At 73.5% G+C, this 55,903-nt stretch carries 50 protein-coding genes and 1 tRNA gene (2 of these 51 running past the window's edge); 27 read left to right on the top strand and 24 right to left on the bottom strand.

From position 1 onward, the window contains the following. The 3 genes from ACFYS8_RS10090 to ACFYS8_RS10080 all read right to left on the bottom strand — a co-directional run. Positions 1-169: the 5' portion of a DUF397 domain-containing protein gene (locus ACFYS8_RS10090; RefSeq protein ID WP_387638378.1), read on the bottom strand. Its footprint begins 38 nt before the window's first position; the window shows 169 of its 207 coding nt (coding positions 1-169); its start codon is at positions 167-169; its stop codon lies beyond the left edge, outside the window. After that, complete coding sequence (locus ACFYS8_RS10085) at positions 166-1,023, bottom strand: helix-turn-helix domain-containing protein (protein ID WP_387638375.1); 858 nt, start codon at positions 1,021-1,023, stop codon at positions 166-168. The genes ACFYS8_RS10090 and ACFYS8_RS10085 overlap by 4 nt, the downstream gene beginning before the upstream one ends. A 556-nt stretch (positions 1,024-1,579) precedes the next feature. Continuing rightward, entirely contained in the window at positions 1,580-2,302 is a 723-nt protein-coding gene (locus tag ACFYS8_RS10080) for a GPP34 family phosphoprotein (RefSeq protein ID WP_380479496.1), read from the bottom strand. A gap of 302 nt (positions 2,303-2,604) precedes the next feature. On the opposite strand from ACFYS8_RS10080, the gene ACFYS8_RS10075 reads away from it, so the two are divergent. Further along, positions 2,605-4,833 (top strand): hypothetical protein, encoded by a 2,229-nt coding sequence (locus ACFYS8_RS10075; RefSeq protein ID WP_387638373.1) that lies wholly within the window; start codon positions 2,605-2,607, stop codon positions 4,831-4,833. Here ACFYS8_RS10075 and ACFYS8_RS10070 read toward each other — a convergent pair. Continuing rightward, the gene (locus ACFYS8_RS10070; RefSeq protein WP_387638371.1) at positions 4,805-5,698 is read right to left on the bottom strand and encodes a YhjD/YihY/BrkB family envelope integrity protein; all 894 of its coding nucleotides are present in this window, start codon (positions 5,696-5,698) and stop codon (positions 4,805-4,807) included. The genes ACFYS8_RS10075 and ACFYS8_RS10070 overlap by 29 nt on opposite strands. A gap of 40 nt (positions 5,699-5,738) precedes the next feature. Continuing rightward, positions 5,739-6,506, bottom strand: coding sequence for a polyprenol monophosphomannose synthase (locus tag ACFYS8_RS10065; protein WP_387638368.1), 768 nt, complete (start codon positions 6,504-6,506; stop codon positions 5,739-5,741). Between the two features lie 156 nt (positions 6,507-6,662). Here ACFYS8_RS10065 and ACFYS8_RS10060 point away from each other — a divergent pair. After that, positions 6,663-6,735 (top strand) — tRNA-Arg (locus ACFYS8_RS10060). A 69-nt stretch (positions 6,736-6,804) separates the two neighbouring features. Here ACFYS8_RS10060 and ACFYS8_RS10055 read toward each other — a convergent pair. The 4 genes from ACFYS8_RS10055 to ACFYS8_RS10040 all read right to left on the bottom strand — a co-directional run bounded on the left by ACFYS8_RS10055 (position 6,805) and on the right by ACFYS8_RS10040 (position 9,685). Beyond that, positions 6,805-7,449 (bottom strand): hypothetical protein, encoded by a 645-nt coding sequence (locus tag ACFYS8_RS10055; protein WP_387638365.1) that lies wholly within the window; start codon positions 7,447-7,449, stop codon positions 6,805-6,807. A gap of 47 nt (positions 7,450-7,496) precedes the next feature. Further along, the gene (locus ACFYS8_RS10050) at positions 7,497-7,661 is read right to left on the bottom strand and encodes an FxLD family lanthipeptide (protein WP_387638363.1); all 165 of its coding nucleotides are present in this window, start codon (positions 7,659-7,661) and stop codon (positions 7,497-7,499) included. Positions 7,662-7,705: 44 nt separating this feature from the next. Next, positions 7,706-8,929 carry a methyltransferase, FxLD system gene (gene fxlM / locus ACFYS8_RS10045; RefSeq protein ID WP_387638361.1) on the bottom strand — a complete coding sequence of 408 codons (1,224 nt, stop codon included), beginning with the start codon at positions 8,927-8,929 and terminating at the stop codon, positions 7,706-7,708. Positions 8,930-9,205: 276 nt separating this feature from the next. Continuing rightward, a complete protein-coding gene (locus ACFYS8_RS10040) occupies positions 9,206-9,685 on the bottom strand; it encodes an ATP-binding protein (protein ID WP_387638359.1) in 480 nt (159 codons plus the stop codon). 500 nt (positions 9,686-10,185) lie between these two features. Between ACFYS8_RS10040 and ACFYS8_RS10035 the strand changes: the two genes are divergently transcribed. The 5 genes from ACFYS8_RS10035 to ACFYS8_RS10015 all read left to right on the top strand — a co-directional run bounded on the left by ACFYS8_RS10035 (position 10,186) and on the right by ACFYS8_RS10015 (position 14,148). Then, positions 10,186-11,163, top strand: coding sequence for a hypothetical protein (locus tag ACFYS8_RS10035; protein WP_387638356.1), 978 nt, complete (start codon positions 10,186-10,188; stop codon positions 11,161-11,163). Continuing rightward, positions 11,160-11,675: a GNAT family N-acetyltransferase gene (locus ACFYS8_RS10030; protein WP_387638354.1), complete on the top strand. Its 516-nt coding sequence runs from the start codon at positions 11,160-11,162 to the stop codon at positions 11,673-11,675. The genes ACFYS8_RS10035 and ACFYS8_RS10030 overlap by 4 nt, the downstream gene beginning before the upstream one ends. Before the next feature lie 281 nt (positions 11,676-11,956). Beyond that, complete coding sequence (locus ACFYS8_RS10025) at positions 11,957-12,427, top strand: hypothetical protein (protein WP_387638352.1); 471 nt, start codon at positions 11,957-11,959, stop codon at positions 12,425-12,427. A 244-nt stretch (positions 12,428-12,671) separates the two neighbouring features. After that, the gene (locus ACFYS8_RS10020; RefSeq protein WP_387638349.1) at positions 12,672-13,208 is read left to right on the top strand and encodes an RNA polymerase sigma factor; all 537 of its coding nucleotides are present in this window, start codon (positions 12,672-12,674) and stop codon (positions 13,206-13,208) included. Beyond that, positions 13,195-14,148 (top strand): CU044_5270 family protein, encoded by a 954-nt coding sequence (locus tag ACFYS8_RS10015; RefSeq protein WP_387638347.1) that lies wholly within the window; start codon positions 13,195-13,197, stop codon positions 14,146-14,148. Before ACFYS8_RS10020 ends, ACFYS8_RS10015 begins: the two co-directional genes overlap by 14 nt. A gap of 63 nt (positions 14,149-14,211) precedes the next feature. Here the strand turns inward: ACFYS8_RS10015 and ACFYS8_RS10010 are convergent, their stop codons facing one another. Both ACFYS8_RS10010 and ACFYS8_RS10005 read right to left on the bottom strand, forming a co-directional pair. Next, positions 14,212-14,949, bottom strand: a complete 738-nt coding sequence (locus tag ACFYS8_RS10010) for an isocitrate lyase/phosphoenolpyruvate mutase family protein (RefSeq protein ID WP_387638344.1) — start codon at positions 14,947-14,949, stop codon at positions 14,212-14,214. A 41-nt stretch (positions 14,950-14,990) separates the two neighbouring features. After that, positions 14,991-15,611, bottom strand: coding sequence for a DsbA family protein (locus tag ACFYS8_RS10005; RefSeq protein WP_387638341.1), 621 nt, complete (start codon positions 15,609-15,611; stop codon positions 14,991-14,993). A 333-nt stretch (positions 15,612-15,944) separates the two neighbouring features. On the opposite strand from ACFYS8_RS10005, the gene ACFYS8_RS10000 reads away from it, so the two are divergent. Then, positions 15,945-17,192 (top strand): IS701 family transposase, encoded by a 1,248-nt coding sequence (locus ACFYS8_RS10000; protein ID WP_387638339.1) that lies wholly within the window; start codon positions 15,945-15,947, stop codon positions 17,190-17,192. A 61-nt stretch (positions 17,193-17,253) separates the two neighbouring features. Here the strand turns inward: ACFYS8_RS10000 and ACFYS8_RS09995 are convergent, their stop codons facing one another. Next, positions 17,254-19,194, bottom strand: coding sequence for a helix-turn-helix domain-containing protein (locus ACFYS8_RS09995; protein ID WP_387638336.1), 1,941 nt, complete (start codon positions 19,192-19,194; stop codon positions 17,254-17,256). Between the two features lie 262 nt (positions 19,195-19,456). Here ACFYS8_RS09995 and ACFYS8_RS09990 point away from each other — a divergent pair, with 262 nt between their 5' ends. Both ACFYS8_RS09990 and pabB read left to right on the top strand, forming a co-directional pair. After that, complete coding sequence (locus ACFYS8_RS09990) at positions 19,457-20,203, top strand: methyltransferase domain-containing protein (protein ID WP_387638334.1); 747 nt, start codon at positions 19,457-19,459, stop codon at positions 20,201-20,203. A gap of 17 nt (positions 20,204-20,220) precedes the next feature. Next, a complete protein-coding gene (gene pabB, locus ACFYS8_RS09985; RefSeq protein WP_387638331.1) occupies positions 20,221-22,374 on the top strand; it encodes an aminodeoxychorismate synthase component I in 2,154 nt (717 codons plus the stop codon). Here pabB and ACFYS8_RS09980 read toward each other — a convergent pair. From ACFYS8_RS09980 to ACFYS8_RS09970, 3 genes are all read right to left on the bottom strand, one after another. Beyond that, entirely contained in the window at positions 22,283-23,437 is a 1,155-nt protein-coding gene (locus ACFYS8_RS09980) for a transaldolase family protein (RefSeq protein ID WP_387638328.1), read from the bottom strand. The two genes, pabB and ACFYS8_RS09980, sit on opposite strands and share 92 nt — an antisense overlap. Before the next feature lie 208 nt (positions 23,438-23,645). Continuing rightward, positions 23,646-23,855, bottom strand: coding sequence for an acyl-CoA carboxylase epsilon subunit (locus ACFYS8_RS09975; RefSeq protein WP_387638326.1), 210 nt, complete (start codon positions 23,853-23,855; stop codon positions 23,646-23,648). 3 nt (positions 23,856-23,858) lie between these two features. Further along, positions 23,859-24,341 carry an ester cyclase gene (locus tag ACFYS8_RS09970; RefSeq protein WP_387638323.1) on the bottom strand — a complete coding sequence of 161 codons (483 nt, stop codon included), beginning with the start codon at positions 24,339-24,341 and terminating at the stop codon, positions 23,859-23,861. Positions 24,342-24,498: 157 nt separating this feature from the next. Here ACFYS8_RS09970 and ACFYS8_RS09965 point away from each other — a divergent pair, with 157 nt between their 5' ends. The 7 genes from ACFYS8_RS09965 to ACFYS8_RS09935 all read left to right on the top strand — a co-directional run bounded on the left by ACFYS8_RS09965 (position 24,499) and on the right by ACFYS8_RS09935 (position 31,618). After that, positions 24,499-25,521 (top strand): ketoacyl-ACP synthase III family protein, encoded by a 1,023-nt coding sequence (locus ACFYS8_RS09965; protein ID WP_387638321.1) that lies wholly within the window; start codon positions 24,499-24,501, stop codon positions 25,519-25,521. A 118-nt stretch (positions 25,522-25,639) separates the two neighbouring features. Then, positions 25,640-26,122 (top strand): nuclear transport factor 2 family protein, encoded by a 483-nt coding sequence (locus tag ACFYS8_RS09960; RefSeq protein ID WP_387638319.1) that lies wholly within the window; start codon positions 25,640-25,642, stop codon positions 26,120-26,122. Next, positions 26,119-26,565, top strand: a complete 447-nt coding sequence (locus tag ACFYS8_RS09955; RefSeq protein ID WP_387638317.1) for a hypothetical protein — start codon at positions 26,119-26,121, stop codon at positions 26,563-26,565. Before ACFYS8_RS09960 ends, ACFYS8_RS09955 begins: the two co-directional genes overlap by 4 nt. Positions 26,566-26,599: 34 nt before the next feature. Then, complete coding sequence (locus ACFYS8_RS09950; RefSeq protein WP_387638315.1) at positions 26,600-28,054, top strand: MFS transporter; 1,455 nt, start codon at positions 26,600-26,602, stop codon at positions 28,052-28,054. Between the two features lie 187 nt (positions 28,055-28,241). Next, complete coding sequence (locus tag ACFYS8_RS09945; RefSeq protein WP_387638313.1) at positions 28,242-29,279, top strand: ketoacyl-ACP synthase III family protein; 1,038 nt, start codon at positions 28,242-28,244, stop codon at positions 29,277-29,279. 219 nt (positions 29,280-29,498) lie between these two features. Then, positions 29,499-30,146: a UbiX family flavin prenyltransferase gene (locus ACFYS8_RS09940; protein WP_387638310.1), complete on the top strand. Its 648-nt coding sequence runs from the start codon at positions 29,499-29,501 to the stop codon at positions 30,144-30,146. Beyond that, entirely contained in the window at positions 30,143-31,618 is a 1,476-nt protein-coding gene (locus tag ACFYS8_RS09935; RefSeq protein WP_387638308.1) for a UbiD family decarboxylase, read from the top strand. Before ACFYS8_RS09940 ends, ACFYS8_RS09935 begins: the two co-directional genes overlap by 4 nt. 61 nt (positions 31,619-31,679) lie before the next feature. On the opposite strand, the gene ACFYS8_RS09930 is transcribed toward ACFYS8_RS09935, so the two are convergent. Then, positions 31,680-32,126, bottom strand: a complete 447-nt coding sequence (locus ACFYS8_RS09930) for a hypothetical protein (RefSeq protein ID WP_387638305.1) — start codon at positions 32,124-32,126, stop codon at positions 31,680-31,682. Between the two features lie 128 nt (positions 32,127-32,254). On the opposite strand from ACFYS8_RS09930, the gene fabG reads away from it, so the two are divergent. Together fabG and ACFYS8_RS09920 are read left to right on the top strand one after the other, a co-directional pair. Beyond that, positions 32,255-33,001, top strand: coding sequence for a 3-oxoacyl-[acyl-carrier-protein] reductase (gene fabG, locus ACFYS8_RS09925; protein WP_387638303.1), 747 nt, complete (start codon positions 32,255-32,257; stop codon positions 32,999-33,001). Beyond that, complete coding sequence (locus ACFYS8_RS09920) at positions 32,998-33,753, top strand: 4'-phosphopantetheinyl transferase family protein (protein ID WP_387638301.1); 756 nt, start codon at positions 32,998-33,000, stop codon at positions 33,751-33,753. The genes fabG and ACFYS8_RS09920 overlap by 4 nt, the downstream gene beginning before the upstream one ends. Positions 33,754-33,965: 212 nt before the next feature. Here ACFYS8_RS09920 and ACFYS8_RS09915 read toward each other — a convergent pair whose 3' ends face one another. The 8 genes from ACFYS8_RS09915 to ACFYS8_RS09880 all read right to left on the bottom strand — a co-directional run bounded on the left by ACFYS8_RS09915 (position 33,966) and on the right by ACFYS8_RS09880 (position 41,797). Next, positions 33,966-34,565: an RNA polymerase sigma factor gene (locus tag ACFYS8_RS09915; protein WP_387638299.1), complete on the bottom strand. Its 600-nt coding sequence runs from the start codon at positions 34,563-34,565 to the stop codon at positions 33,966-33,968. Positions 34,566-34,672: 107 nt separating this feature from the next. After that, positions 34,673-35,803 (bottom strand): beta-ketoacyl synthase N-terminal-like domain-containing protein, encoded by a 1,131-nt coding sequence (locus ACFYS8_RS09910; protein WP_387638296.1) that lies wholly within the window; start codon positions 35,801-35,803, stop codon positions 34,673-34,675. After that, on the bottom strand, positions 35,800-37,086 hold the full coding sequence (locus ACFYS8_RS09905) for a beta-ketoacyl-[acyl-carrier-protein] synthase family protein (protein ID WP_387638293.1): 1,287 nt from the start codon (positions 37,084-37,086) through the stop codon (positions 35,800-35,802). Before ACFYS8_RS09905 ends, ACFYS8_RS09910 begins: the two co-directional genes overlap by 4 nt. After that, on the bottom strand, positions 37,079-37,354 hold the full coding sequence (locus ACFYS8_RS09900; protein WP_387638291.1) for an acyl carrier protein: 276 nt from the start codon (positions 37,352-37,354) through the stop codon (positions 37,079-37,081). The genes ACFYS8_RS09905 and ACFYS8_RS09900 overlap by 8 nt, the downstream gene beginning before the upstream one ends. A 53-nt stretch (positions 37,355-37,407) precedes the next feature. Further along, positions 37,408-38,706, bottom strand: coding sequence for an FAD-dependent oxidoreductase (locus ACFYS8_RS09895; RefSeq protein WP_387638288.1), 1,299 nt, complete (start codon positions 38,704-38,706; stop codon positions 37,408-37,410). Then, positions 38,703-39,611, bottom strand: coding sequence for an alpha/beta fold hydrolase (locus ACFYS8_RS09890; RefSeq protein ID WP_387638286.1), 909 nt, complete (start codon positions 39,609-39,611; stop codon positions 38,703-38,705). Before ACFYS8_RS09890 ends, ACFYS8_RS09895 begins: the two co-directional genes overlap by 4 nt. A gap of 387 nt (positions 39,612-39,998) precedes the next feature. Then, complete coding sequence (locus ACFYS8_RS09885) at positions 39,999-40,808, bottom strand: ABC transporter permease (protein WP_387638284.1); 810 nt, start codon at positions 40,806-40,808, stop codon at positions 39,999-40,001. After that, positions 40,805-41,797: an ABC transporter ATP-binding protein gene (locus tag ACFYS8_RS09880; RefSeq protein WP_387638281.1), complete on the bottom strand. Its 993-nt coding sequence runs from the start codon at positions 41,795-41,797 to the stop codon at positions 40,805-40,807. The genes ACFYS8_RS09885 and ACFYS8_RS09880 overlap by 4 nt, the downstream gene beginning before the upstream one ends. Before the next feature lie 273 nt (positions 41,798-42,070). Between ACFYS8_RS09880 and ACFYS8_RS09875 the strand changes: the two genes are divergently transcribed. The 8 genes from ACFYS8_RS09875 to ACFYS8_RS09840 form a co-directional block, all read left to right on the top strand. Then, positions 42,071-42,217 (top strand): hypothetical protein, encoded by a 147-nt coding sequence (locus ACFYS8_RS09875; protein WP_387638279.1) that lies wholly within the window; start codon positions 42,071-42,073, stop codon positions 42,215-42,217. A 99-nt stretch (positions 42,218-42,316) separates the two neighbouring features. Then, positions 42,317-43,555 carry a cytochrome P450 gene (locus ACFYS8_RS09870; protein WP_387638276.1) on the top strand — a complete coding sequence of 413 codons (1,239 nt, stop codon included), beginning with the start codon at positions 42,317-42,319 and terminating at the stop codon, positions 43,553-43,555. Further along, positions 43,552-44,349 carry an HlyD family efflux transporter periplasmic adaptor subunit gene (locus ACFYS8_RS09865; RefSeq protein ID WP_387638275.1) on the top strand — a complete coding sequence of 266 codons (798 nt, stop codon included), beginning with the start codon at positions 43,552-43,554 and terminating at the stop codon, positions 44,347-44,349. The genes ACFYS8_RS09870 and ACFYS8_RS09865 overlap by 4 nt, the downstream gene beginning before the upstream one ends. Continuing rightward, positions 44,346-46,694, top strand: a complete 2,349-nt coding sequence (locus ACFYS8_RS09860) for an ATP-binding cassette domain-containing protein (RefSeq protein WP_387638272.1) — start codon at positions 44,346-44,348, stop codon at positions 46,692-46,694. The genes ACFYS8_RS09865 and ACFYS8_RS09860 overlap by 4 nt, the downstream gene beginning before the upstream one ends. Beyond that, positions 46,691-48,940 (top strand): ATP-binding cassette domain-containing protein, encoded by a 2,250-nt coding sequence (locus ACFYS8_RS09855; protein ID WP_387638270.1) that lies wholly within the window; start codon positions 46,691-46,693, stop codon positions 48,938-48,940. The genes ACFYS8_RS09860 and ACFYS8_RS09855 overlap by 4 nt, the downstream gene beginning before the upstream one ends. A 1-nt stretch (position 48,941) precedes the next feature. Beyond that, on the top strand, positions 48,942-52,304 hold the full coding sequence (locus tag ACFYS8_RS09850) for a DUF4135 domain-containing protein (protein ID WP_387638267.1): 3,363 nt from the start codon (positions 48,942-48,944) through the stop codon (positions 52,302-52,304). Between the two features lie 29 nt (positions 52,305-52,333). Beyond that, on the top strand, positions 52,334-54,610 hold the full coding sequence (locus tag ACFYS8_RS09845) for a TOMM precursor leader peptide-binding protein (RefSeq protein WP_387638264.1): 2,277 nt from the start codon (positions 52,334-52,336) through the stop codon (positions 54,608-54,610). Between the two features lie 53 nt (positions 54,611-54,663). After that, positions 54,664-55,903, top strand: partial view of a SagB family peptide dehydrogenase gene (locus ACFYS8_RS09840; protein WP_387638261.1) — the 5' portion only. It continues 278 nt past the right edge of the window; only the first 1,240 of its 1,518 coding nucleotides appear in the window; the start codon lies at positions 54,664-54,666; the stop codon falls past the right edge of the window.

The following is a 55,903-nucleotide window of genomic DNA, read 5'->3' as shown; positions in this document are numbered from 1 at the left end:
CGAAAGCCGCCCAGCTCTCGTTGGAGAAGTGCAGCTGCGCGCCGTGCGGGTCCTTGGAGTCCCGGACCGCGACAGAGGCAGAAGTCGGGACGGCGATCTCGACGCACGCGCCGTTGCCGCCGCTGTAGCTGCTCTTGCGCCAGGTCAGGGTCTCGATGGCCTTGCTCATTTCATGAACTCCTCTGCCAAATCGGTGATCATCGACCGGCTTTCCGTGACACTCATCGCCGCGGCTCGCAGGTGGTCGTAGAGATTGGTATAGCGGCGTACGTCGGCTTCCTTCTCCAAGTAGAGATCGGCCGTCACTCCTTCGAAGTAGACGACTGTGGAATCCGCTGACTCGGGGAACTCCATCAGGGAGAATGTCCCGGTCATCCCGGGGTGGGCACCGTGCTTGAACGGTATGACCTGCAGGTTGATGTTCGGTCGTTCGCCGAGCTCGACCAGCTGGAACAGCTGCTCGGCCATCACCCGCGGCCCGCCGACCTGGCGGCGCAGCACCGCCTCGTCCACCACCACCCACAGGCTGCCGAGCTGGTCGTCACCGTGTATCCGGAGCTGGCGCTTGAGCCGCACCTCCACCCGGCGGTGGATCGCCGCCGGATCGGTGTCCGGCTGGGTGCCGGCCACCACCGCCTCCGCGTACTCCCGGGTCTGCAACAGCCCCGGCACGAAGGAGGATTCGTAAGCCCGGATCGACGAGGCCTCCGCCTCCAGTCCGATGTACACGCTGTAGGGGATGTCCCCGAACTCGTGCCACCAACCGCGCTGGCGCGACTCCTTGGCCATCTCCATCAGCCCGTTGCGGACCCGCTCGTCCTCGACCTCGTAGACCTCGCACAGGTCGCGCACATCGCGCGGGCTGATCGATCGGCGGCCGTTCTCCAGTCGGCTGATCTTCGACTGGGAGACCATCAGGCGGCCGGCCACCTCCTCGGCGGTCATCCCCCTGAGCTCGCGCAGCCGCCGGAGCTCGGCGCCGAGCCTGCGGCGGCGAACCGTCGGATTCACGCTGGCGGACACATCGACCTCCGGCCCTACTACTGGCAACAGTGCGGTAATTGGTACCAACCCCCTGACGCTGAGCAGCATGCCACCTCAACCGCGGTCCACGCCCGGGAATCGAGGCAGCACGGTAGAACAGATCATCGGAAAATAGCTCAATCGGGATGGGGGTACTTGCGGACCACCCGCCCCACGCGCTAAAGGGCATTCCTTGCGCCCCAGGACACTTGACGCGGCGCCGGGAAAACGCCCGCCGGGAGAGAACGCCCAAAGGCGGTGGGGCCCGGGGGGGGGCCCCCCCCCCCCCCCCCCCCCCCCCCCCCCCACCCCCCCCACCCCCCCCCCCCCCCCCCCCCCCCCCCCCCCCCCCCCCCCCCCCCCCCCCCCCCCCCCCCCCCCCCCCCCCACCCCCCCCCCCCCCCCCGCCCCCCGGGGGGGGGGGGCCCCCCCCGCGCGGGGGGGGGGGCGGGGCGGGCCCCCCGGGGGGCCCCCCCCCCCCCGGGGGGGGGGCCGGGGGCCCCCCCCCGGCCCCCACCGCCCTCGAACCGCATCGAACGCTAACGGCGTACGCCGCTCATCGCGCGCCCACCCGGCTGGCCACACCCCGCCCCGCGGCGGCGGGCCGACCGGCCGGACCCCGCGAACCCGCGGGCGCCGACCTGCCCTGCTGGGCCGGCAGACCGTTCTGCACGTCCATCACCGCATGGGCCACCATTCCGCCCAGCGGGTCGTACCTGATCAGATCCCGCAGCCGGGAGCGTGAGGACCGCCCCTCGTTGCCCGGGTACAGGTGCTTGCCCAGACCCACCGCGTGCGCCAGCGCCGCCAGTGCCGCCGTCCGCGGGTCCGGCGGAACGCCGGTGCGGATCGCGGTGTCCAGCCGCTGCTTGATCGCCGCGTTGGTGCAGTCGTCCGACGCCTGGTAACGGGTCGTCGGCAGCACACCGCACACCTGACCCGGCACCGCCGTCACCATGCCGCACCGCTCCAGGTGCGCCAGGTACGTCTGCCTCAGGCCCAGGCGCGGCCCGCCGATCCAGTGCGCGGCGCGCACCGGACTGCCACGCCTGCGCAACAGTTCCAACGCATGGTCCAACGTCGGGTCACCGGTCGGCCGTGGCACCACCACGGCGATCCGGTCCCCGTCCGGGACTATCCTTCCGGCCAGGGACAGCTCGACAAGCTGCGCCCCGGCAAGTCCGAGGTCGAGGGTCTGCGGCTGCGCGGTGGTACCCGTGGCCGGGTCCAGTGCGAGCAGCAACAGCTCCTCGGGAATAGTTCTGCGGCTCCTGCCCATCCAAGCCTCCCCGCGTGGATGAATGACAGGGTGACGCCTCTCACACAGCCTTGTCGAGTACGCCTCCGAATCGTGACCTTGCTCGGGCAGGCTGGAACCACCGTTCGACACCCCCGCGTCTGATCCGGCAGACGGCTTCACCGGCAGGAAAAACCGCCGGTGGGGCGGGGTGCGGCAGGCCATCGCGGCCACGGTGCCGGAGACTGTACAGGTACCCGGGCGGGTCGAGAACCCGCCCGAAAAAAACCAGCTTGTGTGATCGGACCGGCAACCGCCGGGGCGGACGAGGAGGAGTGGGTTACGTGGGCGAGTCCCCGCAGAGCGAGCCGCGCGACGACAGGACGCGGCCGGCCGAGGCCGAGGAGCGAGCTCCTCGCGAGGGCGGCTCCACTGTGCACCTCCGCGCCCGCGAGACCGACGCCGCGAGCAAGTCCGAGCCCGGCACCGACCTCGACCTGCCCGAAGCCGGCGCCGCGCTCACCGTCGAGGCTCCGGCCGTACGACTCGGGCGGGTGACTGCTGCTGAGCCGAAGGAGGCGGAGGCGGGGGAGGAGAAGGAAGAGGAGACCGCTTCCGAGGACGAGCCCGAGGACGTGGTTGAGGACGAGGACGAGGCCGAGGCCGAAGTCGCTTCCGAGGACGAGCCCGAGGGCGAGGTTGAGGCCGAAGCTGATGACGCTTCCGAGGGCGAGGAGTCCGTTCCGGTCGGGCCCGAGCCGACGATGACGCTGCGTATGGCGAAGGTCGAGGAGCCGGAGGTTCCCGAGGAGGAGTCGGCTCCGGTCGGGTCCGAGCTCACCATGACGCTGCGCATGGAGAAGGCGGCGGAGCCGGAGACCGAGGACGAGGAGTCCGTTCCGGTCGGGCCCGAGCCGACGATGACGCTGCGTATGGCGAAGGTCGAGGAGCCGGAGGCCGAGGAGGAGGCTCCCGAGGAGGAGTCCGCTCCCGCCGGGCCCGAGCTCACCATGACGCTGCGCATCGGGAAGGCCGAGGAGCCGGAGGGCGACACTCCGGCGAAGCCCGACCCGACCATGAACCTGCGGGCGGAGAAGGACAGTCCCGAGCGGACCGTCATGCTGCGGCTGCCCAAGGACGAGGCCGCCGCGCCCAAGCCGGCCCCGGCCCCGGCCCCGAAGCCCGCGCCGAAGTCCGCGCCCGCGCCGAAGCCCGCGCCCGTTGCCGCCCCCGCGCCGGTGCCGGTCGCGCCTGCGCCCGTCGCGCCCGTCGCGGTCGCCGAGCCCGTTCCGGCCGGGCCGGAGAGCACCGTCGAGGCGCTGGAGGTGCTGAAGGCACTGAGCGCCCGGCCGGTGAGCCCGTTGCGGCGGGCGATGAAGCGGGTGCTGATCTGGGGCGTCTTCCTGGCCGTGGTGCTGGGTGTGCTGTCGGCCGCGCAGCTGTTGCGTCCGCTGCCCGCGCCGAAGGCGAAGCTCGGGCTGGCCGACTCGTTCACGTTCCAGGGCGAGCAGCTGAACATCCCGTGGCCGACCACGGGGCAGGCCGCCGCGGAGGTGATCGGGGTGGGTGATCTCGGCGCGTCCGGCGAGGAGAAGGCGGTGCCGATCGCGTCCGTCACCAAGGTGATGAACGCCTACCTGATCCTGCAGGCGCACCCGTTGAAGAAGGGCCAGGCCGGCCCGATGCTCACGGTCGACAAGCAGTCCGCGTCGGAGTCGACGAACACCGACGAGTCGAGGGTGACCCTGACGGAGGGCCAGCAGCTCAGCCAGTACGAGGCACTGGAGATGCTGATGCTGCCGTCCGCGAACAACGTGGCGCGGTTGCTGGCGCGTTGGGACTCCGGCAGCGAGGAGGCGTTCGTCAAGAAGATGAACGACACCGCCAAGCAGCTCGGCATGACCAACACCACGTACGCCGACGCGGCCGGGTACAACAACGACACCAAGTCGACCGCCAAGGACCAGCTGAAGCTGGCCGAGGTAGTGATCAAGGACGAGGTCTTCCGGCAGGTCATCGCCGAGCCCGACACCAAGTTCAACAACCAGCGGATCTACAACACCAACAAGCTGCTCGGAAAGAACGGCATGATCGGCGGCAAGACCGGTTCGTCCTCCCCCGCGCAGTCCTGCTTCATGTGGGCGGCGGTCAAGGAGATCGGCGGCGTCAAGCGGACCCTGGTCGGCGTCACTCTGGGCCAGCCGGTGACCCCCGGGTACGACCTGGTGACCGCGGCCCAGCCGGTCAGCCAGAAGATCAACGTGGCCGCGCAGTCCGTGCTGACCGGGCAGACCCTGGCCAAGCAGGGTGACGTGGTCGGTTACGTCGACGACGGCATCGGCGGCAAGGTCCCGGTGGTCGCCGCCAAGGACCTGACGGTGGCGGGCTGGTCCGGCATCACCGCGCACCTGACGCTCACCCCGATCGGCAAGATCGCCCACACCCTGTCGGCCGGCACCCAGGTCGGCACGCTGTCGGCGGGCGACGGCGCCGACCGGGTCGAGGTCCCGGTCACCCTCCAGAAGGACCTGGCCCCGCCGTCCATCACCTCCCGGCTGACGCGCCTCGGCTGAGTCGCGCGGCCACCGACGGTTCCTCGGCGATCACCCTGCCCAGCACCAGGGCCAGGGTGATCGCCGTGAACACCACGATCAGCCAGGACAGCAGCGTGAACACCAGGCCGAACGGGCCGAACCTGGCAATCGATGCCGACACCGCGTGCGGCAGGTACACCTGCGAGGCGACCCCGAGGACGACCTGCGCGAAGCCGCACAGCACCGCGCCCGGCAGCAGCGGGGCCCAGCGGATGCGGGCGCCGAGCAGCAGGCGCTGGGTCCACCACCAGACGCAGGTGGAGACCACGAAGGTCAGCGGCAGGCCCAGCCACAGGCCCGCACCGAACCCCTTGCGCAACGGCACCTGGATCACCAGGAACACCAGCCAGCCCAGCAGCCACACCACCCAGCGCCACAGCGCCAGCCGGGTGCTGTGGCGCGGCAGCTCCCAGGCCCGTTCGCAGACCCGCTGGAACGCCCGGCTCATCGCTGTCGCGGAGGCCAGCGTGACCAGCACGCCGACCGCCCCGAACGCCTGTGCGGCGCCGTCCGGATGAGTGTTCATCAGCTGCTCGACCTGCTGCTGGGCGGCTCCCTGCAGGCCGAGCTGGGTGCGCAGCGAGCTGGTGAGGCCACGCTTGACGGCAGCCGGCGCGAACACCGCCACCACCAGCAGTGCGGGCAGGCCGGACAGGAACGCCTGGGCCGCCAGTCGGGTCGCGTTGTCCAGCAGGTTGACCCGGAGCAGCTCACCGGCCGTCCGGCCGAGCAGCGGAATCCGCTCGGGGGCACCCTTCGCCGAGGCGGCCACCCGGGCCGCCCGGGCCCTGGCGGACGTCCACCGGCCGGGGTGCCGGTCTGCTGGACGTGGTGGCTCTGTCACACCGAAACCTCCGTCGGGCCGGCCTGGCGGGTCGGAACGCTCAGCGCTTCCCGGTGAGCCGGGCCACCCGGTCCGAGACGCCCCAGGCGGTGACCCGCCAGAGGGCCTCCGCCACGATGCTGCGGCTCATCTTCGACGCGCCGTGCTCGCGCTCCACGAAGGTGATCGGCACCTCGGCGACCTTGAACCCGGCCTTGACGGCCCGCCAGGCCAGGTCGACCTGGAAGCAGTAGCCCTGCGAGGCGACCTGGTCCATCCCGAGACCCAGCAGGGTCTCCTTGCGGAACGCCCGGTAGCCGCCGGTGACGTCGCGGATCGGCACGTTCAGCATCAGCCGGGAGTACGTCGAGCCGCCCTTCGACAGCAGCAGCCGCGACTTCGGCCAGTTCACCACCGCACCGCCCGGCACCCAGCGCGAGCCCAGCACCAGGTCCGCGCTGTGGAGCGCGGTGAGCAGCCGCGGCAGCTCCTCCGGCTGGTGCGAGCCGTCCGCGTCCATCTCGACCAGTACGTCGTACCCGTTCTCGATCCCCCACCGGAACCCGGCCAGGTAGGCCGCACCGAGGCCCTCCTTGCCCTTCCGGTGCAGCACCTGCACCTGCTCGTCGGCCTCCGCCAGCCCGTCCGCGAGCTTGCCCGTCCCGTCCGGGCTGTTGTCGTCGGCGACGAGCACGTGGGCCTCCGGCACGGCGGTCCGGACCCGGGAGACGATCCGTTCGACGTTCTCCGCCTCGTTGTAGGTCGGAATGATCACCAGGATCCGGCCGAGGCCACCGAACGGAGTCTGAGGCTCAGAAGAGGAGGTCACGGGTCGGCGCCTTCCGGGGAGGTCGAATCTGACACAAGAACGAACAAATCCACCGTAAGCCCACACCGCGCACCCGTCCCCCGCCATCGGCAGCGGCGGCAAACGGCGGGCCATGGGGTGGGGACGATCCGCTACGCTGTGGGGGACGCATGGCCCGCCTCAGTAGCTCAGGGGATAGAGCACGGCTCTCCTAAAGCCGGTGTCGCAGGTTCGATTCCTGTCTGGGGCACGAGTGTGACCGCAGGCCACAGGCCCTCCACCCCTCGGGGCGGGGGGCCTGCGACGTCCCGGTACACATTCAGTACACATGCCAGGGTGGGACTGCCCGCGACGGCGAGAGGGACTTGGCGGCGGCGTTGGTGATGACGGCGGCGGCCAGGGCGAGGGCAGCGGTGATCCGGTCGTCGTGGTCGGTCGTCAGGGTGGCCGGGCCGCCGACGCCGGAGTCGGCGGCGATGGCTGCCAGTTGGCGGCGCTGTTCGGCAGGGAGGCCGTCTGCGAGGCGGTGGCGTTCGAGGTCGCGGGCGCTGTAGCCCTCGGGTTTGGCGAGCGTCTGGGCGACGGCGGTGATGTAGACGCGGGCGGCGTGCGGGAGTTGGCCGGCGGCGGTGGCGAGGTCGGCGACCGTCAGGGCGAGCCGGGTGTCGAACACCGCGCTGCCCTCCCGCGGGGTGACGGCGGCGTGGGTACGGAGCAGGGCCTCGGTCTGCCCGGCGGCCGGGTCGCCGTCGAGCAGCGTGCACGCGGTGGTCAGAGCGGCGGCGACGGCGTGTTCCCATGGCTCTTCGGCGGCGGTGTCGCGGGCCAGAGCGCGGGCCAAGGCGGTGCGGCCTTCGAGGGCCATGGCGACGGCGGCGACTTGGCGGGCCTCGAAGAGGCGGTCGCCGGGGGCGGTGGACTGCTTGAGGTGGAGGTAGGCGTCGGCCCAGCGCCCGGCGCGCACCAGGGCGCCGCACGCCGGGCCCAGGTCACACGGGGAGAGGGGTGCGGTCAGACGTTGCCGCTGCCCGAGGCGCAGGCGCTGCCGCCGCAGGTGCTGCCGCAGTTGTCATCGGTGTCGCGCAGCAGCGCGGCCACCGGGTCGGCGCCCTCGACGATGGTCACGTCGAGGTCGAAGTCGCCCGCGGCGACGGCGCCGGTGAGGGAAGTGGTCATGGTGCTTCCTCCGTGGAGTCGGTGGTGCAGGACCTGACCGCGGGTTACGGCCAGGAGATCGTGAGCCGGACGTGGGTCTTGTCGATGACCAGCCCGTCCGGGAGCCGGTCGTCGGGCGTGCCCGCCGGGTGGGCGGTGAAGACCGGGCCGTCGCCGGCGCGGTAGTCGCGGTCCCAGACCTGCACCTGGTCGGTGATCAGGGCGGCCAGGCGCTCGCCGTCGGGGCCGAAGCCGTGCGCGCCGAACTCGAACACCGCCGGGTCCTCGTCCACCTTTTTGAGCGAGAGGTAGGCGAGGCTGCCGCCGTCCACGGTCACCGGGCACGCCATCCGGTTCGCCGGGGCGACCGTCCCGGTGTCCAGCTTCGGGTCGACGGACATCAGCCCGAAGCCGGGCAGCGAGGACGCCAGCCACAGGTACAGCGAGTCGAAGGGCTCCCGGTTGCCGACCGTCACCCCGGAGGCCAGCTCCACCCGCGGCTGCCCCAGAGCCCCGGCCAGGCCGGAGGTGTCCGGCCGGGCCAGCTCGTCGAACCGCAGGCCGACCTCCTCGGTGCCGCGCGGCAGCACCAGGAACTCGTCGTGCGCATCGGCGCCCTGCATCTTGACGAAGCCGCAGACCTCGGCGGACACACTTACCAGCCGCGCGCCCTCCCGGCGGAAGGTGATGGAGCGGGTCAGCCCGCGCATCCGCAGCGGCACGGTGATCGTGCCGCCCTCGGCGAGAGCTCCGGTCCACGCCGGCGGCAGGTCCCACGCCCCGACCGTGACGATGATTCGGTCGAACGGGCCGCCCTCCACCGGCTCGGAGCCATCCGCCAGGACCACCCGCACCCGCTCGTACTCAGCCTCGGTCAGGTACTTTTCGGCGCGGGCGGTGACGAATGGGTCGATGTCGACGGTGACTACTTCGCCGGCAGGGCCGACGAGTTCGGCGATCAGCGCCGCGTTGTAGCCGCCCGAGCCGATCTCCAGCGCCCGCATCCCCGGCTGCACGTCCGCCTGCTCCAGCATCTGCGCCTGGATCCGCGCGGCCGACACCGAACTGAGCGCGAGCCCGTGCTCGTCCCGCTTGGTCACCAGTGCCCGCTCGGGCTCGTACGCTTCCGCGATCGGCACCTCGGGGGCGAACACGTGCCGGGGCACGGCCAACAGCGCTGCCGCCACCCGGTCCGTACGGATCGCACCGCTGGACCGCAGCGCCTCGACCATGGCCGTGCGCAGCTGCTCGGGAGAGGACTGGCCGGTCGTTTCCGCCGTGGCGGTCATCGCAACTCCTATTCGTCGGCCGCGGCGAGCGCGGCGCTTCTGTACCGGGGACGCCGGGCGTTCCTACTCCAGGCCGGTCCGCCGTCGGCGCGCGGCCCGCCAGATCGTGTGCCGTGTCAGACGGCCACGGTGGGCCGCAGTCGGCCCGGCAGGCGGGGCTCCGCCCCGGTGCTGGCCCCTGCCGAGAACACGTACGCCGTCTTGTCCACGAGCAGCGTCAACGCGAAGACCTCGACATGCTGAGTGCACGCTTCGCCAACGTCCACCGGCGTGCCGTCACGCCGCCGCCCCGAACGGTCCCTGGGGGTGTACCTCGGCCCACACGACCTTGTCCCCTCCCGATCTCTCCACGCCCATGTCCGCCGACAGGCCCCGCACCAGAAGAAGGCCCCGGCCCCTTTCCTCGGACGGATGGAGGTCCGTCGGCGGCAGCAGGTCCGGTCGCCCGTCCAGCACCTCGATCCGGCAGCGGTCCTCGACCCGTCGCAGACGCACCAGCACGTCCTTGCCGGGCACCGATGCGTGCAGCACCACGTTGGTGACCAGCTCGGACACGATCACCACGAGGTCGTCCACCGCCGGGGTGGCAGCCGTCCAGCTGTGCTCCTCAAGAACCCCCCTCACCCAATGCCGAGCGAGCCCCGCGGACTGCAGCTCAGCCACGAACTCCCTCTGCGACACGGAGAAGCAGCTGTTCGCGGGAGTGAGCGGGAGACCACCGTCCTGGGCGGTGCTCTGTGGTCTGTCGGCGAGCATGGGGACTCTCCTTGAGGTGACGGAACCGGTAGGCCACGCCTTCGCGCCGATCATCGATGGCACTCCGTAGGCGTGGTACTTCCGCTGTCTGACGGTCAGTCAACTCCCATGCCGGATGGGAGGGGAGTGAAAAACAGCCACCCTCCCGTGTTGTCGAGAGGGAAATTTTGGCGCCCCCTTTACCCTTCGCCATGCGCGCAAAGTATCCGCCGAGCTACTTTGAGCGCATGGGGGACAACGCCGAACTACGCGCTCTCATGGCCGATCGAGGCATCACCCGGCCCGATCTCGCCCGCCTGGTCAACCACGAGCTCGTGGAACTCGGATGCCCCGGCACCGTGACGGTCAGGACAGTGGCCAACTGGCTGTCCGGCAAGAGCAAGTGGCCTCAAGGCAGAATCCGAGCTGCACTCACCCGTGCCCTCGACCGCACACCCGAGCAGCTCGGCTTCATCCCGCCCCTTGGCGCTGAAGCGCGCCAAGCACCATCGGAGGACCCCGTGCTCCGCCGCAACTTCCTCGCCGCCTCCGCCGCTCTCCCGATCGCGGCCTCCGCCCCTCCGCGCCTCGTCGGCCACTCCGACGTCGACCGGCTCCGCGTCAGCCTCGACACCCTGACCGCCCTGGACGATCACCGCGGAGGACACGGCTCCCTCGAATCGGCCTCACTGGCCGGTGCCGAGCAGGCTCTGCACCTGCAGCGAAGCGCCGTCGGCCAGTCGGTCCGCAAGCGCCTGTACGGCCTCGCGGCGGAGTACACGGCAACCGCGGCCTTCTCCGCCATCGACTCCCGGTCCTTCGGCCACGCCGAGCAGCTCCTCGACCGGACCCTGCGCCTGGCCGGGCTCGCCGGCGACCCCGTGACGACCTTCCGCGCCTTCAACCTCTTGGCCATGATCGGCTACCAGCGGAACAACCCGGCCAACTCCCTGGCCGCCGCACAGGCCGCACAGTCCACCCAGGCCACCCGCCGAGACCCGTTCCTCGCCTCCCTCGCGCACGCCCGATCCGCCATCGCGCTCTCCGCCGCCGGCGACCGGCAAGCCGCGGTCCGCGCCCTCGGCCACGCGAACGACTCCCTCCACCGGGCCGACGACCGCCCCCGCCCGTCATGGATCACCTTCTACGGGCCGGCCGAACTCGCCGCCCTGAGCGCCGTCGTCCACCAGCAACTCGGCGACAACCCCGAGTCCGAACGGTCCTCGCACCACGCCATCGCGGGCATCCCGCCCCAGTTCCGCCGCAATCGCAGCCTGGCCACCGCCCGGCTCGCCCTCGCGCAGCTCGGGCAGGACGACCTCGACCAGGCGTACAAGACCGCCTCTCAGGTCTACACCTTGATGGGCACCGACCCGCTTCCCCCGCGGCTGCGCAGCCTCCTCGGCGACTTCCACCGGGGGCTGATCACCCTGGCGCCGGACGCGGCGGTTACGCGAGAGTGGACTGACCGCGTACGCGCCCAGGGAGAGATGCAGTGACGATAGCCCTCCGCCACTTCCAAGCCGGAGCCCTGCCGGACGATCACCGGCAGACCCTCATCGCCGTCCACAGCGACGCCTACCAGGACCAGGCCGACGACCCCTTCGTCCAGCGTTTCCCGTGGTTCGCCCAGCACTGGACCAACCTGCCTGGCTACAGCTGCGTGATGGCCTTCGACGGCGCTGAGCCCATCGGCTTCTCCTACGGTGCCCCGACGGAACCCGGCCGCGAGTGGTGGCGCCAGCACCTCGTCCCGGAGCCCGCAGAGACATCGACGTTCGCCGTCTCCGAAGTCATGGTGCGTCCCGCCTGGCGGAAGCAGGGGATTGCGGAACAGACGCACGAAGCTCTGCTGACGAATCGCCCGGAGGCCCTGGCCGTGCTCTACGTCGACGTGACGCACCCCCGCGTACAGGCCCTGTACGAGCAGTGGAAGTACGAGAAGGTCGGCGAGCACCGACCCTTCGAGGACGCCCCGCTCTACGCCGTCATGGTGCGTTCTCTGCGCTGACGGGCACCTCGTCAGCCGGTACGTCCGGCCTCAGCCCGGAGTCTTTGCAGGTCAAGGCGGGTGCGGCCTGCATCGTTGCAGGTCAGGGCGCTGTCTTGGAAGATCTCCTAAAGCCGGTGTCGCAGCTCGCGTGGCAGCCGAGTGTCACCCGTCCGGAACCCGGTGAGGCGAATACCGGCGGTGCTGACACCCTTCTAAAGAACCGGGACCAAGAACCCACCCTCCCGGCCGTAGCGACAGCCGTCGAGGCGGCGGCCGAGCCGCCCGGGGAAACCCCGCCGGTGCCGGACGAACAGACCCGCGCGGCGATCGCCGTCCTGTACCGGGTGATTCGGCCCGAACCGCGCCTGCGCCTCGGCGAATCCGAGGCCCGCACCCTCGCGCCGCTGGTCGCCCAGTGGCTGGAGCACGGCGCCACCCCCGCCGACCTCGCCCGCGCCCTGCTGCCCGGACTCCCCGTTCCGCTGCACTCCCCAACAGCTATTCTCCGCAACCGACTTGAACGCAAACTCTCCCCGGCTCATCCGGACGTCCGCCCCGCAGTCGACCACCGCCCCGAGTGCACCAAGTGCAACGATCCCGTCCCCGAACCGGGCATCTGCCGCCCCTGCGCGGGCCTCGCCACCCGCCGCGCCCCGGCCGTCGGCGGTGGCGCGGGAGTCACCCGCGCAGGCGCCGCGCGGGTGCGGGAGGCGGTGCGGGCGGCGAGGGACGCGTTGCAGCTCGGCCCGAACGGGGTGAACGTCGGCTGAGGCGGCGGGCAGGCCGCACCGCTGTCGGATCGTTCCGGAGCGAGCGGTACGACCGGAACACCCGCTGCGGCTCCTGCGTCGGGTGCTCGAAGCGAGGGCCAGGACGTAGCCGAGCATGAGGAAGCTCCGTCCGGGCAGAGGTGATGACTGTCCGTCGGTGGAGAATTCTCCGGCCTTGGCGTAAGAACCGGCGGGGTGCCGGACACAGACAGGACGGAGGCCGAGGACAGGGGGAGCGGTGGGTGTGGCTGAGGAGTTCGGCGTGCTGTTCAACGAGCAGCACACGGCGGTGCTGCGCTACGTCCGGCGGCGGGCGGGTGCTGACAGTGCGGACGATCTGGCGGCCGAGGTGTTCGTCGTCGCGTGGCGGCGCTGGGCGGAGGTGCCGGCCGACCCGCTGCCGTGGCTGTACGGGGTTGCGCGGAACGTGGTGGCCAACCACCTTCGTGGGCGGGGCCGGGCCGAGCGGCTGGCCGCGCGGTGGGAGGCCGAGCCCCTGCCGCCCGCGCCCGACGTCGCCGAGGAGGTGGCCGCTCGGGACGGGGCGCATGCCGCGTGGGCGCGTCTGGGGGAGCGGGATCGCGAAGTGCTGGCGCTGATCGCCTGGGAGTGCCTCGGTGTCCGGCAGGCGGCCAGGTCTCTCGGCTGTAACCCGGCAACGTTCTCGGTGCAGTTGCTGCGGGCCCGGCGCCGGCTTCGCGCGGCACTCAATGAGTCCGTGTCACCCGACTTCGACTCCGCGAGGCCGACCGTCCTGGAGGTGAACCGTGCGAACGGTTGACAGCGTGAAAGCCCTGCTCGCCGACAGCGATCCTGCCGCCGACCTGGTGGGGAACCCGGCTCGACGGCAGCGGGACCTGGAGAAGATCGTCCTGGCCGACCGGACGGACGCCGCCGTGCCCCGGCCCGCCGTCCCGGTTCTGCGGCGCAAGCGGCTGCTCGTCCCGCTCGGGGCGCTGGCGGCGGGCGCCGCGGCCGCACTCGTCTTCGGGCTCTTGCCGGGCGGCACCGCCAGCACCGCCCATGCCGTCACTCCGCCGCTGCTGAGCTACCAGGCGCCGGCGACGACAACTCCCGCACCCCAGCTGCTCGAAGAGATCGCGCAGCGGACGGCGGCGCTGTCCGAGCCGGATGGCCCGGACGCCGTCCTGGAGTGGAAGGAGTGGAGCCTGTTCACCCGGATCGACGGCAACAGGGTGTCCTCCCGGGTGATGGCCGAGGACCGCAAGGTCGTGATTCATGCCGACGGTTCCGGCACCCTGACCCGAGCCTTCGAAGGGGAGAAAGGAAAGACCGAGCCCCACGAACGGGGGCTCTATCCCGATCCCGTCCCGGCGGACCCGGATGCCCTGCGAGCCGTGCTCCGCCGGTCCACTCCCGCTGTCGACGACCCCGCCGGCGCGGCCGAGGCGCTCCGCGGACTGCTCCGCGCCCAGGCGTTGAGCCCGGGGCAGCGCGCGGCAGTGCTCCGGCTGATCGCCGCACTGCCCGGCCTGCGCCACGACGGGACGGTGGTCGATCGGGCAGGCCGGCTGGGCGAGGCGGTCTCCGCGGAATCGGCCCGCAGCGGCCTGCCGTCGCGGTACACGTTCATCATCGACCCGGCCACCGGCAGGATCCTCGGCGACGAGGACATGCTGACCGAGTCGGCCGGCGCGCTGAATGTCCCGGTGCCGTCGGTGATCAGCTACACCTCCTACCTGGTCGCGTACCGGCGCTGACGCGGCTCCCACAGGCCACTGGCCCTCCGTCCCGAACGAGGCGGAGGGCCAGTGGGGTGGGGGTTACTGCGGGGCGAGGCGCTGGGCCAGGGTGGTGATGGTGGTGGCGGAGTGTTGCTGGAGGGAGCCGCCGTAGGTGACGCGGGAGGCGCCGAGGGTGCCGAGGTGGGTGGGGGTGGTGGTGTCGAGGTGGCAGAGGGCGTTGAGGGGGGCGGGGATGGCGGCGGCGAGGGCGGGGAGGGCGGATTCGGGGGCGAGGATGGGGTAGATGACGTCGGCGCCCGCGTCGATGTAGAGGGCGGCGCGGGCGGCGGCGGATTCGACCTCGTGGTCGCCGAACAGGAAGGTGTCGACCCGGGCGTTCAGGACCAGGCGGTCGCCGGCGGCGGAGCGCACTTCGGCGAGCCAACTGGCGTGTTGGGAGGGGTCCTTGAGCTGGCGGGTGGCGGCGGTGGAGTCCTCCAGGTTGCAGCCGATCACCCCGGCCTCCAGCAGGCGTTCGACGATCTCGGCGGGGGCGAGGCCGTAGCCGGCCTCGATGTCGGCGGTGACGGGGACGTCGACCGAGCGGGTGATCCGCTTGAGCGCGGCGAACATCTCGTCGGCGGGGGTGTCCTCGCCGTCCCGGTAGCCGAGTGCGGCGGCGACGGCCGAGCTGGAGGTGGCCAGCGCGGTGAAGCCGGCGTCCGCGAACGCCCGTGCGCTGATGGCGTCCCAGACGTTGGGGAGGACCAGCGGGTCCGCGGGCTCGGTGCGGGTGTGCAGGGCCAGGAACTCCCCGGCGGTCATGGTGGCGGTCATCGGGCGGTCTCCTTCTGCTGGTGGGTACAAAAGGCTGCGGGTCAGTCGAAGCTGAGCGATCCGGTGCGGGTGCGCTTCAGTTCGAAGAAGTCCGGGAAGTTGGCGAGGGCCCGGGCGCCGTCGAAGATGGCGGCGGCCTGCTCGCCGCGGGGGATCGAGTTCAGGACCGGCCCGAAGAAGGCCACCCCGTCGATGTGGATGGTGGGGGTGCCGACGTCCTCGCCGACCGGGTCCATGCCCTCGTGGTGGCTCTTGCGCAGGGCCTCGTCCCACTGGTCGGTTTCGGCTGCGGCGAGCAGTTCCATGGGCAGGCCGAGCTCGGCGAGGGCCTGGCCGGCGACGATCGCGAAGTCCTTGGTGCCCTCGTTGTGGATGCGGGTGCCCAGGGCCGTGTACAGGGGCGCGAGCACCTCCTCGCCGTGCTGTGCCGCGGCGGCGGTGCAGATCCGGGTGAGGGAGAGCGAGTTGTCCACCAACTCTCGGTACCAGTCCGGGAGTTCGCGGTTCTCGTTCAGCACGTACAGGCTCATCACGCGGAACCTGAGGTCCAGGTCGCGGAGCTGCTGGACCTCGAGGATCCAGCGGGAGGTGATCCAGGCGAAGGGGCAGGCCGGGTCGAAGTAGAAGTCGACCTTCGCGGTGGGGGTGGTGCTGGGCTTCAACGCGGTGCCTCCGGTCTCGGCTGCGGCGGAGGCTTGTCCTGCGCCGGCAGGCGGTGCTCAACCAGCGAAGCGTATGCCGGGGAGAGTTGACTCATCATCACGTTTTGTGGGTGTCATCGGTGGTGCGGGCACGGTCGTATGGTGCGGATGGTGCCCGGGCCACCGGATGGAGAGTGCCGGAGGGGTGTTCGACCGGGTCGTGCGGCGGGTGGCGGTGGCCGGACCACCATCGGGTGCGGCAGGCCGGTGCGCCGGACACCTACGCGCAGGCGCTTCGGGTGCCTAGCGTTCGATGAGGCACGTACCAGTCATCCGTCCGGTCGAGGGGGTTCCATGAGCGGTCTCGCCCTGCACGTGCGGGATGCCCTGAGCGGGGGCGACGCGCCGGTTGCCGGCACCGTCGGCGCGCCGGTTGTCGGCACCGTCGGCCGGGCCCTGCTCGACGAGTTGGGCCCGGTCCTGTTCGCGTCCCTGCGCCGCAGCGACCAGCGGGACAAGGGCGCGCAGTACGTGCGCGGCCTGATCGACGCCCGCGGCCGCAAGACGATCCGCAACATCGCCGCGGTGGTCGGCGGCGCCGGGGCCGAGCAGAGCCTGCACCACTTCGTCGCGGGCTCCACCTGGGACTGGGTGCCCGTCCGGCAGGCGCTCGCCCAGTACCTGGCCCGGGTCGCGCCGCCGCAGGCGTACGTGGTGCGCCCGATGGTGGTCCCCAGGGCCGGGCAGCACCTGGTCGGAGTGGACCGGCGGTTCGTGCCCGCCCTCGGCCAGGTGTGCAACGTCCAGCAGGCGGTGGGGGTTTGGGCCGCCTCCGGGGATCTGACCTGCCCGGTCAACTGGCGGCTGCACCTGCCGCAGGCCTGGCTGGACAACGAGCCCCGGCGCAGCCGGGCGCTGATCCCGGACGGGGTGGACGCCGAGACCCTCGGCGACTGCGCGCTGGAGGCGGTGCTCGGCCTGCCGGGCCGCTGGGGTCTGCCGGTGCGGCCGGTGGTGCTGGACGCCCGGGACGCGGACGGGCTGCGGACCGTCCGCCGGCTGCGGGCCGCCCGGATGCCGGTGCTGGCGAGGATCGACGGGGGCCTCCCGCTCGTCCCGGCCGAGGCCGCGGCGTCCGTTCCGGGGGCCGGGCGGGTGTCCGCGGATCGGCTGGTTACCGCCGTGCGGGAGAACTGGCGTCCGGTGGTGTGGTCGGGCCACAGCGGTGGGACGCGGGCCGTCCCGGTCTGGTCGCTGCGGGTCCGGGTGCCCGCCTGGGCCGGGCGGCTGGTGCTCGGGCCGCCCGGCGAGGACCTGCTGCAGCTGGCCTTCGGCGGGCCGGCGCGGGGCCGGCCGGTCGAGCTGTGGCTCACCGACCTGGTGGACCTGCCGCCGGCCGCGCTGTTCCGGCTGACCCGGCTGACGCACCGGGTGGAGCGGGACTTCGAGCGGATCTCCGACCGGGTCGGCATCCGCGACTTCGCGGGCCGCTCCTTCGACGGCTGGCACCGGCACATCACGCTGGCCTCGGCCGCGCACGCGGTCACCGCGCTGGCGGCAGGGGCCGTGGTGGGGCCCTGCCCGCGGCAACGGGCGGGGTGACGCCGTGTCAGGAGTCGTTGTTCGGGGGCTCGTCGGCAGCAACGGGCGGGGTGATGCCGTGTCAGGAGTCGTTGTCCGGGGCCTCGTCGGCGGCGCGGTCGAGCAGCAGCCGGCGGATCCGGGAGAGCTTCAGGGCGAGCTGGATCTCGAACGCGCGGTCGGGCTTCTGCCAGTTCGGGCCGAGCAGTTCGGAGATCCGCTCCAGCCGCCGGGCCACCGTGTTGGTGTGCACGTGCAGCCGTTGCGCGGCGTAGGTCGGGCTGTTGCCGGTCTCGAAGTAGGCGTACAGCGTGCGGGCGAGCTCGGTGAAGCGCTGCTGGTCGTAGTCGAGGACCGGGCCGATGGTCGAGTCGATGAAGCCCTCGACGTCGTGGTTGTCGGCCAACAGGACGCCGAGGAAGCCGAGTTCGCGGGCCGAGGCGGCCTTGCCGACCGCGCCGAGCGAGGTCATCGCGTCCAGGCAGCGCAGGGCCTCCTGGTAGCCGTGGAACACCGAGGTCGGGTCGGTCACCGGGCCGGCCGCGCTGACCGTCACCGGATTGCCGAGCAGCGGGGCGAGTTCCTCCAGGACGGAGCGGGCGGCCGCCCCCGGGTCGGTGCCGGGCAGCAGCAGTACCGCGCGGCCGTTGTGCACCCGTTTCAGGCCGCTCATCCGGTGCGCGTACAGGTTGGCCCAGGTCGCGGCCTTGCCCTGGGCCTCGCACTCCGGCCGGGCGATCACCAGGACGTGCGGGGTGGACAGGTCGATGCCCAACCTCCGGGAACGCAGGGCGAGTTGCTGCGGCGGCCGCTGCGGGCTGGCGAGCAGTTCGTCCAGCAGTTCGTCGCGGACGTGGCCGACGGCGGTCGCGGCCCGGCTGCTGTCCAGCAGCAGCGGCACGGCCACCGCCTGGGCGACCAGCCGGCAGATCTGCTCGGCGTACTCGCCGCGGTCGGACGACGGCCGGACCACCAGGGTGCCCAGGTTGGAGGCACCGGCGGTCACCGGTGCGGCCCACAGCCCGTCCGGCAGCCGGACCGGGCGGCGGGCCGCGTGGGTGTCCATCGCGGTGGCGGTCGCCGTGGTCTCGGACAGTTCCGGCAGCTCGCCGGTGAAGCTCAGCACGGTGCCGTCGGTCGCGTACAGCCGCAGTTCCAGGCCGAGTTGACGGCCGGCCTCGCGGATCAGGGCGTGCACGTCGCCACCGGAGAGGGCCAGCTCCAGCAGCTCCTGGTGGACCTCGGTGATCCTGCGGGTCTGCTGCAGGCCGGCCTCGGTGCGCAGGCTCTGCAGCTCCAGGGCGGAGACCGCGGCGGTGGACTGGCCGAGCAGCCGGGCCTTCTCGATCGCGACGCCGCCCAGGTCGCCGAGCGAGGTCATCAGCGCGATCTCGTCGATGGTGAAGTAGCGGACGTTGCGGTCCGCCACGTACAGCACGCCGAACGGGGTGGTGCGGTGGCTCAGCGGCACGCCCATGATGGCGTGCAGGCCCTCGGCGCGGACCACCTCGTCCAGCTCCGGGTGGTGCTCGATCCGTTCGTCGGCGAGGTAGTCGGGCGTCCAGAACGGCCCGGGGTTGGCGAGCACGTTGCTGCCCAGGCCGGAGTCGTCCGGCAGCCGCAGGCCGACGCTGAGCATCGAGGTGTGGCCGTCGGACGTCCGGACGTAGATGTAGCCCTCCTCGTCGTCCGGGAAGCTGATGTACGACATGTCGACGTTGAGCAGCAGCCGGGCCCGACGGGTGATCACCTTCAGCAGGCCGTCCAGGTCGTACGGCATCGCCAGGTCGCGGGCGGTGTCCACCAGGGCGGCCAGGCCGGCTTCGCGCTGCTGGCGGCGTCTCGACTGCGCGTGGATGCTCAGCCCGAGCTGTCTGAGACGGCGGATCGACTCCAGGTCCTGCGCCGACTCGCAGCCGCGGAACGCCTCTTCGACCAGGGTGTCGAGTTGGGCGATCGGCGCCTCGGCGGCGAGCAGTTCGAGAACGCTTAGGGCCACCGATTCCGCCGGCCGATGCGCCATGACAGTCCCTCCCCCGGACCCCCTGAAGCCGACCAGACTACGGTAAGGCCTCGGCCACGGACCGTATGCGGAACCGAACAACCCGTCAAGGTTTGGTCAACTCCTGTGGTCCGGCCACCGGTGCCCGGACCACCGTTCCCCGAGGCGCGGTGTGTTGCCTCCTCACCTTCCTGCGGAGCGCCGGCGTGCGTTTGGGTTGCCCCAACGGAACGCAGGTGGCGACAGCCGGTGAGCCAGGGGGGCAACCTTGATGCAGGACGTCATGGACTACAGACGGTCGCTGGAGCGCAGCAGCCTCTCCCGCAAGCGCCGGGAGGGCGCGTCGACCTTCACCATGCAGGGCCGCGAATGGGACTTACTGCCAGGCGTGTTCGCGCCGGCCGACTCCCCGTCCACCGTGACCGCCCTCGGCCTGCTCGGGCTGGCCGGGCCCGCGGCCGCCGCCCGCGGCTCGCTGCTGGAGATCGGCTGCGGGACCGGCCTGATCGCGGTGAGCGGCGCGGTGGCCGGCTGCGAGCGGGTGGTCGCCTCCGACATCAACCCGGCCGCGGTGGAGAACGCGCAGCTGAACGCGGGCCGGCACGGCGTCGCGCACAAGGTCCGCACCATGCACAGCGACCTGTTCGACGGGCTGGACCCGGACGAGCGCTTCGACACCGTGTTCTGGAGCTCCAACTACGTGATGGCGCCCGAGAGTTACCGCTACCAGCACATGCACGAACGGGCCTACGTGGACGCCGGCTACGCCGCGCACCGCCGCTTCCTGGCCGAGGCGTGGCGGCGGACCACCCCGAACGGCTCGGTGCTGCTGCACTTCTCCACCCGCGGCGATCTGATGGCGCTGATGGGGATCGCGTACGAGTGCGGCCGGGCGCTGCGGATCCTGCGGACCGTCCCGGTGCAGGAGGGCGAGCACCTGGTGCAGCACATGCTGCTGGAAGTGGTCGAGCGGCGGCGGCCCGGCGGGCGGGCCGACGCGGTGCCCGCGCAGGCCGGCCGGCGCGGCTGAACGGGGGAGGGCATCCGATGCGAACGCTGCTGGTCGACAATCACGATTCCTTCACCTACAACCTCTTCCACTACCTCGCCGAGGTCAACGGCGAGGAGCCCGAGGTGGTCCTCAACGACGACCCCGGCTGGCGCCCCGGCCACCTGGGGGGCTTCGACCAGGTGGTCCTCTCGCCCGGGCCCGGCGACCCTCGCCGCGCCGCCGACTTCGGCATCTGCCGGGAGATCCTGCTCGGCGGCGACCTGCCCACGCTCGGGGTGTGCCTCGGCCACCAGGGCATGGCGGCGCTGCACGGCGGCCGGGTCTCCCGGGTCGAACCGGTCCACGGGCGGGTGTCCGCGGTGGAGCACGACGGCTCGGAACTGTTCGCCGGACTGCCCTCGCCGTTCGACGTGGTGCGCTACCACTCGCTGGCGGTGGACCGGCTCGCACCCGGACTGGAGGCCACCGCGTGGACCGCGGACGGCGTGCTGATGGGCCTGCGGCACCGCGAACGCCCATACTGGGGGCTCCAGTTCCACCCCGAGTCGATCGGCGGCCGGTACGGGCACCGGCTGCTGGAGAACTTCCGCGACCTCACCGAACGGCACCACCGGCAGGCCGGCCGGACGCTCCGGCCGGCGAACCGCACACAGCCCGCCGAAGCCCCGGCCCCGGGAACGGCAGTGCGCCGGTACACGGTGCTCAGCCGGGCCCTGCCCACCGGCTGGGACGACGAGGTCGCCTACGACCGGCTGTTCCGCGCCGGGGTGAACCCCTTCTGGCTGGACAGCAGCCGGCCCGACGCGGAACTCGGACGGTTCTCGATCATGGGCGACTCCGCCGGGCCGCTCGGCCGGACCGTCACCGCCGACGCCTGGCGGCACACCGTCCGCGTCACCGGCCCGGCCGGTGAGCGGACCACCGACGGCGCCCTGCTCGACTGGCTGGACCGCGACCTGCGCGGAACGAGCACCCAACTGCCCGACCTGCCCTGCGACTTCGCGCTCGGCTGGGTCGGCTGGCTCGGCTACGAACTGAAGGCCGAGTGCGGCGGCGACCGCGCCCACCGATCCGAACTCCCGGACGCCGCACTGGTGTTCGCCACCCGCGCGGCAGTGCTCGACCACGCCACCGGCACCACCCACCTGCTCGCGCTCGCCAATGAAGGCCAACAGGCCGACGCCGCAGCCTGGTTGGACGCCGCGGCCGGACAGCTGGCCGACGCGGCGGGAGCCCGGCCGCGCCCGGCCGAACGGCCCGCGGCGCTCGGCCGGATCCGGGCCCGGCACGGCCACCGCCGCTACCTCGACCTGATCGGCGAGTGCCACCGCCAGATCGCCGCCGGCGAGACCTACGAGGTCTGCCTGACCAACATGCTGGAGACCGGCGGCACCCTGGACCCCTGGGAGGGCTACCGCCACCTGCGACGGGTCAGCCCGGCGCCGTTCGCCGCGCTGCTCCGCTTCGACGGGGTGTCCGTGCTCAGCAGCTCACCCGAACGCTTCCTGCGGATCGACCGGGAACGGCGTGCCGAGTCCCGGCCGATCAAGGGCACCCGGCCGCGCGGCGCCACCCCGGAGGAGGACCGGGCGCTCGCCGAGGACCTGCGGACCAGCGAGAAGGACCGGGCCGAGAACCTGATGATCGTCGACCTGGTCCGCAACGACCTCGGCCGCTGCGCCGAGGTGGGCAGCGTCGAGGCGGACGAGGTGTTCCGGGTGGAGACCTACGCCCGGGCGCACCAGCTGGTCTCCACCGTCCGGGCCACCCTGCGCGCCGACCGCAGCGCGGTGGACTGCGTGCGCGCGGCCTTCCCGCCCGGCTCGATGACCGGCGCGCCCAAGCAGCGCACCATGCAGATCATCGACCGGCTGGAGGCCGGCCCGCGCGGGGTGTACTCCGGCGCGATCGGCTACTTCTCGCTGAACGGCGCGGCCGACCTGAGCGTGGTCATCCGCACCGCCGTGGTCACCGGGGGACGGGTCCGGTACGGCGTCGGCGGGGCGGTCATCGCCCTGTCGGACGCCGAGGCGGAGTGGCAGGAGACGGCGGTCAAGGCCGCGCCGCTGGTCGCGCTGACCGGCGCGGAGTTCCCGCTCACCGACCGTCCCGAGGTGCGCCGGCCTTCCCGCCCAGCCGGGCCTCCATCGCGGCATGCAGCCGCATCCAGGAGTCGACCAGTCCGGTGATGTTCTCCGACTCCAGCCGCCGCACCACCGCCCGGTACGGGATGCCGAGCCGGCCCAGCCGGTCGTGCACGGTCAGGGCCGCCTCGTGCTGGCCCATCAGGGTGTCGCCGCGCAGGCGCAGCGCCCGGGCCGCCTCGTCCAGCAGCGGCCGGGTCATCGCGTGCACGGTGCCCCAGGAGACCAGCCCCTCGACGTACCAGGAGCGGGCGGCGGCGGTGTCGGCGAGTTCGGCGGTGGACCAGAGCAGCCGCTGCGGGCGGGCGCCGTGGGCGCGCAGGGCCCGCCAGCGGGCGCTGCCCAGCTGCTCCTCGTACACCTGGTAGAGCAGCCGGGCGGTGGCGACGGCGCCGGTGCCGCGCAGTTCCAGTGCGGGGCCGGTGCCGATCGCGGTGAGCCGGCGGTCGATCTCCCGGTCCACCGGGCCGACCGGCAGCGACGCCACCGAGGCGATCCGGGACACCGTCCGGCCGGCGCGCAGCGCCCGCTCCAGGCCGCCGAACCAGGCGTCCACCACCTCCCGGTAGCGCTGGACCGAGAACACCCCGGTGGCGTGCACGCCGATGCCGAGGGCCACGCAGTCGCGCAGGGCGGTCAGGCCCTCCGGGGTGGCCGGGATCTTCACCAGCAGGTTGGGCCGGTCCACCGCGCGGACCAGCTCGATCGCCTCGGCGGTGGCGGCGGCGGGATTGTGGGCCATCCGCGGGTCCATGTCGGCGGAGACCAGGCCGTCGTAGCCCTGGGTGGCGCGGAACACCGGCAGCAGTTCGTCGGCGGCCATCCGCAGGTCCTGCACGGAGATCGCCCAGACCGCGCCCTCCACCGACACGCCGTGCTCGGCGAGCCGGGCCAACTGCTGGGCGTAGGACGGTTCGTCGGCCAGCCGGGCGGCCAGCAGGGCGGGATTGGAGGTGGCGCCGCGCAGTCCGGCGGGTTCGGTCAGCCGGGCCGGCCGGTCCGGTCCGAACAGGCCCCGGTGGAATCCGTCCAGCCAGGGTGAGACGCCTTCGGCGACCAGGGGGCGCAGGTCTCCGCGGTGCGTCGGGGCGACCGGGGTTTCCTTCACCTGGATCACTGCTCCTCGGTTCTGCGTCGATCCGAAACCGGCGCCGGGGCACGAGGATAGGCAGTCGATTCGTGCCCGGAAAACTCGTGGTCCGCGTCAATGTCAGGTCGAAGGGTCGTATGGGATCGGTCAGTTGGGGCCGGGCCGCCGGAACCCCGCCGTCCGGTCGTGCGGGCTCCGTGACAGCGGAGCCCGTACGACCGGTCGGTCACCGCCAGCTGACGGGGTTTCGGTAGGAGACCAGCCGCTCCGGGCGCAGCCAGCGCGCCCGGGGGCGGTGGCTGCCGTGGGCGAAGCGCGGGGCGGCCGGGGGACGGGCGGCCAGGGCGGCCAGGACGGCGGTCAGGACGGCGAGTTCCTCCGGCCCGGGGTTGCCGCGGACGATCCGGAAGGCCGGGTGGTCCGCCGCGGGCGTCACCGCTCAGCCTTTCCGCGGCGTCTCGGCGCCGAGCTGGGCGTACATGTCCAGCAGGTCGTCGGAGAGCCAGTACTCGGCGATCCGGCCCTGCGCGTCGAGGCGCACGATGTCCGCGCCGCGCAGCGTTATCCCGGTGCCGGGGGGTGCGGTGGCGGTGGCCGGGCGGCCGCCGGTCCAGACGCCGCGGTACTCCCAGCGGGCCATCAGGTAATCGCCGCAGGAGAACGGGCCGAGGGTGGTGCGGATCCGGGCGTCCTCCCGGAACGAACCGCGGAACAGCGCGATCCAGTTCACGAAGTCCTCCGGGGTGCGGATGCTCGCGGCGGGCGGCATGCCGACCTCGGGCAGGTGGAGCGTCAGCTCCGGCGCGAGGATCCGCCGGCCGATCTCCCGGTCGCCGTTCCACAGGTCCATCCAGCGCGACCAGAGGACGGCGCGGCTCGCCTCCACCGGCTCGGAACGCGGGTCGAGTGCCAGGTCAGTCATCAGGGCCTCCCGTTCGGCGACCGCCGGCCGGGCGGTCGGCGGTCGGTGAGGACAGAGCGGATCCGGGCGGCGGCGGATACAGCGGCGGGCCGTACCCGGCGCGGCCGGGCGGGGCTCTGTCAGGACGAGCCCACGCCGTCCGAGCCGAGGAGACCCGATGCGTTTCACCGAGCTGACCGTCCGCGCCGCGCGGACCTGGCTGCCGCCCCGCCGGAGCGCCGCCGACGCGGTGCTGGCCGGCGAGGTGGACGCCGCCGTCGCCGAGGCCTCCGGGGCGGTCGAAGTACCGGTTTCCGCGGACGCGTCCGGCCCCGAACTCGCCGTCCGGGCCGGTCAGTCGGCCCTGGCGGCGGCCGGGCTGCCGGCCGGACGGCTGGACCTGCTGGTGCACGGCTGGATCTACCACCAGGGCCACGACTTCTGGTCCCCCGCGCACTATGTCGCCGACCGGCTGGGCGCCGGGCAGGCCGTCCCGTTCGGCGTCCAGCAGATGTGCCACGCCGGGGCGATGGCCCTGCACACCGCCGCCGGACTGCTGGAGGCCGACCCGGCGCTGAACACCGCACTGGTCACCACCGGGGACCGCTTCACCCGGCCCGGCTTCGACCGCTGGCGCAGCGACTACGACGCGGTCTTCGGGGACGCCGGCACCGCCGTCGTGCTCGGCCGCGGCGGCCCCGGACTGCGGCTGGTCGCCAGCCGGGTGGTCGCCGCCCCCGAACTCGAGTCGATGTACCGCGGCGAGGACGCGTTCTCGCCCGCCCCGCTCACCCACCGCGCCCCGATCGACGCCCGCCGCACCAAGAAGGAGTTCCTCGCCGCCGGCGGCATGGAACTGCTCCGCAAGGCCGCCCCGCCGAAGGTCCGCGAAGCCCTGACCGGCGCACTGGAGGACGCCGGACTCGCCGCCCGCGACCCGCGGATCCGCGCCGTGCTGCTCTCCCGCCTCGGCCCCAAGACCATCGACCTGCTCTACCGGCCGGTGATGACCGAACTGCTCGACGCCGAACTCGTCCACCTCGGCGCGCGCACCGGCCACCTCGGCGGCGGCGACGCCCTCGCCAACCTCGCCGACCTGGACCGGCTGGAGCTGCTGGCACCCGGCGAGTCGGCGCTCTGCTTCGCCGGCGGCGGCGGCTTCACCTGGTCCTGCATGGTCGTCGAACGCCCCGCCCGCTGACCGTCCGGAACTTTCCCCGCGTCAGGTGTATCCGCGGCCCCGGCACCCCGCTCTGTCCTGGTGAGCCCGGGGGAGCAGCACCCCCGGCCACCGGACGGGCGACACAGGAGGACAAGCGATGTCCGTGCTGGACGAGGCGACGACGGGAACCGTCCCGCTGACGCGGCAAGAGGCCGAGCGGATCTGGAACGGCTGGCTGCGCATGTGGAACGAGGACCCGTCCCACGCGCGCACGATCATCGCCCCGACGTACCGGCTCCACCTGCCGACCGTCGGCGCGACCATCGACCCCGCGGACATCACCGACCCGGCCGCCATGGAGAACTGGGTCCGCGGCTTCGCCGGAAAGTTCGGCGAGCTGACCTACCGCACCGACGTCGGCCCGGTGGTCGACGGCGACCTGCTGGTCGTCCGCTGGTACGGCACCGCGATCTGCAAGGGCCTGACCGGCTGGCCCCGCGACGTCGCCGGCCGCCCGATCCGCTGGGTCGGCGTGGACATCCTGCGGGTCGCCGACGGCGTGATCACCGAGGCCTGGACGCAGGGCGCCGAGACCACCGAGGGCGCCGGGCCGGCTGTTCGGGAAAGCAGCGCCGCGTGAGCGCCGACACCCGCGAGAGCGGCATCGAACTGTTCCAGCGGTGGACCGGGATGTGGAACGGCGACCTGACGATCGCCGACCGCATCCTCGCCCCCGCCCTGCGCGTCCGGTTCGGCAACGCGCTGCCCACCGTCGACAGCGACGCCTTCGGCACCCCCGAGGACGTCAAGGGCTTCGTCAAGCTGTTCCGCGACTCCCACACCGACTTGCGCTACTTCGTCGAGGGCACCCCCGTGGTCGAACTGGCCTCCCCGGGCGGCCCCGGCACCCACCAGGTGGTCAGCCGCTGGTACAGCGCCTACCGCGGCCCGGGCGGCAAGCCCGTCGCCAACAGCGGCATCGACCAACTGGCCTTCCGCGACGGCCTGATCACCGAAGTCTGGTCGGTCACCGGAAACCGCACGTTCGCCACCGTCGGCGCTGTCGGCGCCCTCAACGGCTGATCCCGAACCCACGCTCCCGAGAGGATCCACGCTCATGGCCCAGTCGGTGGAGGAACTCCCCACGACAAAGGTGGCGGCGCCCGTCGCGCCGCCCGAAGACCGGTCGGTGGCCCGCCGCCGGATGCTCACCTTCCTGGTGCTGTGCGCCGGGTTCGTGATGACCCAGCTCGACATGATGATCGTCAACGTGGCCTTCCCGGCCCTGGAACACGAGTTCCGCGGCTCCACCGTGGCCGGCCTGTCCTGGACGCTGAACGCCTACACCATCGTCTTCGCCGCCCTGCTGGTGCCGGCCGGACGGCTCTCCGACCGCTCCAGCCGCAAGGGCGGCTTCCTGATCGGCCTCGGCCTGTTCACCGTCGCCTCCGCGCTGTGCGCGATCGCCCAGAACGTGCCGGAGCTGGTCGCCGCCCGCGTCCTGCAGGCGGCCGGCGCCGCGGCCATGGTGCCCACCGCGCTCGGCCTGCTGCTGGCCGCCTACCCGGCGGAGAAGCGCGGCGGCGCGATCCGCGCCTGGACCGCCGTCGGCGGCATCGCCGCGGCCATCGCCCCCATCCTCGGCGGCTCGCTGGTGAACCTGGACTGGCGCTGGATCTTCCTGGTGAACCTGCCGTTCGGCATCGCCGCGCTGCTCGTCGGCCGCCGCGTGCTGCCCGCCAACCAGGAGCCCGCCACCGGCCCGGTGCCGGACCTGTTCGGCGCGGTCTTCCTGATCCTCGGCATCGCCTCGCTGGCCCTCGGCCTGGTCAAGGCCCCCGAGTGGGGCTGGGGTTCGGTGAACTTCGTCGGCGCGATCGCCGTCGCGGTGGCGTCCTTCGCCGCCTTCTTCGTCCGCTCCGCCCGCCACGCGCACCCGGTGCTGCCGCTCGGCCTGCTGAAGCTCCGCTCGTTCAGCATCGCCAACGTGCTGGCGCTGACCTTCAACATCGCGTTCGCCGCGATGCTGTTCTCCTTCATGCTGTGGGCCGAGACGGTCTGGGGCTACTCCGCCCTGAAGACCGGTCTGGCGCTGGCCCCCGGCACCTTCCTGATGCCGCCGCTGGCCTTCTCGGTCGGCAAGCTGGTCAAGCGCTTCGGCGTCACCGCGGTGATCACCACCGGCTGCGTGCTGCTGACCGGCGCGCTCGCCTGGTGGGCGGCGCTGGCCGCGGCCGACGCCTCGTACTGGTCGATGCTGCTGCCCGGCGCGGTGCTCGCCCCGGTCGGCACCATCCTGGTGATCACCGCGCTGGTCGGCGTGGTCACCCGGGACCTGCCGGCGCCGTCCTACGCGACCGGATCGGCCGTCAACATGATGGTCCGGCAGATCGGCCTGACCGTCGGTGTGTCGGTGTTCATCGCGGCCTTCGGCACCCCGCACGGCGTCGCCGAGACGGTCAAGGCGTTCCAGCACGGCTGGGTCGTCACCGCGGCACTCGCTGGGGCCGCGGCCCTGGTCGCCCTGCTGCTGGCCGCCCTGCCCAAGGAGACCGCCGCGGCCAAGGGCTGAACCGACCGCTCCCGCCACCTCCGCAGAGCCGCCGCGCCCCGCCCGGGCGCGGCGGCTCCGGCACGTTCCGGACTCCGTACGAACGGGTCGAACGGGTGGGCGACGGGCTGTATCCGGGCGGCCGGGCGCGGATCTGTACGGGTGTAGAGGGCACCACCGCCACCGCACCCGCAAGGAGTCGCACACCATGAGGTTCACCAACAAGATCGGCATCAAGTCGGCCGCCACCTGGCTCCCGGAGACCGTCGAGACGATCGAGGAGCGGATCGCGGCGGGCCTCTGCGACGCCGAACGCGGCGAGGCCATGGGCATCACCGAGGTGCCCGTCAGCGCCGACCTGGCCGGCCCCGAGATGGCCGTGCTGGCCGGCCGCAAGGCCCTCGCGGCGGCCGACTGGGACCCGGCGAAGATCGGCTTCCTGGCCCACGCCAGAGTGTTCCACCAGGGCCACGAGAAGTGGTCCTACGGCCACTTCGTCGCCAACGGGGTGGGCATATCCGACCGGGCCTTCCCGTTCGGCATCGAGCAGCTGTGCAACGGCGGGGCCGCCGCCCTGCACCTGGCCGCCGCCCACCTGATCGCCGACCCGGACCTCGAGTCCGCCATGACCACCACCGGCGAGCGCTTCTTCGCGCCGGTCTGGGACCGCTGGGCGCAGCACCCCTGCATCGGCTACGGCGACGGCGGCACCGCCGTCCTGCTCGGCCGCGAGGCCCGCCCGGACGACGCGCTGCACCTGCTGGCGCTCACCCACTCCACCGCGCACGAGATGGAGAGCATGGAGCGCGGCGACAACCCGTTCAGCCAGTACCCGATGCAGCACTCCAAGACCTGGCCGACCAACGCGCAGCGCGGCGAGTTCAACGACCGCATGGGCGAGAACCACTTCCCGGACGCCGCCCGGCGGCACACCCAGATCTCCCTCGACCGGGGCCTCGCGGAGGCCGGCCTGGAGCACGACGACCCGCGGATCAAGTACATCACCATCTCCCGGGTCGGCCCCGGGCTCCAGGAGATGATGTACGGCCCGGCGCTCAGCACCGTGAAGGCCCAGCAGATCAACCTGGGCACGAAGACCGGCCACATGGGCGCCGGCGACCTGCCCGCCAACCTGGCCGACCTGATCTCCCAGGACCTGCTGGCCCCGGGCGAGTTCGCCATCATGTGCAGCGCCGGCGGCGGGTTCACCTGGACCACCTCGATCGTCCAGCGCCCGGAGCGCTGAGCCGCCTCCGCCCCGGGGCCGGCCCCCACTCCGGCCCCGCCCCCGCCCCTTCCTCCGCCCCTTCCGGACCCCCACCCGGATCCTGGCCCGGACCCCCACCCGGGCCCCGGAACGGCCGTCCCACCGGCCGCCCGCGCGCCGCCCCGCCCGGTCCTCCCCCCTCGGACCGGGCGGGGGCGGCGCACGTCCTGTTCCACTGCCTTCAGCTGAGGAGAAGTCATGAGTCGGACCCCCGCCCCGGAACGCGTCGTGGTCGGGATCAGCGGCGCCACCGGAGTGGTCTACGGCATCCGGATGCTGCAGGCGCTGCGGGTCCTCGGCGTGGAGAGCCACCTGGTGATGTCCCGGGCGGCCAGACTCACCCTCTCCTACGAGACCGAGCTGACCGTCAAGGAGGTGCAGGCCCTCGCGGACGTCCACTACGGCCCCGAGGACGTCGGCGCGGCCGTCTCCAGCGGCTCCTTCCGCACCGCCGGAATGGTGGTCGCGCCCTGCTCGGTGAAGTCGCTCGCGCAGATCGCCACCGGCTCCTGCGACACCCTGCTGGCCCGGGCCGCCGACGTCACGCTCAAGGAGCGCCGCCGGCTGGTGCTGATGGTCCGGGAGACCCCGCTGACCCTCACCCACCTGCGCAACATGGCCACCGTCACCGAGAACGGCGGCATCATCGCGCCCCCCGTGCCCGCCTTCTACACCCGGCCCGACAGCCTGGACGACGTGGTCGACCAGACCGTCGGACGGGTGCTGGACCTGTTCGGCCTGGACACGTCCGGATTCCCGCGCTGGGGCGAGTTCCCCCGGAACGCCCGGCACCAGACCATCGAGACCGCCTGCCCGGCGGAGTGGGAAGCGAGCGTGACCCGGTGACCCGGAAGCACCTGAAGAGCCTGCGCGAGTACCTGGACGCGCTCGCCGAACTCGGCGACCTCCGCGAGGTCGCCGAACCCGTCGACACCGAGCTGGAGATCGGTGCCGTCATCCGGCGCGCCGTCGAACGCAACGACCCGGCACCGCTGTTCACCGCCGTCACCGGACACGCCCCCGGCTTCCGGGTGCTCGGCAACCCCGGCGCGCTCAGCTCCCTGCCCGGCGCCCGGTGGGCCCGCGCCGCGCTCTCCCTCGGCCTGCCCGTCGACAGCCACCCGCTGGAGATCGTCGAGGAGTTGGCCGGCGCCCAGCGGCTCACCCCGATCGCCCCGGTGATCGTCGAGGACGCGCCCTGCCAGCAGAACGTGCTGCTCGGCGAGGACGCCACCCTGGACGCCTTCCCGGTGCCGCTGATCCACGACGGCGACGGCGGACGCTACATCAACACCTGGGGCGCGATCGTGGTGCGCACCCCCGACGGCACCTGGACCAACTGGTCGATCGCCCGGATCATGAAGGTCGACGGCCGCACCATGGCCGGCATGATCAACCCGCCGCAGGACCTCGGCAAGATCTTCAAGCTCTGGCAGGAGCGCGGCGAACCGATGCCGTACGCGCTGGTCCAGGGCTGCGAGCCGGCCGTCCCGTTCGTCTGCGGCATGGGCCTGCCGTCCGGCGTGGACGAGGCCGGCTACCTTGGCGCCTTCTTCGGCGAGGCGCTGGAGACGGTCCGCTGCAAGACCGTCGACCTGGAGGTCCCGGCCAGTGCGGAGATCGTCATCGAGGGCCACGTGTCCCTCGACGAGACCGTGCCGGAGGGGCCGATGGGCGAATTCCTCGGCTACGTCTCCGGGCAGCCCCGGCAGCGCAACGTCTTCCGGATCAGCGCCATCACCCACCGGGACGACCCGGTCCTGCCGGTGGTCTCGGCCGGCAAGCCCGTCGAGGAGGACCACACCGGCGTCGGACTGACCTACTCCGCCGTCGCCCTGACCAACCTGCGGGAGGCCGGGCTGCCCGTCACCGCCGCCTGGATGGTCCCCGAATCCGCCGTCAACCTGCTCGCCATCACCGTCCCGCGGGACTGGCGCGAACGCTCCGCCGGCGCCTTCACCACCACCCGGATGCTGACCCGCGCCCTCGCCCGGGTCGGCCTCAGGGCCAAGGTCGGGTTCTGGCTCAGCCGGGTCCTGGTGCTCGACGACGACATCGACCCGACCGACCTGCGCGACCTGCTCTGGGGCTTCGCCACCCGCTGCCACCCCGGGCGCGGCGAACTGCGCCTGGAGGACGAGCGGGTGACACCGCTGCACATCTTCTACAGCCAGGAGGAGATCCTGTCCGGCAGCGGACCGAAGACCGCCTACGACTGCCTGCTGCCCTGGGAGCCGGAGAAGCGGCCGCGCTCCACCGCGTTCAAGGACAACTTCACCGAGCCGGTGCGCCGCCGCGCGCTGGAGCTCTGGCCCTGAACCGGGCACCGGCGACGCGCAGGGCCCCACGGAGTCTTCCGTGGGGCCCTGCGCTGTGCGGTCAGGTCCAGGCCGGCACCGGGGCCTCCAGCCGGCTGAACACGCCCAACTGGTCGTCGGACAGCCAGTACCCGTCGAACCGGCCGTCCGGCCCGATCCGCAGCACGTCCGTGCCGCTGTACGCCACCCGCGTGCCGGGCGCGGCCCGCGCGCCCAGCGCCGTGCCGCCGTCCCAGACGCCCTCGCAGCGCCAGCGGGCCACCAGGTAGCGGCGGCCGTCCGGGCCGGAGACGGCGAACGGGCCCAGTTCGGTGCTGAACCGGGCGTCCCGGAAGGCCGAGCGGAAGTCCACGATCCACGTCGCCAGCGCCGCACCGTCGGTGAGCGTGCCCTCCTCGGGCATCCCGACCCGCGGCAGCCGGGCCTCCAGCCGCTCGCCCACCAGGTCGGCGGCGGCGGCGAAGTCGCCGTTCCACAGGTCGACCCAGCGTTCCCACAGTCGCTCCATCGGTCCCTCCCTCGATTCGTCTCTTTCGAACAGAGCGGCCCGGCAAGCCTGTTGGGACAGGTATCCAGGGGCCGGTCCGGAGGCTCTGTACAGGTGTCGGGACCACAGCGAACAAGGAGAGAAGACCCATGACCGAGTCGGCACCCCGGACCGCGATCGTCACCGGTGGCAGCCGCGGCATAGGCCGGGCCGTCGCACTCCAACTGGCCGCGGAGGGCTACCACATCGCGTTCTGCGGCCGCCGGGAGTCCGCCGAGGCCGAGGAAACCGCCGAACTGATCCGCGCGCACGGCGTGCAGTGCCTGCCGGCCGCCCTCGACGTCGCCGACTACCAGGCCGTCGACACCTTCGTGAAACGCGCCGAGGAGGAACTCGGGCCGGTCCACGCCCTGATCAACTCGGCCGGCATCGTCAAGGACAACGCCCTGGTGATGATGCCGCTGGCCGACTGGCACGCGGTGATCGACACCAACCTGACCGGCACCTTCAACTTCTGCCGCGCGGTGGGCTTCCACATGCTCAAGCGCCGCACCGGCACGGTCGTCAACATCTCCTCGGTGGCCGGCGTCTACGGCCACGCCACCCAGGCCAACTACGCCGCCTCCAAGGCCGGCGTGCACGGCCTGAGCCGCACCTTCGCCAAGGAGATGGCCCGCTACGGGATCCGGGTCAACGTGGTGGCGCCCGGCTTCATCGAGACCGACATGACCGACGCGCTCTCCGACCGGGCCCGCGCGCAGGCGCTGTCCATCGTCCCGATGAAGCGTTTCGGCAGCGCCCAGGAGGTCGCCGAACTCACCGCCTTCCTGGTCTCCGAACGCGCCGGGTACATCACCGGCCAGGTGTTCCAGGTGGACGGCGGCGTCGCGCTGTGAGACCCGACCCCCGCCCCCAGCCGCAGCAGTGGGACGGCGTCGACGTCTGGTGGATGGCCGTCCCGTCCCGGCCGGACGGGGACGCCGGGCGCCGCACCGAGGCCTGGGCGCTCGACCTGCTCGACCGGCAGCAACTGGCCCGCGCCGCCCGGCTCAAACAGGCCGAACGCCGGCACCGGTTCGTCTCCGCGCACGCCGGACTGCGCGTCCTGCTGGCCCGCTACCTGGACCGCGAACCCGACGCGGTGGCCCTGCACCGCGCCGCCTGCGGCCGCTGCGGCGGCGCGCACGGCAAGCCCTACGCGGAGGACGGCACCCTGCACTTCTCGATGTCGCACTCGGCGGACGGCGTGCTGTACGCCTTCGCCCGCCGACCGGTCGGGGTGGACCTGGAGACCGCGCCCGTCCGGCCCGGCACCGAGGAACGGCTGGCCGGCTACCTCCACCCGCTCGAACAGCACGACCTCGCCGCCCTGCCCGCCCACGAACGGGCCGCGGCGTTCCTGCGCTGCTGGGTGCGCAAGGAGGCGTACCTGAAAGGCATCGGCGTGGGCATCGCGCACGGCGTCGACGGCGTCCGGGTCGGGCTCGGCGCCCGGCCCGGCCGGCCCGGCGCCCGCTCCGAGGGCGAGGACGGCTGGCACCTGCTCGACCTGAACGTTCCGACCGGCTTCGTGGCGGCGGTGGCGTTCCCGGGAGCGGCCCCCCGGGTCCGCAGCCGGGTACTGCCACTGCTGCGGGCCCTGGCGTGACCACTGTGCACAACGACCAGGGCCGGTTACGGTGCGGAGGAGATCCGCGCCGTGACCGGCCCGTTCTGGCAGAGGAGGCGGTTTTCCCGTGGACGACGAGATCCTGGCGATCCTGGTGCGCGAGGCGCTGGCGGACGAACCCCCGGCCGCCCTGGTCGACCTGGTGGCCTCCTGGCCCCCGCCGGTCGCCCCGGCCGAGGCGGACTGACGGCTCAGCGGCGTTCCGCCCTGCGGGCGGCCTCCAGCTCCTCGGCGAGGCGGCGCAGCGCCCGGCCGCGCAGCGGGCCGACCGAGCCCCGGGCCACGCCCAGCACCCGGCTGATCTCGTCGTACCCCGGCGCCGGGTCGGCGCTCAGCAGGGTCAGCAGGGCCTGGTCGCGGGCCGGGAGCCGGCGCAGCGCGGTCAGCACCTCGGTGCGGCGTTCGTCGCGAAGCAGCGCGTGGTCCGGCGCTTCGGACTGGTCCGCGGCGGCGGCGCCGCGTTCGAACTCGGTGCTGTCGCCGATCGGCAGGTAGCGGCCGGTCCGGGAGACCTGCTTGAGGCTCTCGCGGCGGGCGCAGGTGGTCAGCCAGTCGGGGAACCGGTGGGGTTCGCGCAGGTTCGCCAGGTGCTGGTACACCCTCAGCCAGGTGAGCTGGTAGACCTCCTCGCAGTCCGCCGAGGACAGGCGGTGCGAACGGGCGATCTTCCAGACCAGCGCGGAGTACCGCTCGACCAGCGCCCGCCAGGCCGGCTGCGCGCCGGCCAGGCAGTCGCGCACGAGCTCGGCCGTACCGAGGTCGGCGGTCACGGTGGGCTGTCCGACGGACATGGGTCTCGCCTCCTGTTCCGGTGAGTTGGGGAGAAGAAGTCATCGGCGGCACCCCGGGGCCGCCGTCGCCTGCCGGGGTGCGGCGGCGGCGGCCCCGGGCCGTACGGTCAGCGCCGCAGCACCAGGCAGCCGACCTGGCCGTCGGGGGACAGCGAGGTGACCAGCGCGACGCTGCCCGCCGGGGCCTGCTCGCGCTCCCAGACCGCGAGCACCGCGGCGATCTGCACCGCGCCGCCGGCGCTGAAGCTCTCGCCCAGCACCCGCTTGGCCCGCAGCACCCGCTCCGGCAGGGCGCCGAGGACGCGGGCCACGGCCCGTTCCTCGATCCGCTCCAGGCCGCTCTGGCCGCTCGCGCCCAGCGAGAGCGCGCCGACCTCGGCCGGGGCGACGCCGCTGCGCTCCAGGGCCGACCCGACCACCCGGGCGAGGGCCGCCGACAGGCCGCCGGAGGCCACGTCCGTCCCGCCGAAGCCGACCTCGCAGGCCAGTGCCTCGGCCAGCGTCCGGCGGCCGGACTCCCGTGCGGCGTCCGCCGGTTCGAGCAGCAGCAGGGCCGCCGCCTCGCCGACCGCGGCCCCCGGGGCGAGGGCCCCGGAGCGGTGCCAGCCCCAGGCGCTCTGCGCGCAGAACTCCTCGACGCCGCCGACCAGCAGCCGGTCCGCGTGGCCCTGGCGCAGCGCGTTGCGGGCGTACTTGACGGCCTGCAGGCCCGACAGGTGCCCGCCGGCCAGGGTGGCGTTCACCCCGTGCAGGCCGTGCCGGATGGCGACCTGCCCGGCGGCGCAGTTCATCACCGTGTTCGGGAACAGGCCCGGGTTCACCAGGTAGGGCTTCTCCAGTTCGAGCGTCTCTCGCGAGTACTCGCTGGAGCTGCGGATCGAACCGGTGCTGGTGCCGAGCACCACGCCGCTGCGGGCGGTGGTGACCGGGCCGGACTCCGGGGTGCCTGCCGCGGCGACGTCCAGGGCGAGCCGGGTGGCGATCAGCGCCAGCTTGGTGGTGCGGTCGAGCTGGCGGTTGCCCTTCTTGCCGAGGAGTTCGGCGACCGGCAGTTCCGGCGCCACCCGGACCGGCCGCGGCGGCAGCGTCTCGGCGGTCACGTCCGCCGGGTCGCCGCCCGCCACCGGGGCGCCCGCCAGGGCCGCGCCGAGCGCGTCCAGGCCGAGCCCGGCGGGGGTGACCACGCCGGCCGCGGTGATCGCCAGCGGTTCGACGGCGACAGCCGTTGCCGTGGTCATGCGACCCTCCCGAAGACGGTGATGGCGTTGTTGCCGCCGAAGGCGAAGCCGTGGTTCTGGACGATCCGCGGTGAGGCCGGCCGGGCGGTGTTCGGGACGGGGTCGACGCCGGGGCCGAGGGCCGGGTCCACCTGCCGCAGGTTCGCGGTCGGCGGCAGGAAGCCCTCGTGCACCGCCATGCAGCAGATCAGCGCGCCGAAGCCGCTGGCCGCGCCCATGGTGTGGCCGATCATCGACTTCAGGGAGCTGATCGGCGGCAGCCGGTCGCCGAACACCTCGCGGACGGCGGCCACCTCGGTGGAGTCGTTGGTGCGGGTGCCGGTGCCGTGGGCGCAGACGTAGTCGACCTCCTCGGGGGTGACGCCCGCGCTGCGCTGCGCGGCCCGGATGCAGGCGGCGATGCTGGTCGGGTCCGGGTGCACCATGTGCTCGGCGTCGCAGTTGACGCTGTAGCCGAGCATCTCGGCGTAGATCCGGGCGCCGCGGGCCACCGCGTGGTCGTAGCGCTCCAGCAGCAGCGCGACGCCGCCCTCGGCGGTGAGGATGCCGGCCCGGTCCGCGTCGAACGGCCGGGACACCTCCTCGGCGAGCGCGCCGAGCCGGTAGAAACCGGCGTGCGCCCAGCGGTTCACCGAGTCGGCGCCGCCCGCGATCATGTAGTCGGCCTCGCCCGAGGAGACCTGGTCGAAGGCGTAGCCGAGCGCGTAGTTGCTGGCCGAGCAGGCCGTCGCCAGGGTCAACGCCTCGCCGGTCAGGCCGAGTTCGGTGTTGACGGCGGCGGCGATCCGCTGGGCCGGGGCGGCGGCGACGGTGCCCGGGGTGAGCGACTTCAGCTCGCCGGACACCCACTCGCCGACCAGCTGCTCGATCACCGCCGACTCGCCGCTGGTGGTGCCGATCACCGAGCCGGCCCGCGCGGCGGCGAGCTGCTCGGCGGTCAATCCGGCGTCCTCGACCGCCATCCGGGCCGCCGAGGCGGCGAACTGGCCGCTGCGGCCCCAGACTTCGGGGTCGATCCGGCGCAGCCACTGCTTCGGGTCGAAGTCGTGCACCTCACCGGCGTGGACGTGCGGGAAGCCGGTGGTGTCGAAGCTGCGGATCTCCGAGGTGGTGCGGCGTCCGGCCCGGACCGACTCGGTGAAGGCGGTGACGCCCAGGCCGGCGCTGCTGACCGCGCCGAGCCCGGTGACCACGACCCGCTGGTGGTCGGGGCGGTTGCGGGTGGGCTGCTCGCGGGTGGTCTGCTCGCGGATGGGCTGCTTGCGGGTGGTCTGCTCAGGCATCGCCGCCGCCGACCTGGTGACGGGCGACGATCACGTAGACGTTCTCCAGGCTGGTCAGCTCGACCAGGTCGTCCTGCGGGATGGCCACGCCGAGGTCGCGCTCGATCCGGGCGAGGATCTCGATGGCGAGCAGCGAGTCGGCGCCGTGGTCGTCCACGAAGTGGCTGGAGAGGGTCAGTTCCTCGGGCTCCAGCTCCAGGACGTCGAGGACGATCTCGCGGATCAGCTCGGCCTGGGCGTCGGTCAGGGTGGTGGTGGGCGTGCTCATGGCGGTGTCCTCTTCCGGGTTCGTGGCGGTGGGTTCGGGGTGGGGCGGGGCCGTCAGGCCGTCGGGGTGAGCCGGGCCGGGTCCGGCCGGCGGCTCGCCGGGGCGGGGGGCTTCTCGCCCAGGTGCCGCAGATTGACCAGCAGGGCGCGGAACATCGCCGGGACGGACAGGAACTTCAGCGGGCCGATCAGCCGGGACGCGAACAGGTGCATGTGCCGGGCGGTCACCGCGTCCCGGGCCGCGCCCGCGAACATCAGCCGCTCGAACGGGTTGAACGCCCGGCCGCTCGCGTAGTCCGAGATCAGGTGCCGGTGACCGCCGAGCTGCTTGCGGTGCCGCTTGCCGTACGCCGCGACGGCCCGGTCCACGTCGCCGCCGGCGGCCAGCACCGGGCCGACCGCGTCGGCCAGCCAGGACGCCGACTCCAGCGCCCAGCCGCAGCCGACGCCCCACAGCGGGTCGCTGGCCATCGCCGCGTCACCGATCAGCGCCAGGCCCGGCGACGCCGGACGGCGGCTGAGCAGCGGGTAGTTGACGGTGCCGATGATCTTCGAGATGCGGGTGGCCCGGTCCACGTCGGGGGCGTCCGGCAGGTTCCGGACGAAGTCCAGGTAGGCGCCCTCCAGGTCCTTCTTGAACTCCGGCAGCTTCTTCCGGTCCGGGATCACCGCGACGACCGTCACGCCGTCGTCGTTCGGCATCGCGTACGCCACGTCCGGCTCCAGGAACCAGCACTGGGTGATGCCGCCGGCCAGCTCCAGGTTCTCGAAGTGCGCGAAGTAGCTGAACCGCTGGTTCTCCACGGTCTTCACCGGGATCCCGGCCAGCCGCGCGGTCGCCGAGTCCTTGCCGTCCGCGCCGACCACCAGCCGGGCCCGCAGCTCGAACTCCCGCTTGCCGTCGCTGACCCGGACGCCCGCGGTCCGGCCGCCCTCGTCCAGCACGCCGACCACGGTGTGGCCCAGCAGCAGGTCCACGCCCGGGGTGTCCGCCGCCGCCCTGCGGATCAGCGGGTCCAGGGTCTGCCGGCGCATGTTGTACGCGTACGGCAGCTCCTTGCCGTCCGGGCCCGGGCTCGGGTGGATCCAGCCCCAACGGGTCCACCAGCGTGCCTCGTTGCGTATCGCACCGGCCGACTTCAGGGTCTCGATCAGGCCCAGCCGCTCCAGCACCGGGAAGGCGTTGGGCTGCAGGTAGTGGGTGCAGAGCACCTTGTACGCCGACATGTCGGAACGCCGTTCCAGCAGCGCCACCCGGGCGCCCTGCCGGGCCAGCAGCACCGCCGCCGCACAGCCGGCGACGCTGGCGCCGCTGATCACCACGTCGTACTTCTGCTCGGTCGCGAGTGTCATGCGCTGATCGCCTCCTCGATGCGGATCCGTTCGGTGGTGGGGTCGGTGAGCCGGTCGCCCTCGAAGCCGATGCCGAGACAGCCCAGGAAGGTCAGCACCTCGGCGGCGACCTCCTCGGCCTGCTCGACCTGGCAGAAGTGGCTCAGCCGATTGCTCTGATGGACCGTCAGGTCACTGATCCGGGACCGGAGTTCACGGACCGCGGCGGGGGGCGCCGACATGTCCTTGGTGCCGCTGATCAACTGCACCGGCACGGTGATCCGGTCCAGCGTGAGGCCGGGGATGCGGGCGAGCATCGCGTAGAACTGCAGGAAGCCGTGCGGCTCGACCCGGTCCCGGATCCTGCGCTGCATCAGCTCCAGCAGCTCCGCGTCCAGCCGCTGCGCCCGCGGGCCCAGCTGCACCGACATGCCCTCGGTCAGCACCCGGCGGAAACGGGTCACCGCCTCGGTGAAGTACTCCGGGTCCACCGCGCGGTCGTGCGGCCGGTAGACCGGCGCGACCAGCACCGCCGGCGCCTTCACCGCCGGGACGTCCCGGGCCAGCAGCTCCAGCAGCGAACTGGCGCCGAACGAGTGCGCCACCAGCGCGGTGGCCGGCTCCTCCAGCAGCTCCAGCGCCCGCTCCAGCCAGACCGCGGAACTGCCGTGCTCGGTCCACGCGTAGCTGGAACCGGCCCGCCAGGGCAGGTCCAGCGCGCTGAGCCGCAGGCCCGGCGGGATCAGCGCGGCGAGCCGCAGCCAGGTGTCCCAGTTCTCCTCGAAACCGTGCGCCAGCACCACGTGCGGGGCGTCGTCGGGGGCGCCGGGGCGCTCCCAGATCCGCAGCGACTCGCCGCCGATGATGTGGTCGGCCGACAGTGCCCAAGGTCTGTGGCGGGGGGATCCCCGCCGCGTTGCATACACGTCCCATCACTCCTCGGCATCGTGATGATGAAGGTCCGCCGGGAGTCGGGCGGGGGACCCGGCCTCCCGGCGCCTCCACTGTCTGCCGAGGGGCCCGGGGCTGAGGAGGTGCTCCGGCCACCGTTTCCCGGCGGCGCGCGGTAGGGGGCGCACACCGGGGGCAGGGCGGCGCAGGGCAGGGCCCGGGGTGGGCCCTTGTGCGCGGGGCGGGGGCAGGTGTGGTCCGGCCACCGGCCACCGGCCCGCGGTCGCGCGGGTATGCCGACGGCCCGCCGCGTCCGGAACTCCCGTACGGCGGCGGGCAGTTCGCGGCGGGGCGGGCCGGGCAGTTCGCGGCGGGGCGGGTCGGTCGGTTGGTCGGGCCGGTCGGGTCGGGGAGGGGCGGGGTCAGCCGCGGCGGGGCTCCCAGCGCAGCAGGCGGCGGGAGAGTGCGAACGACGCGGCCAGCCAGGCGGCCAGCAGCAGCAGCGACGGGGCGGCGGACGTCCAGCCGTGCAGCAGGTCCAGTTCGCGCAGCGGGCCGCCGGACCAGCTCTCCGCGCCGAACTCGCGGCCGAACCAGGCGGTGCGCAGCCCGCGGACCACCGGCGACAGCGGCAGCGCGCCCGCCGGGCCGTGCAGCCAGTCGGGCAGCGCGGAGATCGGGGTGAACACGCCCGCCCCGAACATGCACAGCACCAGCACGGGGGTGGCCACCAGCGGCGCCGTCTCGGTGGTCGGGGTCAGCCCGGAGAGCGCCACCGCCAGCACCGAGAACAGCAGGTAGCCGCCGAGCAGGGTGAGCAGCAGCAGCGCCGGATCGGCCGGCAGTGGCGCACCGAACCAGCCCACCGCGACGCCCCCCAGCACCAGCGCCTGGATCAGCACCACCACCGCGCCCGCGCCCAACTGCCCGGCGAGGACGGCACTCGGCGGGCACTCGGTGCCGCGCAGCCGCTTGAGCACCAGCTCCTCGCGGCGCGCCACCACGCTGCTCAGCAGGTTGACGAAGGACGTGACCAGCGCCAGCCCGAGCAGCCCGACCGCCACGTACCCGGCGGCGTTCACCCCGCCGATCCACTTGCCGCGCAGCGGCGCCGCGATCAGCAGGTTGAGCAGCACCGGCAGCAGGAACCCGATGAAGGTGGAGCGCCGGTTGCGCCAGAACACCTTCCAGGAAAGGCCGAACTGACCCTTGGCGTACGCGAACCAGCTCATCGGGACGCTCCCTCGGCGACGGCGTGGTGGTGGGCGGCGTGGTGCTGGCCGGCGTGGTGGTGGTGGTCGGCGCGGTGGTGGTCGGCCATGGCGAGGAAGACGTCCTCCAGGGAGCTGGAGCGCACCTCCAGGCCGTCGAGCTCGATGCCCTGGGCGGCCGACCAGGCGTGCAGCGCGGCCAGTGCGGGCGCCGAGCGGGGCACCCGGTACACCGCCCGTCCGTCCGTCAACGACGGTGCGGAGCCGAGCAGTTCGGGGAGCGCGGCGAGCGGGCGGCCGGGCGGCAGCGGCAGGGTGATCAGGTCGCCGCGGCCGGACAGCACCTCGTCGACGGTGCCCGCGGCGGCGATCACGCCGCCGTCCATGATGGCCACCCGGTCGGCCAACTGCTGGGCCTCCTCCAGGTAGTGGGTGGTCAGCACCACCGTGGTGCCGGCCGCCCGCAGTTCCTCGACCAGCTGCCAGGTGGTGCGGCGGGCCTCCGGGTCCATGCCGGTGGTGGGCTCGTCCAGGAACAGCAGCTCGGGGTCGTTCAGTACCGCCAGCGCCAGGTCCAGCCGGCGGCGCTCGCCGCCGGACAGCTGGCCGACCCGGGTGCCGGCCTTCGGCTCCAGCGCCACCCGGGCCAGTACCTCGGCGGTGGGCCGGGCCCGGCTGGTGAAGGTGCGCCAGCAGTCGACGGTCTCCTTGACCGTCAACTCCTGGAAGAACCCGCCCTCCTGGAGCATCGTGCCGGTCCGCCGGCGCACCCGGGCGCCCGCCGTGAACGGGTCCAGGCCGAACACCCGGACGGTCCCGGAGGTCGGCGGGTGGTAGCCCTCCAGCACCTCCAGGGTGGTGGTCTTGCCCGCGCCGTTGGTGCCGAGCAGAGCGAACAGCTCACCGCGGGCGATGGCGAAGGAAATGCCGCGCACCGCCTGGTATTCGCCGTAGCTGCGCCGCAGATCCACTACCTCCACGGCCGGGGAATTCTCGGAAAGAGGTGTCATGACTGCAGCGTGACGGGTGCGCGCGGTTATCTGCAAGTAGCGCATCGTCGCAGGTCGGAGTATGTGCAAAATGTCATCCAGGGCGGTGACATTTACGCTCCCGGGAATCTGACATCTCCTACTGCACAGGCTTTCGCGGCCCGGCCATAGTTGAGACATCGCCGAGAGCGGAACCGGAGAAAAGCGAAACCGGGAAAGCGAAAGGCGGCAAAAGAAAACCGAGGCGACCGACCCGAGAAGCGGGCCGGCGCCGCGAAACAGAAGGAGATTCCCATGGCGCAGAACGAGATCGAGAAGGACGAGCAGTTCGACATCGAGGTCGAGGAGCTGGACACGGTCAGCGGCGGCGCGGCCTCCTCGCTGATGTGCATGGCCTGCCCGGTGTCCTGCTTCAGCTCGGTGGTGCTCGAGTCCGAGTAATTCGGGATCTGTGCGGGGGTGGTCCGCCCCGGCGGCCCACCCCCGCACCCACCCGGCCCAACCCCGTTGCCCCACCGTCGGATTGAAGGAGAGCCGGGCATGGACAGCCTCCGGCACGAGCTGATGCGGTTCATCCAGGAGCCCGCCGCTCAGCAGGACCCACCCGCGCTCTACCGCAGGCTGCTGGCCGAGGCGCCCGTCCTGGACCTCGGCCCGGCGTACGTGGTCTCCGGGCACCAGGAGATCCTCGCCGTCCTGATGAACCCCGGCACCAACGTCGACCCGACCAGCGTCGGACTGCCCCGGGCGGGCAACACCGCGCTGATCAAGGTGATCGACCGGATGCTGCCGATGCGCGACGGCGCCGACCACACCCGGCTCAAGCGGCTCGCCACCGCCGCGTTCAGCCACCGCCGGCTGGAGCAGATCCGCGAGCGGATCGAGACCACCGCCGCCCGGCTGCTCGCCCCGCTGATCGACGCCGGCTCCTTCGACCTGGTCGCCGACCTCGCCGTGCCGCTGCCGGTGGCGGTCTCCTGCGCCATCCTGGACATCCCCGACGCCGAGCACGACCGGATCACCGGCTGGGCCGCGCTGATCACCCGCTCCTTCCTCGACCCGTTCGGGGCCGGGCCGGGGGCCGCCGAGCTGGACGCCGAGTTCGCCGAATTCCGCGCCTACGTCGAGGAGTTGTGCGCCGAGCGGGCCGCCAGGCCCGGGGACGACCTGATCTCCCGGCTGACCGTCGCCCGCGACCAGGGCCGGCTCGACACCGAGGAACTGCTCGCCTTCGTGGTGATGCTGCTGGCCAACGGCCTGGAGACACTCACCGCCGGACTGGCCGTCGCCGCCTGGGAGTTGATCCGCACCCCCGGCCTGGCGGAGCGCGTTCGCACCGAACCCGCCTTCGCCGCCGCCGTGTTCGACGAGGCTCAGCGCCTCGGCAGCCCCGTCCGCGCCAGTGCCCGGGCGCTGACCCGCGAGATCGCCCTCGGCGGCAGCGTGATCCCGGCCGGCCGGGTCGCCGTGCTGCTGTACGCCGCCGCCAACCGCGACCCGCGGCGCTTCACCGACCCCGACCGCTTCGACCCCGACCGCGCCGAGCGCCAGCACCTCGCGTTCGGCCACGGACCGCACCACTGCCTCGGCGCCCCGCTCTCCCTGATCGCCGGCGCGGCCGTCCTGCGCGGACTCGCCGAGGCCGACCTGACACGGGAGTTGAGCACCCCGCTGACCGACGCCACCGCCCGCCGCCACGAACAGTTCGCCTTCGGCGGCATCCGCGAACTGCCGGTCGAATGCCCGCTGCGCGAGCCCGCGCTGGGGGTGGCGGCATGAGCACCGTGACGGAACCCCAGGACACCGCGGCCACCGAGCGCTCGCAGGCCGCCGTCGCCGCCGCGCGGGCCGCCGCCGTGCTGGAACCCGGACTCGACCAGCCGGTGCGGCTGGTCGGCGCGCGGCTCCGGCTGGCCGGCATCGCGCTGGCGCTGGCCGTCGGCGCGGGCGCGGGCTGGGCGGTGTGGGGCAGCCTGCCGAACGCCATGACGGTGCACGCCGTCCTCGCGCACGGCACCGCACCGGTGCGGGTCTCCGCGCCGCACGGCGGCAGCGTGGCCGCGTTCCTGGTCCGCCCGGGCCAGCCGGTGACGGCCGGGCAGGCGCTGGCGCGGCTGGCCGGCCCGGACGGCACCACCGAACTGACGGCCCCCGTCGCCGGCACGGTCAGCGCCCTGCTCGCCGCGCCCGGCGCCCAACTCGCGACCGGAGCGCCGGTGCTGGCCCTGGACCCGGCCGACGCGCCGGCCACCGTCCGGCTGGTGTTCGACAACCCGAAGGACGCCGCGAAGCTCAGCCCCGGCCGGCCCGTCCTGGTACCGGTGCCCGGCGGGGGAGCGGTGCAGGCGGTCGTCGACCGGATCGACCCGCTGCCCGTCCGCGCCGACACCCTCGACGGCACCCTGCCCGTCGCCGTCCCCGGCCTGCCCACCGGCTCCGCCCCCGTCTGGGTGGCGTACGCCCGCCTGCCCCAGGACGTCCCGCTGGCCGACCCGCTGGCCGTGGACGTCCGGGTCGACCTCGGCAGCCGCCACCCGTACCAGGCCGTGTTCGGGAAGGAGGCCACCCGATGAAGCCCACCGCGGTCAGGACCGTGGAGCCGCCCGCGGCGGCCGAACGCGAGACCACCAGCGGCCCCGCGCCCGCACCGAAGCCCGGTCGGACGTCAACCGCCAAGCGACGCAAGCACATTCGCACGCCCGTGGTCCCGCAGATGGAGGAACAGGACTGCGGCCCCGCCTGCCTGGCAGTGGTGCTGGGCGCGTTCGGACGACGGGTGACGCTGCACGAGGCGTCGCGCGCCTGCGGGGTCAGCCGGGACGGGGTGAGCGCGGCATCGGTGGCGCGCGCCGCCGGGCGCTACGGGCTGACGACCCGGGGGCGCCGGGTGGTGCGCGGGGACGACCGGCTGGCGGGGCTCGGCGCGGTGCCGGTGCCGTCGATGGTGCTGATGACCGGCCCGCACTACGCGGTGTTCGAGGGCATCAAGCGCGGCCGGGTGTACGTCAACGACCCGTCGCTGGGCTCCTACTCGGCCACCCCGGCGGAGTTCTGGGCCACCTTCGCGGGTATCGCCGTCGGCTTCGAGCCCGGCCCGGACTTCGAACCCGGCGGACGCCGCTTCCCGCTGCTGCGCGCCCTCGCCGCCCGCATGCGGCCGTACGCCTGGCCGCTGCTGGTCGCGGTGCTGGTCGGCATGGTGACGACGGTGCCGGGCGTGGGTGGCGCGTTCCTGCTGCGCACCTACCTGGCCGCCGTGGTCAACGGCGGCGCGGACGGCTGGGCGGTGCCGCTGACCGCGGCCGGCCTGTCCGTCGCGGGGCTGGTGCTGGCCGGGAACTGGCTGCGCTCGGCGATGGTCAACCGGGTGCTGGAGGCGATGGCCGCGAGCTCGTCCGCCGCCTTCCTGTGGCGGATGCTGCGGCTGCCCGGCGCGTTCTTCCACCGGCGGCAGCTCGGCGGACTGGTCACCCGGGTGCAGCTCAACGACGGCCTGGCGAACCTGCTGTCCTACCGGCTCGCCGGCGCCGCGTCCTCGCTGGCCTCCGCCGCCGTGCACCTGACGGCACTGGTCTGGCTGGCCCCGAAACTCGCCGCGATCCCGGTCGCCGTCGCGGTGCTGGACACCCTCGCGCTGCGCTCCGCCGACCGGCGACGCGGCGGCCTGATCCACCGGCTGCACGGCGAGAACCACAAGCGCGACGGGGTGGCGTTCGCCGGGGTGTCGGCGATCGAGACGGTCAAGGCGGAGGGTGCCGAGGACGCGCTGTTCCGCTCCTGGGCGGGCTGGCAGGCCCGCGCCGCGCACACCGGCCAGCGGGTCTCCGACGCCGTCCTGGTGCCGCTCTCGCTGCCCGGCGCGCTCAACTCGGCCGCCGCCGCCGTCACACTCGTCGCCGGCACGGTGCTGCTGCTGGCCGGATCGCTCTCCTTCGGCACCCTGCTGGCGTTCCTGCTGCTGCTCAACGGCTTCCTCCTGCCGGTCTCCCAACTAGTCGGCACCGGAGCCGAGTTCACCATCGCCAGGGCGCAGAACGCACTGCTGGAGGACATCTCGACCAGCGAGGTCGACCCGTACCTCGCGCCGGTGCTCGACAGCCCCGCCGAACCCGTCCGGCTGCGCGGCGAACTCGAGCTGCGCGACCTGGAGTTCGGCTACGACCCGAACCGGCCGCCCGCACTCTCCGGCATCTCGCTGCGGATCACCCCCGGCGAGTGGGTCGCCGTGGTCGGCGCCTCCGGCAGCGGCAAGTCCACGCTGGCCCGGCTGGCGGCGGGCGTACTGCGCCCCTGGAAGGGCGCGGTGCTGCTCGACGGGCGCCCCCGCGACGACTGGCACCGGGGCATCGTCACCGGCCAGATCACCTACGTGGAACAGCAGTTGAGGCTCTTCGAAGGCACCGTCCGGGAGAACCTGACGCTCTGGGACCCGGCCGCCGACGAGGACGCCCTGCACCGGGCCCTCGCCGACGCCGAGGCCGCCGACCTGGTCCGCCGCCGCGGCGGACTGGACGCCCCGATCGACGAGGACGCCCGCAACTGGTCCGGCGGCGAACGCCAACGCCTGGAACTGGCCCGCGCGTTGGCCCTCGACCCGGCCCTGCTGGTGCTCGACGAGGCGACCAGCGCACTCGACGCGCACACCGAGGCAGCCGTCAACGAGCACCTGCGCCGGCGCGGCGTCAGCTGCCTGCTGCTGGCCCACCGGATCAGCACCATCCAGGCCGCCGACCGCGTCGTGGTGCTCGCCGGGGGCCGCATCGTCCAGCAGGGGCCGCCCGCAGAACTCGCCGAACAGGACGGCCCGTACCGGGAGTTGCTGCGCGAGGCCGAAGCGGACGACACCGCCGAGATCGCCGAGACCACCGCCACCGACACCACCGAGAACCGCCCCGCCCGAACGGAGGAGCAGGCATGAGCACCGCCACCGCCGCCCCCCGGGGCGGGACACAGACCGCCGCGGCGGACACCGAGCGCGACCCGGCGACCCGGGCCGACGCCACCGCGGCCGCCAACCGGACCGCACTCGCGGACGCGTTGGCCGCACTGGGAACCGCCGCCACCACCCGTCCGCACACCGTCCCGCGCCGCGGCGAGAGTTCGCCGTTCGCGCCGCGCCACCGCGCGGACCAGGCGCGGGACGTGCTGCGGGCGCTGGGGGTGGACGTTCCCGAGGAGATCCCCGCCGCCGTGCGGGACGCCGCCGATCCGGTCACCGCGCTGCTGCGCCGGGCCGGGGTGCGCTGGCGTCCCGTCACGCTGGACGGCGGGGACGAACGCGGCACGGCCGGTCCGATGGTGGCGTTCGCCGCCGAGGACGGCCGGCCGATCGCCCTGATTCCCCGGGCCGGACGGCACCGCCGCCTCGACCCGGCCTCCGAACGCCCCAAGAAGCGTCCGGAGTTGAGCCGCCAGGCGCTGCTGCTGTACCCGCCGCTGCCACCGGGGCGCCCGACCCCGGCAGTCCTGCTGCGCTTCGTGCTCGCCGTGCCCGGTGCCCGCCGGGACGTGGCGGTGCTGGGCGTGGCGGGGCTGGTGTCGGCGCTGCTCGGCCTGCTCGTCCCGCTGTCCACCGGAGTGCTGCTGCCCGGCCTGCTGCTGGCCGATCGGCACCCGGTGCGCTGGCTGGCCGTGCTGCTGGGCTCCGCGGTGGTGGCGTCCTGGCTGCTCACGCTGGTCCGCAACACCGCGGCCGTCCGGCTCACCAGCCGGGTGCAGAACGCGCTCGAACCCGCCGTCTGGGACCGGCTGCTGGCCCAGGACGCGCGGTTCTTCCGCGACTTCACCACGGGTGATCTGGTGCACCGGGCGAACGCGGTGGCGCAGGCCCGGCAGGTGCTCTCGGAGGGGCTGGTGGGCGCCGTGCTGGGCGCGGTGTTCGCCGTCACCGGCCTGACGGTGCTGCTGCTGGTGGACTGGCGGCTCGGCGGGCTGCTGCTGCTCGCCGTGCTGGCGGTGACGGCCGGGCTGCTGCTGCTCGGCCGTCACCGCCAGGAGCACGAGGCGCAGGTGTTCGCGGCCCACGGGCAGCTCCAAGGGGTGCTGTACGGGCTGCTGTTGGGCATCGACAAGATCCAGACCGCGGGCCGTGAGATCCAGGCGTTTGCTCGCTGGGCGGCCCCGTTCGCCGGGCAGAAGCGCGCCGACGCCGCCGCGATGCGCTCCGACGCGGTGGCCGGCGCGCTGACCACCGCCCTGCAGCCGCTGCTGCTGGCCGTGCTGCTGGCGGGAGCGACGTTCGGCCCGGGCGCCACGGCCGGGCACCTGATGGCGTCGGGTGTGGCGATCGGCCAGGTCGCGCTGGCGCTCGGCCAGGTCACCCACGCGGCGACCAGCGCGTACGGCATCGCCCCGGTGCTGGAGCGGCTGCGGCCGATCCTCGCCGAGCCGGCCGGCGCGGCCGCCGACCGGTCCGGCCGGCTCGCCGACCCGGGCCGCCTGAAGGGGCAACTCGCCCTGGACGACGTCACGTTCCGCTACCCGGGCCATGCCGCGCCGGCCCTCGACGGGGTGTCGCTGCGGGCCGAGCCGGGCGAGTTCGTCGCCGTGGTCGGCCCGTCCGGGGCGGGCAAGTCCACCCTGATCCGGCTGCTGCTCGGCTTCGAGCAGCCCGAGTCCGGGGCGGTCCGCTACGACGGCCGCGAACTCGCAACGCTGGACGCCCGGTTGGTGCGCCAGCAGCTCGGCTCCGTGCTCCAGCACGGCCGGATGCTGCGCGGCTCGCTGCTGGACAACCTGGCCGGCGCCGACCCCGACATCGACCAGGACCGGATCTGGCAGGCCGCCGAACTGGCGGGCATCGCCGAGGAGTTGCGGGCCCTGCCGATGGGCCTGGGCACCCGCGTCGGCGAGGACGCGCAGGGCTTCTCCGGCGGCCAGGTGCAGCGCCTGCTGCTGGCCCGCGCCCTGGTCCGCGACCCCGCCGTGCTGCTGCTCGACGAGGCCACCTCGGCCCTCGACAACACCACCCAGCAGCGGGTCGCCGACGCCGTCGCCGGACTCGACCGCACCCGCCTGGTGATCGCCCACCGACTGAGCACCATCCGCACCGCCGACCGGATCTACGTGCTGGACGGGGGCCGGGTGTCCGCCGAGGGCACCTACCGCGAACTGCTCGGCACCGACCCGCTGTTCACCCGCCTCGCCCGTTTCCAGGAGATGTGAGATGTCGCTCGAACTGCAGACCTGGCTCCGCACCGCCGGAAGTCCGGGCCCCGACACCCCCGTTGCCGCCCTGCTGCCCGAACTCCCCGGCGCCGACGCCAGGTTGAGGGAGGTGATCGCCGCCGCCGCGAGCTTCGACGAACGCGCCGCCGCCCGCGACGACGGGCAGGCGCTGTTCACCCCCGACCCGGCCGAGGACCGCCGCAGCCGCGCCGCCGCCGTCGAGACCTGGCTGAGCCGCGCGGCCGGCGACCGGCGCTCCGCCGGCGTGCTGCTGGAACACCTCGCCGAGACCGGCCGCCCGCTCGGCGAGGGCCTGCGCCGGGTCCGCCTCGCCGACCCGGAGAAGCTGCCCTCCTGGGCGCACGCGCTGGGCGCCTTCCTCCGCGCCCAGCCTGCCCAACCCGCCACCGCCCCGGGCGCGTTGACCGCCGGTTTTGCCGCCGCCGCCGACGCCCTGCTGCCCACCGGCCCCGGCGGCATCCTCGGCGTCCCGGTCACCGGCGCGGCCCGCGCCGACCTGGCGAAGACCCTGACCCGGCGGCTCACCGAAGCCTGCCACCTGACGTTCTGCCACGAGTTCCAGCTCGCCACCGGCCGTCCGCGCGCCACCGACTGGGACACCGAGGGCGGCCTCGACGCCTCCGCCACCGGCTGGCTGGCCCGCCTGGAGCGGCTGCCCGCCCTCGCCCACCTGGTGGGCACGGTCTGCCGGCAGTGGCAGGAGATGTACACCGAGCTGTTCGCCCGGCTCGCCGCCGACCGCGAGGAACTCGTCGAGAGGATGTGGCACGGCACCGACCCGGGCGCCCTGACCGCCGTCCGTGGCGACGCCGGCGACCGGCACGCCCAGGGCCGCTCGGTGGCGCTGCTGCACTTCGAGCACGGCGCCGGCGTGGTCTACAAGCCCAAGGACATGCGGCACGCCACCGCCTTCCTCGGCCTGGTCGAGCGCCTCAACTCCGAACTGTCGCTGGACCTTCCGCTGCGCACCGTGGTGCTCCGCTCGGACCGCGGCGACGACGGCCACGGAGCCTCGCTGAGCACCGACTGCTCCGGCGACTACGGCTGGGAGCAGCTGGTCCCGGCCCGCCCGTGCGCCGACCGGGAGGGCTTCGCCCGGTTCTACCGCCGGCTCGGCATGACGATCCGCCTGGTCCAGCTGCTGGAGGGCCGCGACCTGTGGGCGGACAACCTGCTCGCCGACGGCGAGCACCCGGTCCTGGTCGACCTGGAGTGCCTGCTGTACCCGCGGGTGCAGGACCCGCCGGCGCTGTCGGCCGCCCAGCACAGCCTGCTGGACGAGCTGGAGACCACCGTGGTGCGCACCTCGATGGCCTTCCTGTCCTGGACGCCCCCCGGCCACACCGAGGCCGTCGACATCGGCTGCCTGTCCCGGGTCGGCAGCCAGGAGAGCGCCCCCGGCGTGCCCGTCCTGCCGCTGCCCCCGTACCGCCCGGTGCACGACGGGCGGCCCGCCGACCCGTGGCAGTACACCGACCAGGTGGTCGACGGCTACCGCGAGATGCACACCGTCCTGCACCGCCTGCGCGGCGAACTCGCCGACCCCGAGGGTCCGTTGAGCGGCTTCCGGGGGGTCTGGGTGCGCTACATCTGGCGGCACACCTGGGACGGGTACAAGATCCTCCGGGCCTCCACCAGCCCGCTCGCGCTGGACGACGGCGCGACCCGGGAGACCGTGATCGCCGGCGCGCTGCGCGGGGCCGTCGCCGCCCGGGCCGGGAAGGCCGCCCGCGGCGACCTGCTGGAGGTGGTGCTCGCCGAACTCGACTCCTTCCGTTCCTTCGACATCCCGTTCTTCCGCTCGCTGACCACCTCCTCCTCGGTGTTCACCGCCGACGGCCGGGAGATCCCCGGACACTTCCGGTCCACCGGCTGGAAGCGCCTCCAGCAGCGGATCGCCGAACTCGACGGCTTCGACCTGGACGCGCACGTCGCCATCCTGTCCGGCTGCGTGGACGCCGCCCGGGCCGGCACCGAACAGACCCCCGCCCGGGCCGGCACCGAACAGACCCCCGCCCGGGCCGGCACCGAACAGACCCCCGCCCGGGCCGGCACCGAACAGACCCCCGCCAGGCCCACCCGCCCGACGCCGCACGCTGATCCGGCAAGATCGGCCGGACAGGCCCGCGCCGCCGAACCGCCCACCCCGGGCGAACTGCTGGCGCAGGCCACCGCGCTCGGCGACCGGATCCTCGCCGACCGGCGGTCCACCGGCTGGCTCGGCCAGAGCTGGTACCCGGGTACCGGCCTGCGGCAGATCGAGGCACTCGGCCCCGACCTGGTGTCCGGCACCCTCGGCATCGCCCTGCTGTTCGCCGAACTCTGGTCCGCCACCGGCGAACCGCGCTTCCACCGGGCCGCGCACGGCCTGCTGTCCGAGGCCGCCGCGGTGATCGACATCGAGGATCCGCGGGCCTTCGTCTTCGCCTCCGACCCCCGGCTGGCGTCCGGCGCGCCCGTCCCCGGCGGCTTCGCCGGACCCGGCGCGATCATCCACGGGCTGGCCCGCGGCGGACTGCTGCTCGGCGAAGGCGAGTTCCTGGCTGCCGCGCAGGCCCTGGTCCCCGGCGCGCTCGGCGTCGCCGAGTCCGTCTCCGACCGGCCCGGCCGCCCGCGGACGGCCGCGCCCGCCGACGCCTCGCTCGGCACCGCCGGCCTGCTGCTCAACCTGCTCCGGCTGCGCCGCGCCGCCGGCAGCGGCCACCCCGACACCGACCGGGCGATCCGCGCCCTGGCCACCCGGGCGACCGGCCAACTCGACGACGAGGCACCGGCGTTCGACTTCCGTGAGCTGGTCCCCGGCGGCACCGACTCGATCGCCGCCGCACTCGCCCGCACCGTCGCCGAGGCCCCCGCGCTGCTCGCCGACCCCGAGGCCGTCCGGGCCCGGCTGCGCGAGCACCGCTTCGCCACCGGCACCCGGGCCGGCCGCCTGGCCTGCCTGGACACCGCCGTCTCGCTCGGCGCGGACGCCGTGGACGGCGCCGACCTGGCCGCGCTCGCCCCGCCCGTCACCGGCCCCGAACTGGCCGCGCTCTCCGGCCGGGCCCTGCTGTCCGCCGCCACCGAGGCGCTCACCGCCGCCGAGGCCGGCCTGATCCACACCCTTCCGGAAGGCGCCGAGGCGCTGCTGCCCGGCCCGTTCTACGACGGCCGGGAAGCCGCCGCCCTGATGGCCCGCGAACTGATCACCCGGCACCGCGTGCACGGCACCTGGTTCCCCGACCGGGCCATCGACGACACCGTCAACCTTGGCGCGCTGGACGGCACCGTCGCCGTCGGCCTGCTGCTCCTTCGCGTGCACGACACCTCCGCCGCCCCGCTCGCCACCCTGCGCTGACCGCGCCACCGCTTCGAGGAGTACCCGTCATGTCCGAACTCATCGGATTCAAGCGCCAGTTCACCCCGTACGTGGTCGACGGCGAGGCCGTCTACCTGGTCTCCGAGCGCGGCGTCTCGGTGGTCGACGGCAGGCTCGCCCAGGCCCTCGCCCCGCTGCTGGACGGCACCCGCACCGCCGAACAGATCGGCGCCGCCCTCGACGGCGTCGTCCCCGCCGACAAGGTCGACGCGGGCGTCGGCAAACTGCTGGCCGGCGGCTGGCTCACCGCCGCCGACCCGGACACCGACCGCCCCGGCGCGGCCTTCTTCGAAATGGCCGGGCAGGACGGCGACACCGCGATGGCCGCGCTGCGCAGCGCCCGGGTCCGCATCGAGGTCCACGGCGACGTGGACACCGCGCCGTACCTGGCCGCACTGACCGCCGCCGGCGTGACGGTCGACCAGGACGCCGAGTTCACCGTCGCCCTCACCGAGGACTACCTGCACCCCGGCCTCGCCGAGCGCAACCGGCAGGCGCTCGCCGACGGCCGCCCCTGGCTGCTGGCCCGCCCGGTCGGCTCGATCGTCTGGGTCGGCCCGGTGTTCACCCCGGACGTGCCGGGCAGCGAGGGTACGGACGGTTCGGGCTGCTGGGAGTGCCTGGCGCACCGGCTGTCCGCCAACCGGCAGTCGCTCAGCTACCTCCAGCACCGCCTCGGCCAGGACGAGCCGATCTCCACCGCCGGCGCCCACCTGCCCGCCACCCTGGCCCTCGGCACCCAGCTCGCCGCCCTGGAGACCACCAAGTGGCTGGCCGGCGCCCGCCCCGCGCAGGCCGCCGTCACCACCCTGGACACCGTGCTGCTGGAGAGCGAGAAGCACACCCTGGTCCGCCGCCCGCAGTGCACCGCCTGCGGCGACGACGCGACCGTGACCCGACGCCAGCTGGAGCCCGTCCGCTTCGAGCCCCGCCCGAAGGCGTTCACCGCGGACGGCGGGCACCGCTCCGCCTCGCCCGAGGACATGCTGGACAAGTACCGCCCCCAGCTCAGCCCGATCACCGGCGTGGTCACCACCCTGGTCCCCGCCGCCCACACCCCCACCGGCCTGCGGGTGTACATGTCCGGGCAGAACCTGTCCCGGCAGGCCGGCAGCCTCCGCCAGCTGCGCAGCGGCCTGCGTTCGAACAGCTGCGGCAAGGGCCGCACCGACGCGCAGGCCCGGGCGTCCGCGCTCGGCGAGGCCATGGAGCGCTTCTCCGGCGTCTTCCAGGGCGACGAGGCCCGCCGCCTCGCCACCTTCGCCGAACTCGGCGACGCCGCGATCCACCCCGAACGCACCCTGCTGTACTCGGCGAAGCAGTACGCCGAACGCGAGCAGTGGAACGCCAAGCAGTCGGCGTTCCACATCGTCCCCGAGCCGTTCCGCACCGACGACCCGATCGAATGGTCCCCGGCCTGGTCGCTGACCGAGCAGCGCCACCGCTGGCTGCCCACCCAGGCGATGTACTACGGCTACCGGCACAGCGGCCGGTTCTACGCCGCCGGCGACTCCAACGGCTGCGCCGCCGGCACCTCCTTCGAGGACGCCGCGCTGCAGGGCTTCCTGGAACTCGTCGAACGCGATGCGGTGGCCCTGTGGTGGTACAACCGCGTGCAGCGCCCCGGCATCGACCTGGACGCCTTCGGCGACCCGTACATCGACCAGCTGCGCGAGGTCTACCGCGGACTGCGCCGGGAGATCTGGGCCCTCGACCTGACCGCCGACTTCGGCATCCCCGTGGTCGGCGCGTTCTCCCGCCGACTCGACGCGAAGCCGGGCTCGGGCACCAACGAGGACGTGCTGATCGCCTTCGGCGCGCACCTCGACCCGCACATCGCGCTCACCCGGGCGCTCACCGAAATGAACCAGTTCCTCGGCCCCGTCGCCGGCGACGAGCACGGCCGGGTCAGCTACGCGGGCGCCGACCGCGACCAGAAGGCCTGGTGGACCACCGCCACCGTCGCCAACCAGCCCTACCTGCTGCCCGACCCGAACGCCCCGCGCTCCACCCCCGCCAGCTGGCTCCCGCTGGCCGGCGCCGACCTCGCCGACGACCTGGCGCTCGTCCAGCGCATCGTCGAGGACCACGGCATGGAGTTCCTGGTCGCCGACCAGACCCGCCCCGACGTCGGCCTGCCCGTCGCCCGGGTGATCGTCCCCGGCATGCGGCACTTCTGGGCCCGCTTCGCGCCGGGCCGGCTCTACGACGTCCCCGTCCGGCTCGGCTGGCTGGACACCCCGACCCCGGAGAGCGCGCTCAACCCGATCCCGATCTTCATCTGACCGAAGCGCGGGGCAGCCGGGCCCGGCTGCCCCGCCCATCCGGGGAGGTACCCATGACCGTCATCGAACACCTGCCACCCGCCCCCACCACCGGGGACCACCGCCCGCTGCGCCGCCTGCTCCGGCTGCGCCCCGAGGTCGACGTCACCGCCCAGGGAGCCGACGTCGAACTCACCCACCCGTGGGGCCGCCAGCGCATCCACGCCCTCGGCGAGCGCACCGTCGCCGCACTCGCCGAACTCACCCGCACCGACGCCGACCTGGACGAACTCGCCCTCGACCAGGTCCGCCTGCTCAAACTGCTCGAACGCTTCCCGTACCTGGTCAACACCACCGTCACCGACCCGCTCGGCGACCCGCTGGCCACCGCGGTACCCATCGCCCGCTCCGCCGACCTGCCCGGATTCGCCCGCCCCACCGGACAGTTGGTGCTCTCCCGGTTCGCCTACCTGCGCCGGCTGCCGGACGGCCACGGCGAGTCCTGCGTCCTCGAATCGCCGATGGCACCGTTCCGGCTGGTCCTGCACCGGGCCGCCGCCGGCGCCTTCGTCACCGCACTCAGCACCTCCCGCACCGCCGAGGACGCCGCACTGCTCGCCGGAATGTCCGCCGGCGAGGGCGAGGCACTCGCCGGACTGCTGGCCGGCGGCGGCTTCCTGGACGCCGGACAGGGCGCCGAAGCCCCGCTCTGGGACTTCCACGACCTGCTGTTCCACGCCCGCAGCCGTCCCGGCCGGCACGACTACCCGTCCGGCGGCGTCTTCGCCCACCAGGACGTCACGCGACTGCCCGTCGTCTCCGGCCCCGGCACCCGCGAGGAGGGCACCGGCATCGAGCTGCCGATCCCCGACTGGGACACCGTGGTCGCCCGCGACCCCGCCCTCAGCGAGGTCCTGGAGGGCCGCCGCTCGGTCCGCGCCTACGCCGAGACCCCGGTGACACTCGACCAACTCGCCGAACTGCTCTACCGGGTGGCCCGGGTCCGCCGCATCATCCCCGGTGACCCCGCCGACCCGCACGGCTACGACGGCGTCGACCGCCCCTACCCGGCCGGCGGCGCCACCGGCGAACTCGAGATCTACCTCTCGGTGGTCCAGTGCGTCGGCCTGGAACCCGGCGTCTACCGCTACGACGCCGCCGCGCACCGGCTGCGCCCGCGCCCGTTCCAGGACCCCGGCGAGAAGGCCGCGTTCAGCGAACTCATCACCGCCGCCTGGCGGGCCACCGCCTGCATCGTCGAACCGCAGGTACTGCTCACCGTCACCAGCCGGTTCGGCCGGCTGTCCTGGAAGT

Source organism: Kitasatospora sp. NPDC004615 (genome assembly GCF_042873545.1).
Classification (GTDB): Bacteria; Actinomycetota; Actinomycetes; order Streptomycetales; family Streptomycetaceae; genus Kitasatospora.
The sequence above is the reverse complement of the archived record's forward strand: the minus strand, read 5'-3'. Positions and strand labels throughout refer to the sequence as shown.

Excerpts from the sequence above, each read along its gene's own strand:
- ACFYS8_RS10080 (WP_380479496.1), bottom strand. The coding sequence starts at position 2,302 with ATGGGCAGGAGCCGCAGAACTATTCCCGAGGAGCTGTTGCTGCTCGCA.
- ACFYS8_RS10050 (WP_387638363.1), bottom strand. The coding sequence starts at position 7,661 with ATGACCACTTCCCTCACCGGCGCCGTCGCCGCGGGCGACTTCGACCTC.
- fxlM (WP_387638361.1), bottom strand. The coding sequence starts at position 8,929 with ATGACCGCCACGGCGGAAACGACCGGCCAGTCCTCTCCCGAGCAGCTG.
- ACFYS8_RS10040 (WP_387638359.1), bottom strand. The coding sequence starts at position 9,685 with ATGCTCGCCGACAGACCACAGAGCACCGCCCAGGACGGTGGTCTCCCG.
- ACFYS8_RS10010 (WP_387638344.1), bottom strand. The coding sequence starts at position 14,949 with ATGACCGCCACCATGACCGCCGGGGAGTTCCTGGCCCTGCACACCCGC.
- ACFYS8_RS10000 (WP_387638339.1), top strand. The coding sequence starts at position 15,945 with ATGAGCGGTCTCGCCCTGCACGTGCGGGATGCCCTGAGCGGGGGCGAC.
- ACFYS8_RS09995 (WP_387638336.1), bottom strand. The coding sequence starts at position 19,194 with ATGGCGCATCGGCCGGCGGAATCGGTGGCCCTAAGCGTTCTCGAACTG.
- ACFYS8_RS09990 (WP_387638334.1), top strand. The coding sequence starts at position 19,457 with ATGGACTACAGACGGTCGCTGGAGCGCAGCAGCCTCTCCCGCAAGCGC.
- pabB (WP_387638331.1), top strand. The coding sequence starts at position 20,221 with ATGCGAACGCTGCTGGTCGACAATCACGATTCCTTCACCTACAACCTC.
- ACFYS8_RS09970 (WP_387638323.1), bottom strand. The coding sequence starts at position 24,341 with ATGACTGACCTGGCACTCGACCCGCGTTCCGAGCCGGTGGAGGCGAGC.
- ACFYS8_RS09965 (WP_387638321.1), top strand. The coding sequence starts at position 24,499 with ATGCGTTTCACCGAGCTGACCGTCCGCGCCGCGCGGACCTGGCTGCCG.
- ACFYS8_RS09960 (WP_387638319.1), top strand. The coding sequence starts at position 25,640 with ATGTCCGTGCTGGACGAGGCGACGACGGGAACCGTCCCGCTGACGCGG.
- ACFYS8_RS09950 (WP_387638315.1), top strand. The coding sequence starts at position 26,600 with ATGGCCCAGTCGGTGGAGGAACTCCCCACGACAAAGGTGGCGGCGCCC.
- ACFYS8_RS09945 (WP_387638313.1), top strand. The coding sequence starts at position 28,242 with ATGAGGTTCACCAACAAGATCGGCATCAAGTCGGCCGCCACCTGGCTC.
- ACFYS8_RS09940 (WP_387638310.1), top strand. The coding sequence starts at position 29,499 with ATGAGTCGGACCCCCGCCCCGGAACGCGTCGTGGTCGGGATCAGCGGC.
- ACFYS8_RS09930 (WP_387638305.1), bottom strand. The coding sequence starts at position 32,126 with ATGGAGCGACTGTGGGAACGCTGGGTCGACCTGTGGAACGGCGACTTC.
- fabG (WP_387638303.1), top strand. The coding sequence starts at position 32,255 with ATGACCGAGTCGGCACCCCGGACCGCGATCGTCACCGGTGGCAGCCGC.
- ACFYS8_RS09915 (WP_387638299.1), bottom strand. The coding sequence starts at position 34,565 with ATGTCCGTCGGACAGCCCACCGTGACCGCCGACCTCGGTACGGCCGAG.
- ACFYS8_RS09910 (WP_387638296.1), bottom strand. The coding sequence starts at position 35,803 with ATGACCACGGCAACGGCTGTCGCCGTCGAACCGCTGGCGATCACCGCG.
- ACFYS8_RS09905 (WP_387638293.1), bottom strand. The coding sequence starts at position 37,086 with ATGCCTGAGCAGACCACCCGCAAGCAGCCCATCCGCGAGCAGACCACC.
- ACFYS8_RS09900 (WP_387638291.1), bottom strand. The coding sequence starts at position 37,354 with ATGAGCACGCCCACCACCACCCTGACCGACGCCCAGGCCGAGCTGATC.
- ACFYS8_RS09895 (WP_387638288.1), bottom strand. The coding sequence starts at position 38,706 with ATGACACTCGCGACCGAGCAGAAGTACGACGTGGTGATCAGCGGCGCC.
- ACFYS8_RS09885 (WP_387638284.1), bottom strand. The coding sequence starts at position 40,808 with ATGAGCTGGTTCGCGTACGCCAAGGGTCAGTTCGGCCTTTCCTGGAAG.
- ACFYS8_RS09880 (WP_387638281.1), bottom strand. The coding sequence starts at position 41,797 with ATGACACCTCTTTCCGAGAATTCCCCGGCCGTGGAGGTAGTGGATCTG.
- ACFYS8_RS09875 (WP_387638279.1), top strand. The coding sequence starts at position 42,071 with ATGGCGCAGAACGAGATCGAGAAGGACGAGCAGTTCGACATCGAGGTC.
- ACFYS8_RS09870 (WP_387638276.1), top strand. The coding sequence starts at position 42,317 with ATGGACAGCCTCCGGCACGAGCTGATGCGGTTCATCCAGGAGCCCGCC.
- ACFYS8_RS09865 (WP_387638275.1), top strand. The coding sequence starts at position 43,552 with ATGAGCACCGTGACGGAACCCCAGGACACCGCGGCCACCGAGCGCTCG.
- ACFYS8_RS09860 (WP_387638272.1), top strand. The coding sequence starts at position 44,346 with ATGAAGCCCACCGCGGTCAGGACCGTGGAGCCGCCCGCGGCGGCCGAA.
- ACFYS8_RS09855 (WP_387638270.1), top strand. The coding sequence starts at position 46,691 with ATGAGCACCGCCACCGCCGCCCCCCGGGGCGGGACACAGACCGCCGCG.
- ACFYS8_RS09850 (WP_387638267.1), top strand. The coding sequence starts at position 48,942 with ATGTCGCTCGAACTGCAGACCTGGCTCCGCACCGCCGGAAGTCCGGGC.
- ACFYS8_RS09845 (WP_387638264.1), top strand. The coding sequence starts at position 52,334 with ATGTCCGAACTCATCGGATTCAAGCGCCAGTTCACCCCGTACGTGGTC.